The organism is Variovorax sp. GW821-FHT09B01, from assembly GCF_059418345.1.
The window spans coordinates 109,592-153,451 of sequence record NZ_JBWKPQ010000019.1 but is presented as its reverse complement, the minus strand read 5'-3'; the positions used below and the strand labels follow the sequence as shown (position 1 = coordinate 153,451).

Here is a 43,860-nt window from a genome sequence, read left to right as displayed (position 1 = left end):
GCCTACGTGGCCGGCCATGCGATCAAGGTCTGGGGCCTCACGCCCGAGCTGGGCCTGATCGCGGGCACGCTGGTGGGCGCGCTGCTGGGCTGGCTGTTCGGCGTGCTGGCCATCCGCCGCCAGGGCATCTACTTCGCGATGATCACCCTGGCGCTGGCGCAGATGATGTTCTTCGTCGCGCTGCAGGCGAGGTTCACGGGCGGCGAGGACGGCCTGCAGGGCGTGCCGCGCGGCAAGCTGTTCGGCCTGCTCGACCTGAGCAACGACCTGACGATGTACTACGTCGCGCTGGCGATCGTGGCTGCCGCCTTCCTGCTGATCGTGCGCACCATCCACTCGCCGTTCGGGCAGGTGTTGAAGGGCATCAAGGAGAACGAGCCGCGCGCGCTGTCGCTGGGCTACGACGTGGCGCGCTTCAAGCTGCTGGCCTTCGTGATCTCGGCGGCGCTGTCGGGGCTGGCGGGTTCGCTCAAGACGCTGGTGCTGGGCTTCGCGACCCTGTCGGACGTGCACTGGACCGCCTCGGGCCAGGTGATCCTGATGACGCTGGTGGGCGGGCTGGGCACCTTGTCGGGCCCGCTGGTGGGCTCGGCCGTGGTGGTGCTGCTGGAGAACAAGATCGGCGAACTGGGCAACCTGCTCGCGCGCATCACCACCATCGACTGGTTCAACACGCTGGGCGAGTCGGTGACCATGGTCACGGGCCTGATCTTCGTGATCTGCGTGCTCGCCTTCCGCAAGGGGATCATGGGCGAGATCATCGCCTTCATCGATCGGCGCAAGGCCCGATGAAGGCACGGGTGCGGGCGCCGGCCTAGAGCTTCAACGGCGCCACGTACCCCGTCATCTCCAGGTAGCCGCGCCCCAGGCGCTTGCCCTGGCCATCAAGCAGGTCGCTCAGGCCTTCCCAGTACACGCCACCGGTCGAGCCGCGGCTGTCGAGCTCCTGGTCGTCGAGCAGCGCGCGCACCTCGAACTCGCCCGCGGGCGTGCGCACGCGCCATTGCACGGGGTAGCGCGCCTGCGTGCGCGGGCTGTTCCAGGAACGGCCGGCCTCGAAGCGCACCTCGTCGGGGCCGAACACGCGCAGCGTGCCGTCGCTCGCGCGGAACGAGCCACCCGACCACAGCGCGCTGCCGTCGGCGCGGCGCAGGTGGAAGGCCGTGAGCGCGCCGCCGTCGTCGAGGTTCATGCCGATCCAGTCCCAGCCCACGGCCTCGGGATGCAGCAGCGCCTCGCTCCACTCGTGGTCGAGCCAGGCCTTGCCGCGCACCGCGAAGGGCCGGCCGTCGAGCACGATGCGGCCCTGTGCCGCGAGCTGCGGTTCGCTGTAGTAGTAGCTGGCCTGGGCCTCGTCGGGCCCCTTGCGTGACAGGCCCGCACGGCCCTGCAGCAGCACCGGCTGGGTGGGCGCGAAGCGCAGCTCGAGCGTGAAGCCGCTGGCGGGAATGCGCGCCGTGTAGCCGTCCGCGGCGCGCAGCAGCGACCAGTCGCGCAAACGCAGCGCGGTGTCGGTTTCGCTGGCCGAAGCCCCGCCGAGGCCCGCGCGCGCGATGCGCTGGTCGTGTCGCAGCGCGCGGCCCTCGAGGTCGGTGACGGCCGCGTGCGCGAACACCAGCTGCTGCGCCGCGAACTTCGAGCGCATGCCCTGCGTGGCGTCGACGCGCGAGCGGAAGAAGGTGACCTGGAAGCCGAAGGCGCGATCGCCCTCGGCCTGCGCATGGCCCGTGATGTACCACCACTCGGTGCGCAGCTCGGGATGGCTGCCGAAGTCGCGCGGGAACTGCAGCGTGCGCGGCGGCAGGGCCCAGGCGGGCGCGAGGCCTGAAGAGGCAGCGAGCGCCGCGAGCAGGAGGTCGCGGCGCGACAGGAGGGCGGGTGGCATGGCCGCACGAGTCTACAAGCGCCCTCGTCACGCGTTGTAACCCACGCGCGTGCGAAAGCGATTACCGTGGGCCGGCCCATAAAAAGAAGGAGACGAGATCCATGAAGCGCACGCCCAGCCCGCGCCCTGTCGCGCGGCGCATCGCATCCCCCCGTTCCGGTTCCCTCGCCCCGAGGCTCGTGCCGCTGGCCGTGCTGCTCGCGCTCGCGGGCTGCGCTTCTGGACCGCCCGCCGAAGCGCCGCCGTCGGCGAGCACGCCGCCACGCGCGCCCTCGTCCTTCGCCGTGCCGGGCCTCGAGAAGCCGGCCGAGGTGCTGGTCGACCGCTGGGGCGTGCCGCACCTCTACGCGGGCACGCTATACGACGCCTTCGTCGCGCAGGGCTTCATCGCGGCGCGCGATCGGCTCTGGCAGATGGACCTGTGGCGCAAGCGCGGCCTCGGCGAGATGGCGCAGGACTTCGGTCCCGCCTGGGTCGAGAGCGACCGCGCCGCGCGCGCCGTGCTCTATCGCGGCGACATGTACCGCGAGTGGTTGGCCTACGGCTCTGACGCCAAGCGCGTGGCCGAGGCCTTCACGGCCGGCGTCAATGCCTACGTGGCGCAGGTGCGCGCGCAGCCCGACCTGCTGCCGCCGGAGTTCAGGCTGCTCGGCTACCAGCCCGCGACTTGGTCGCCCGAGGACGTGGTGCGCATCCGCCACCATGGCCTCACGCTCAACCTCACCTCCGAGATCGAACGCGCGCGTGCCTACTGCGCGGGCGGCCCCGGCATCAAGGCCGACTGGCTGCGGCGCGAGCTCGACCCGCCCGTCAATCCGCGCGTGCCGCCGGGCCTCGACCCCTGCACCATTCCTGCCACCGAGTTGCGCGCGGCCTATCTGCGCGCCACCGAGTCACCACAGTTCACCAAGGCCAACACGCTGCTGCCGCAGCAGGGCGCGGGCCCCGGCAGCTTCGCGGTGTCGCAGGCAGGCGACGAGGCACGGGCCGAGCAGGGGGACCCCACCGCCGCCTACGGCAGCAACAACTGGGTGATCGCGCCCAAGCTCAGCGCCACCGGCCGGCCGATCCTCGCGAACGATCCGCATCGCGCGCACGGCGCGCCGAGCCTGCGCTACATGACGCACCTGAGCGCGCCCGGCATGGATGCCATCGGTGCCGGCGAGCCCTTCCTGCCGGGCCTGTCGATCGGCCACAACGGCACCATCGCCTTCGGTCTCACGCGCTTCTACATGGACCAGGAGGACCTCTACGTCTACCAGCTCAATCCGCGCAATCCCAACGAGTACCGCTACCAGGGCCGCTGGGAGCCGATGCTGCGCGTGACCGAGCGCATCGCGGTCAAGGGCGAGCGCGTGCCGCGCGAGCTGGTCAACACATTCACGCGCCACGGGCCGGTGCTGCTGTCGGAGCCCGGCAAGCGCCGCGCCTATGCGTTGCGCGCGGCCTGGCTCGAGCCCGGCATGGCACCGTACTTCGGTTCGATGGACTACATGCGCGCGCGCAACTGGGACCAGTTCCGCGCCGCCATGAACCGCTGGGGCGCGCCCGGCGAGAACCAGGTCTATGCCGACCGCAACGGCAACATCGGCTGGATTCCCGGCGGCCTCACGCCGATCCGCCCGAACTGGGATGGCCTGATGCCGGTGCCGGGCGACGGCCGCTACGAATGGTCGGGCTTCCGCAACGGCGACGAGCTGCCTTCCGAGTTCAATCCCGCGCGCGGCTACGTGGTGACCGCGAACGAGAACAACATCCCGAGCGAGCATCCGGCCGCGAAGAAGGGCATCGGCTACGAATGGAGCGACGCGGCGCGCGCGCGGCGCCTGAAGGAGCTGTTCGCTGCGAAGGTGGCCGCGGGCCAGCGCTTCACGCTCGAGGATTCGCAGCGCATGCAGAACGACATCGTCGCTACGCCGGCGCAGCGCCTGCTCAAGCTGCTCGCTGGCCTGGGCAGCAGCGATGCGCAGACCGCGGCCGGCCTCGCGCTGCTGCAGGGCTGGGACGGCACCATGGACCGCGACAGCGCGGCCGCCGCGCTCTACGAGGTCTGGAGCAGCAAGCCGCTGCGCCAGGCCGTGCTCAAGGCCGGCGCGGGCGAGTCGGCCATGCAGTACGCGCTGCCGGGCGACAACACGCGCATGGTCCTGCTGCTCGAGAGCCCGTTCGGCTGGGTCAGCAACGCGCAGCGCGATGCGATCCTGGTGCAGACCATCGCGCCCGCCATGCAGGAACTGAGCAACAAGCTCGGCCCCGACCCGGTGGCCTGGAAGTGGGGCGCGCTGCACCGCGCCGAATTCCGCCATCCGCTCGGCGGCATCGTCGATGCGGCCACGCGCAGGAAGCTCGACGTGGGCGACTGGCCGATGTCGGGCTCGGCCTTCACGCCGATGGCCGCGAGCTACCGCGCGAGCGACTATCGGCTGACCTCGGGTGCGTCCTTCCGCATGGTGCTCGACGTGGGCAACTGGGATGCCTCGCGCGTCATCAACACGCCGGGCCAGTCGGGCAACCCCGACAGCCCCAACTACCGCGACCTCGCGCCGCTGTGGCTCGAAGGCAAGTACGTGCCGCTGGTCTACAGCCGCGCGGCCGTGGAAAAGGAAACGGTGGAGCGGATTCGTTTGACGCCCGCGCCGTGAAGCCGTGCAGCGGAGCCTAGACTGCGCTTTTTTTGCATCGGGCCCGCACCATGACCTTCGACGAACTCCAGCGCCGACTCGCCGAGGTACCGGCGCGCCACAAGGAGATCTCGGTCATCGCGAGCCTCGACGACGAGCCCGCGCGGCCCAGCGCGCGCCTGCTCGACATCGCGCTGCGCGCCGCCTCGGCCGCGCGCGAGATCGCGCTGAGCGTCTACGACGGCCGCCCCTCGAGCGAGCCGCACTGGTTCGACACCTGGCCCGGCGAGCACTACCGCCTGCTCGCCGCGCTGGTGCGCACGCTGAAGCCGATGCGCGTCGTCGAGATCGGCACCTTCACCGGCATGGGCACGCTCGCGCTCGCGCAGGAATTGCCCGCGGGCGGCAGCGTGACCACCTTCGATCTGCATCCCTGGCACGGCTTCGAACAGACCTGGCTCGCGCCCGGCGATTTCGAGCACGGGCGCGTGCGCCAGGTGCTGCACGACATCTCCGCGCCCGGCGGCATCGAGGCGCATCGCGCGCTGTTCGAGGCGGCCGACCTGGTCTTCGTCGACGGACCCAAGGACGGCCACACCGAGGCAAGGATGCTCGACAACCTCGCCACGCTGAACTTGCCCGCGCATGCGCTGGTCGTGTTCGACGACATCCGCGTGATGAACATGGTCGCGACCTGGCGCCGCATCGCACGGCCCAAGCTCGATCTCACGTCGTTCGGCCATTGGAGCGGCACCGGCCTGATCGACTGGAACGCTTAGCGCAATCGGGTTGCATTGCCTGCGCGCGGCGATGCACGCATGCCGCGAAGTCTTCCGTATTCACTTCCCCTTGTCGCATGCAACGCCCGTTGCATGCGCATGACTTTTGGCACTGTTGGATGCGATCCGCGATGCATACGCTCGGTCCCCTTCGATGCATGGCCTGCGATGCCGCGCATCGGAATCCGACGCCGCTGCATTGCAGCCGCATTCATCGACCAGTTGCTACAGAGGGGGAGAGAACCCATGAGATTCAAATTTGCAGTGGCCGCCGTGGCGGTCGCATTGGCTGTTGCCGCGTGCGGCGGCGGGGGCGGAGGCTCGGGCTTCGGGTTCCTGCCGCCCGGCCAGAACGGCGGTGACCCCGGCGACCCGGGCGGCCCTGGCGGTCCCGGCACGCCCGCACGCAAGGATGCGAAGGTCACGGGCCGCGTGACCAATGCGCTCGACGGCGCCGGCATCGCGCAGGTCAAGGTCACGGCCGGCGGCGTCAGCGCCACGACCGCGGACGATGGCTCCTACACGCTCGAAGGCATCACCAATGGCGCCTCGGTGCTGCTGAGCTACGAGAAGAACGGCTTCGCACCGCAGAGCCGCTCGACCGCCGCGCTCGCGCCGGCCGAGGCCAGCACCGTCATCAACATTCCGATGCTGCCGGTGGCGTTCAGCGACACCTTCAACCCGGGCGCCGCGCGCGACCTCGCGGTGCCGGGATCGACCGCCATGGTGCGCCTGCCCGCCAATGCGCTGCGCCGCGCCGACGGCAGCACGCCCACCGGCCAGGTCACCGGCCGCCTCACGCCGATCGCACCCGCGACCAACGTCAACCTGATGCCCGGCAACTACCTCGCGGCCACCAGCGGCGAGCCCGCGGCGATGGAGAGCTTCGGCGCGCTCGACGCCAGCTTCGTCGATGCGGACGGCGCACCGCTGAAGCTCGCGCAGGGCGTGAGCGCCACCGTGCGCATCGCGCCGTCGTCGCGCAGCGCCGCGCTGCCGCCGACGGTGCCGCTGTTCTTCTACAACACGGCCACGGGCCTGTGGGTGGAAGAGGGCAGCGCGAGCCTGCAGGGCACCGCGCCCAACCAGTACTACGAAGGCACGGTCACGCACTTCACGACCTGGAACGCCGACCAGATCTACAACACGGTGCGCGTCAACGGCTGTGTGCAGAACGCGGCGGGCGAACGCGTCGCGGGTGCGGTCGTGGCGTCGGAAGGCAAGTCGTACAGCGGCGTCGGCTCGGCCGTCACCAATGCCAACGGCGAGTTCTCGGTACCGGCCAAGCGCAGCAGCGAAGCCTTCGTGGTGGCGAGCAAGAATGCCGAACTCTCCAATGCGGCGAATGCGACGCTGGGCGACCAGGACATCACGCTCGGTGGATGCCTCACGCTGACGAGCTCGGCCATGTCGATCAAGCTGACCTGGGGTGAACGGCCCTACGACCTCGATTCCCACACGATGGGCGCGAATGTCGGTGAAGAGGTCTACTACGCCAACAAGGGCTCGCTCGCGGCCGCGCCGTTCATCGGCCTTGACGTGGACGACGTGGACAGCTTCGGTCCCGAGTACACGACCTTCGCGAAGCTCGCGCGCAATCGCACCTACCGCTTCTTCGTCTACAACTTCTCCGACACCTACGACCCAGGTCAGACCGGATCGCCCGCGCGCGTGGAACTGAGCAACCGCGGCGCCCAGTCGGTCTTCTCGCCGCCGGCAGGCGAGGTGACGGATTCGACGCGCTACTGGCACGTCTTCGACCTGCGCACCGACGACAACTGCAACGCCACGGTCGTGCCGGTCCAGAAGTTCCTGGCCAACAAGCCGCCGGAAGTCAACACCGACGCGAACGCCCAGTACTGCAACTGAGCGGCATGAACGAGGGCCGGCGCGAGCCGGTCGTCTTCAGCCGATAAAAAGAAAAGGGAGCAGGGGGAAAAGGCGCGCAGACAAAGCGCCGGCAGGCACGGGACCGCGGACATCCGCAGGTCGCGTGCCTGCTTTTTTTTGCCTGCGCGAACCAGTGCCTACCAATCTTCCTTCACTGCCAGCACCGCATCCTTGCCGGCCGCGGCCCGCCCCGCCATCCACGCGGTGACGGTGCCCGCGGCCACCACGGCCGCGCACAGCGCGAGCAGCCGGCCCCAGGGCAGCAGCAGGTCCATGGTCCAGTGGAAGCTCTGCGGATTGACCACCTTCACCAGCACCACCGACACCGCGAGGCCCAGGCCCAGTCCGGCCACCGCGCCGATGGCGGTCCAGGCGGCGCCTTCGCCGGCCACCACCGCGAGCACCTGCGCGCGCGTGAAGCCCAGGTGCGCGAGCAGGCCGAACTCCTTGCGCCGCGCGAGCACCTGCGCGCTGAAGCTCGCGGCGATGCCGAACAGCCCGATCGCGATCGCCACCGCCTGCAGCCAGTAGGTGACGGCGAAGCTGCGGTCGAAGATGCGCAGCGAGACCGCGCGGATCTGGCCGACGGATGCGATCTCTACTTCCGAGCCCGCGCGTTGCGCCGCCAGTGCACGCACCGCTTCCTGCACCGCGCCTTCCGAGGCGCCGGGCGCGAGCCACAGCGCGACGTCGCTGACGTCGCGATCGCCGGTCAGGCGCTCGAAGTCGCGCGCCTCGATCGCGATGGCGCCGAACTGCCGCGCGTAGTCGCGCCATACGCCGGCCACGAAGAAGGTGGCCGGTGCGCCGCCCGCTGCGGGCGCCAGCGCGTTCGACAGCGGCGCGAAGCTGCTGCCGGGCCTGGCGCCGTAGAGCTCGACCATGGGCTCGCTCACGTAGATGCCGATCTGTCCCTCGGGCACCGGCAGCGCGCGGCCCACCAGCGGCAGCGCCTGCGCCACGCCGCCTTCGAGGTGGCGCGAGATCAGGGTCACCGCGGGCTGCGCCGTATCGAGCTGCAGCGAGCGCGTGCGCAGCGTGCCGCTGCGTGCCACGCCGGGCAGCCGCGACAGCGCCTGCACGAGCGCGGGCGCGAAGGTCGCGGTGTCGGTGCTGCTCTCGGCGCCGCTGTTGCCGCCGCGCCCGCTCGAGGTGGCGCGCACATAGAGGTCGGCCGGCAGCACGATGTCGAGCCAGTGCGTGACCGAGTCGCGGAAGCTCGCGACCATCACCGTGAGCGCGACCGCGAGACTGAGGCTCGCGACCACGCCGCTGACCGCCACCGCCGCGGTGCCGCGCATGCGGCGCGCGCGCTCGATCGCGAGCATCGGCAGCACGCGGCGCGACAGCAGCGGTGCGATGCGGTCGTAGAGCAGCGCGATCAGCCAGGGCAGCGCGGTGATGCCGCCGACCAGCAGGCAGGCCACCGACAGGTAGGCCGCCACCGGCACGCCGCGGATCGCGGGCAGTTTGGCGAGCGCCACGCCCAGCGCGATCAGGCCCAGCGCCAGCCAGTGGCTGCGGCCCTGCGCGGGCGGCGCGCCCAGGCCCTTGAGCGTCTGCGCCTCGGGCAGCGCCTGCGCCGCGCGCGCGGGCCACCAGCCGCCCACCAGCGCGGCCGCCACGCCGAGCGCGCCGTAGAGCAGGGCCGAGGCGCTGCTCCAGTGCAAGGTGGGCGCCACGCCCTCGAAGTAGCCGCCGCCCAGGTCGCCGCCGAGCACGCGCAGCGCGACGTCGGCCAGCGCGGTGCCGAGCGCGAGCCCGGCCACGCTGCCGATCAGCCCGAGCACCAGCGACTCGGCCAGCACCAGCCGCAGCCGCTGGCGCGGCGTGAGCCCCAGCACGCCGAGCAGCGCGAACTGCTGCGCGCGCTTGGCGACGCTGAGCGCGAGCACCGAGAACACCAGGAAGGCACCGGTGAACAGCGCCACCAGCGCGAGCACCGTGAGGTTGACGCGGTAGGCGCGCGAGAGGTTGCTCACGCGCTCGGCCGAATCGCCGGGCTCGGCGAACTGCAGGCCGGCGGGCCAGCCCGGCATGGCCTGCAGCGCCGCGATGAAGGCCGCGCGGTCGGTGCCGGCGGCCAGCCGCAGGTCGATGCGGCTGAGCTGGCCGAGGCGGCCGAAACGCTCCTGCGCGGTGGCGATGTCCATCACCGCGATCGCGCCGCCGCCGGCCGCCACGTGGCCGGCCACGCGCAGCCGCTGCCAGTCGGCGCCGCTGCGCAGCCGCACGCTCTCCTCGGCACCGGCCGGCGCCTGCGCGGGCAGGCCGAGCGCACTGCGCGCGGCGGCATTGAGGAACACCAGGCCGGGCGCGAACAGCGCGAAGCGCTCGGCGTTCGCATCGGGCTGCGGCATCAGCGCCGGCGCGATCGCGGGCAGCGCGAGGGCATCGACGCCGATCGCGCGCAGCGGCACCTGCCGTTCCTCGCCATCGGGCGTTGCGGCGACCAGCGCGAGCGCCTGGAACTCGAGCACCGGGCTCGCCAGCGTCACCTGCGGATGGCGCGCCAGCGTCTCGAACACCGCCTCGTCGAAGCCCCCCTGCGGCGCGTGCAGCTCGAGGTCGGGCTGGCCGTTGACCGAGCGCACCGCGCTCGAGAACTCGTCGAGCGCGGAGGCGTTGATGAGCTGCACCGAGAACGCGAGCGCCACGCCCAGCATCACGGCCAGCACCGCCGCCGCGTTGCGCCAGGGGTGGTGGCGCAGTTCCTGCCAGGAGAAGGTGGTGAGCAATGCACGCATGGGGCGATTGTGGCGGGGCGGGGCAAGGCCTTCGCGGCGTGGCACCATCCGGGCCTGTGTCCCTGCCCGAGGAATCGACGATGCGGCTTCTCTCCCGCGGCCCCCAAGCCTCGCTCCGGCGCCTGGCGCTGCTGTCCATGGCCTCGGCGCTGGCGCTGCTGCTGGCCGGCCCCGCCGCCGCGCAGTCGCCGCCCGGCGCCGCGCTCTCGCTCGCGAGCGACCCGGCCCTGATCGCGCGCACCGCGCTCGACGCCGAGCGCGGCACCGTGGTGGTGGGCCTGCTGCGCGGCGGCAAGGCCAGCTACGGGGCGGCCTACAACCCCGAGCCGCCCACGCCGCCGCGCGCGCTGTCTTCCGAGAGCGCCGAGCAGCCGATGTTCGAGATCGGCTCGGTCACCAAGGTCTTCACCGGCCTGCTGCTCGCGCAGGCGGTGGAGCGCGGCGACATGAAGCTCGACGACAACCTGGGCCAGCTGATGGCCGGCAAGATCAAGGCGTCGCTGTCGCCGGCGGTGGCCTCGGTCACGCTGCGGCAGCTGGTGACCCACACCGGCTGCATGCCGGTGATGGCCGACGGCGTGACCGGCGGCCCGGCGCTGGCCTCGCAGATGCGCGCCTTCGAACGCCAGGAGTTCTACGACGCGCTGCCGCGCATCAAGCTGCTGGGCGCCGCGCCGCCCTGCGCGGGCGCGTACAGCAACTACGGCATGGCGCTGGTCGGCCTGCTGGTGGCCGACCGCTACAACACGACCTGGAGCGAGCTGGTGCGCGCGCGCATCACCGAGCCGCTGGGCATGAACGACACCGTGATCCTGCTCGGCGACAAGGCCTCGCGCATGGCGCCGGCCTTCGCGGGCGACCGGCGCCAGTCGCTGCTCGACATGAAGGCCTATGCGCCGATCGCCGCGCTGCGTTCCACCGCGGCCGACATGATGGTCTTCAGCCGCGCCATCCTCGCCGGCGCCAGCGGTCCTTTCGGGCCGGCCGCGGTGCGGCTGCTCACGCCGCTGGCCAATTACGAGGGCGCCGAGATCGGCTATGCGGTGATGGTGCGCGGCGCCGAGGGCGGCCGCCGCACCTACTACCACGCGGGCGTCACCGAGGGCTACCGCACCCTGTGGCTGCTCGCGCCCGACACCGGCGAGGCCATGATCCTTTTGAGCAGCAACACGCGCGCGCCGCTGCAGCGCGTGATGCTGGCGATCGGCAAGAGCCGCTACCCGGCGCCCACGGTCGAGGTGCCGGTCGATGCCGACAAACTGGCCGAGTACCGCGGCGAGTACCGCGTCACCAAGTCCAAGTCGCTCGACTTCACCGTGCGCGGCGGCCGCCTGCTGGTGCGCGAGAGCGGCCGCGGCTACAACCCGCTCAAGCCGATCGGCACCGACCGCTTCACGGTGGGCGAGATCGGCGCGCAGATCGTGTTCCAGCGCGAGGGCGGGCAGGTGGTGGGCGTGACCCTGTCGCAGGGCGGCGCGCAGGTCGTCGGGCGCAGGGTGCGCGAAGGCGCGCTGGTGGACTAGGGCCTCAGCGACGCTCGGCGGCGTCGAGCAACTGCTCGATCCACGCCGCCCGTATCGCTCCCGGCACGCGCGTGCCGTCGCCGAAGATCAGCGTGGGCGTGCCGCTCACGTCGTAGCGCTTGCCCAGCGCCGCGTTGCGCTGCAGCGCCGAGGCATCGCAGCGGCCCGCGGGCGCGCCGGGGTCGATGCCCTTCTCGATCCATTGCTCCCAGTTCATGGCCGGTCGGGCGCTGCACAGGATGTTGCGCGCCTTGGCCACCGATTCCTCGCCGAGCACCGGATAGAGGAAGACATGGACCGTGACGTTGCCGATCGCCTTCAGGTCCTTGTCGACGCGCTGGCAGTGGCCGCAGCGCGGATCGGAGAACACCGCGATGCGGCGCTTGCCGTTGCCATGCACCAGCGTGATCGCGTCCTGGAGCGGCAGCTTGTCGAAGTCGAAGCCCTCGATCTTCTTGAAGCGGCCCGCGACATCGTCGCGCCGCGTCTGGGCATGGCCGATGGTGGCGGTGGCGCCCCAGGTGCAGGTGGCGAGCAGAAGGCGGCGGCGGAGGTTCATCGAGACGGTCCCTGACATCGTTGTGAGCGTGAATGCGGTTCGGGCAAGCGGCGAAGGTTCCCCGACCGCGCGCGCATCAATGCACTGCCTCGTGCAAGGTGCGCACTTCGTCCGCGGCATGGCGCGGCCACAGCGCGAGACCGCCCGCGAGGCTCCAGGCCTGCGCATGGCCGAGGCGGCGCAGCGCGCGTGCCGCCTGCGCGCTGCGGTTGCCGCTGCGGCAGAAGAACAGGATCGGCGTTTCGTTCGGCAGCGCCAGCCAGTCGGGCAGGGCGTTGAGCAGCCGCGAGAGCGGCACGGCCTGGCGCCGCGCGGCGTCGAGCACGCCCGGCTGTCCGAGCCGCTGCTCGTAGGGCTCGCGCACGTCGACCAGCAGCAGGCCCGGATGCCTGCGCAGCAGCGCGGCCGAGGCTTCGGGCGAGAGCTCGGGCATGCCGCTGCCGGCGCCGCCGGCGCAGCGGTCGACCCGCGCGCCGCAGGCCATGGTCCGGTACTCGGTGAGCCCGAGGTCGCGCTCGAGCGCCGCCTTCGCGCTCGCGAAGCCCCCCGCGTCGAGGTGGCCGTCGAGCACGTCGTCGAGCAGCGGCTGGGCCATGCGCTCGGTGACCAGCGTGCTCGCGAAGCGGTCGTCGTAGTCGTGGCCCGGCAGCAGCAGCGTGTCGGGCTTGAGGGCGCGCTGCAGCTTCAGCAGCGACGGGCCGAAGGCCAGCGGCCGGCTCTGCGCGAAATCGCTGCGGCCCAGCGCGCCGGGCATCACGGTGTCGCCGACGAAGGCCAGGCGCAGCCCCTTGGCGTCGCGCAGCAGGTAGACGGTGGAGTCGGCGGTGTGGCCCGGCACGGCCAGCCGCGTGAGGCGCAGCGCGCCGAGCGCGATCTGCGTCGCGCCTTCGGGCCAGCCGAGCGCATCCACCGCGCCCGGTGCCAGCTGCCGCGCCGGCACGGCGGTGCGCAGTTCGGGCCCCGAGGAGGCATGGTCGCCATGGCTGTGGGTGTCGAGCACGGCCGCCAGCGTGTAGCCGTGGCAGCCCAGCCACTGGGTCAGCTGCGCGTTCAGTTCGGGCAGCGGATCGATGACCACGCAGCGCCGGCTCTCGGCATCGGCCAGCAGGTAGCAGCAGGCGCCGTCCACCACGAAGCGGGTCAGGCGCTCGGGTGGCTGCGCCTCGTTCTGCGGCACCGGCCCCAGGCAGCTCTGGCGCAGCGACTCGCCGCAGGCGCGGATGCGCGCGCAGGCCTCGTCGATGAAGGCATCGTCGCTGGCCGGGCCGAAGGACAGCCGCACCGCCGACGCGGTCTGCCAGGCGGGCAGCCCCATCGCCTCGAGCACGTAGCTGGGCCGGGCCTTGGCCGCGCCGCAGGCCGAGCCGCCGCTCACGCGCATGTCGGCCGCGTCGAACAGGTCCAGCAGCAGCTTGGAGCTCAGGCCCGGCACCGAGAAGTTCAGCGTGGTCGGCAGGCACAGCGCGCGCGGCGCGTTGAAGACCAGGCCCGGGAAGGCCTCGGCCAGCGCGGCGGCCAGGCGGTCGCGGCAGGCCGCGAGCGCGTCGGCACGGCGGAAGGTGAAGCCTTCCTCCAGCGCGGCCAGCACCGCGCCGAGCGCCGCGATGCCCGACATGTTCTCGGTGCCCGAGCGCAGCGAATCCTCCTGGCCGCCGCCGGCCATCAGCGGCGTGAAGGGCGCGCCCTCGCGCACGTAGAGCAGGCCGATGCCCTTGGGCGCATAGAGCTTGTGGCCCGAGAAGGGCGCGTAGTCGATCGGCCGCTCGCCCAGGCGCAGCGGCAGCTTGCCGAGCGCCTGCACGCTGTCGACCATCCATAGCGCCGGGCTGCAGACCAGCGCGGCCGCGATGCCGTCGAGGTCGCTGACCACGCCGGTCTCGTTGTTGGCGGCCATGGTGCAGACCATGCCGGCGCGCGGCGCGTGGGCGCGCAGCCAGTCGAGGTCGTGGCGGCCGTTGCGGCCCACGGGAATCGCCAGCACCTCGAGGTCGAGGCCCAGCAGCGCGTTCCAGTGGCGCAGCGCCTCGGGCACGGCCTTGTGCTCGGTGGCGCCGTAGAGCAGCAGCTCGGGCACGCTCTCGCCGGTCTGGCGCCGCGCGCGCAGCGCGTTCAGGGCCGACAGCACGGCGGTCTGGATGCCCTCGGTCGCGCCGCTGAGGAACAGCAGCCGCCCCGTCGGCGCGCCGATCGCGCGGCGGGCGCGCTCGCGCACCGCGTCCATCAGCGCCCGGGCCTTGAGGCCGGTGTTGTGGATGCTGCTGGGGTTGCCGAAATCGCCGGCCATGGCGGCCAGCGCGGCCTCGCGGGCCTGGGGCAGAACGGGGGTGGTGGCGTTGGCGTCGAGGTAGATGTCCATGCCTCGATTCTGCGAAGCCGCGACAGGAAAAGGCTTGCGTTGTAGACTCGATTTACCTCGATTTTGAGAATCAGATTCTATTTTTCATGGCAAAGATAAAACTGGACGCCATAGACAGGAAGATTCTCGAGCTGCTGCAGCTCGACGCCGGGCGCCAGATCGCCGATCTCGCGAGCCAGGTCGGCCTGTCGCAGACGCCGTGCTGGCGCCGCATCCAGCGGCTCAAGGAAGCCGGCGTGATCACGCGCAACGTGATGCTGGTCGATCCGCAGAAGGTCAACGTCGGCGTGACGGTGTTCGTCGCCGTGCGCACCAGCACCCACACGCAGGCCTGGTTCGATCGCTTCAAGGCCGTGGTCGACGTGATCCCCGAGATCGTCGAGTTCTATCGCATGAGCGGCGAGATCGACTACCTGCTGCGCGTGGTGGTGCCCGACATCGCGGCCTACGACAAGGTCTACAAGCGGCTGATCGCCGACACCGAGCTGTTCGACGTCAGTTCCAGCTTCGCGATGGAGGAGATCAAGTTCACGACCGCGCTGCCGCTGTCGTACGCGCAGTAGCGAAGGGATCAGGCCGGCTGGGCGAGCGCGAACAGCGCGCGCGCCATCGCGTCGATCTCGTCGTGCATCGCGAGCGTGGCCAGCCACGGCGCCGGAATGCCCGCCACGCCGTGGAAGGCACCCGCGAGCTGGCCGCAGATCGCGGCCGTGGTGTCGGCGTCGTCGCCGAGGTTGGCGGCCGCGAGGATCGCCTCTTCGAAGGAATCGGCCTGCGCGAAGCACCACAGCGCCGCCTCGAGCGATTCCACGCAATAGCCCGAGCCCTTGATCGCGTCGCGCGGCTTGTCGCGCCAGCGGCCCGCCGCGAGCGCGGCCACGCCGGGGCTCGGTGCTTCGCCGAGGTCGCGCGGCGCGAGGATCGACGCCTTGTCCTCGCCGCGCAGCGCGGCCTGCAGCTGCAGCGCGAACAGGCGCGAGCAGGCGATGGCCTCGGCCGCGCCGTGCGTGGTGCGCGTGCTGTCGGCGGCAAGCCGCAGCAGCGCGGGCGTATCGGCCACGCCGAACATCGCGACCGGCGCGAGCCGCATCAGCGCGCCGTTGCCGGCGGTGCGCGGATCGGGATCGCCCGCGAAGGGGTCGCCGTTCGCGAGGTAGCGCGAGAGCGCGTTCGACACCGTGATGCCGATGTCGAAGCAGCGCCCGTTGCTGCTCATGTAGCCCACGCTGCGCCAGTTGCAGTAGCGGTTCATCTGGTCGACGGCATCGAAGCCGCGGCAATGGATCAGGCTGGCCGCGAGGCACAGCGCCATCGAGGTGTCGTCGGTCCATTCGCCGGGCGCGAGGCCGAAGGGCCCGCCGCCCTGCATGCCGGTGACGGGCACGAAGCTGCCGCGCGGGCTGAATTCCACGCGCGTGCCCACGGCATCGCCGCAGGCCAGGCCGAGCAGGGCGCCGCGGAAGCGGTCTTCGGTCGAGGTCGTCATGGTTTCAGCCCGCCCGCAGCCGGTCGCGCACCGCCATCAGCGCGAAGCCCAGCAGGTTCTGGCCGCGCCAGCGCGCCGGCTCGCGCGCATCGGCATGGCTCGCGGCCATGCCGATGCCCCAGATCGCGTCGTAGGGGCTGGCCTCCACGAGCACCTGCTCGCCGGTGCGCAGCAGGAATTCGCCCATCGCCGCGTGCTGCGAGAACTTCGAGAGGTTGCCCTGCACGACCAGGTCGAAGGCCGCGTGCTTCCAGGCCGTGTCGTCGAAGCCGCGCACCGCGCGGCCCAGCTTCTTGGCCTCGGCCGGCGTGCGCGCGGCGAGCACCTGGCCCAGGACCTCGGCGTCGCCGAACAGCCGCGCCTTGCCGGCCATCATGAAGTGCTCGGCCGTCGCGTAGCGCACGCCCTCGATCTCGAACGGCGCCTCGAACCACTGGCTGAAGCAGCCCTTGCCGGCGCTGCCGTCCTTCTCGGGCTGGTGGCCCCAGAACAGCAGGTAGCGGGGTTCGAAGCCTTGGGCGATGCGCTCGATCAGGGCGGTGCGGGTGTGGCGGTGGGTGGTCTCGTTGCTCATCGTGTTTCCTCGTCGGTGGCTTTCTGCAGGCTCCGGCCGTCGTCGGGCAGGAGGTCGAGGGGGTGCTCCTCGGGTGTCCGCAGTTCGGGGTCCTGGTTGTGTTGTGCATGCGGCCGCTGCGCGTCCACGAAGGCGCGCATGTCGATCACCTCGAGCAGTTCCTCGTGCGCGAAGGCCGCGAGCGTGTGTCCGCGCAGGCCCAACTGGATCGCGCGGCGTTCGAGCTTCGCGCCGTTGGGCGCATGGTCGGGATCCCATTGCAGCCGCACCTCCGAACGTCCCACCGCGGCCTGCCAGGCATCGCGGTCGGCGAAGCGCGCGGGATCGAAGGTCGAAGGCACCGCCTCGCGCACCACCCGTTCGAAGAACGCGCGTCTCAACCGCAGGCCGAGCGTGACTTCCTGGCCCGGCTTCGTGCCCCAGCCCGAGCGGTACATCATCCAGAGGAAGTTCGGCTTGATCCAGCTCATGCGCGCGAGGCTGAAATCGGGGCCGTCGAGCCGGCCGTGCGCGATCGCGTACTCGCCGATCGCGGGCCGGTAGGCCTGGTAGACGACCACCGATCGCGCGTCGTGGTGGGCGAGGATGACGCGACCGTTGCGGGGCCAGCGTTCGCGTTGTTCGAGGTGTCGCTGCACGGGCAGCGGGGTGATGCGGATGTCGTTCATTCTTGATTTCCCTTGTTGTTGTTCTGATGGTTGCTCTGTACAACTAATTGAGGGTTGTATAGTACAACTAATCGATCTAGAGTCAAGCCACCCGTGTCCACATCCCCGTCCACATTCCCCGCGCTGACTTTTCCCCGCCCCCTCGTCACCGTCGACGTGGCGATGTTCACCGTGCTCGACGACGCCCTGCAGGTGCTGCTGGTGCGCCGCCCCGCCGACAGCGCCGAGCCCTATCCGGGACGCTGGGCGCTGCCGGGCGGCTTCGTGAACGTCGATGAGGACGCCACGCTGCTCGACTGCGCGCTGCGCAAGCTGCGCGAGAAGACCGGCGTGGTCACGCCCTACCTCGAGCAGCTCGGCAGCTGGGGTGGGGCGAAGCGCGATCCGCGCGGCTGGTCGGCCACGCATTGCTTCTATGCGCTGATCCCGGCGCAGGCGATGCAGCTGCGTGGCGGTGCCAACGCGGCCGAGGTGGCGTGGTTCGAGGTCGAGGCGGCGCTGCGCAAGCGGCTGGCCTTCGACCATGGCGAGCTGCTCGCGGCGGCGGTGGCGCGGCTGCGCAGCAAGGTCGAATACACCTCGCTGCCGGCCTTCCTGCTCGAGGAGCCGTTCACGCTGCCGGCGCTGCAGCACACCTACGAGGTCGTGCTCGGGCGCCCGGTCGACAAGAGCGCGTTCCGCAAGCGCATGCTCGACGGCGGCTTCATGGAGGAGGCCGGCATGCTCGCGGGCGGGCCGGGGCGCCCGGCGATGAGCTACCGGCTGCGCGACCGCTCGCAGGCGGCGCTGTTCCCGCGCACCTTCAATGCCCGGCCCGACGCGGGCTGAGCGCGCCGCGCCTCACAGGCGCAGCATCATCGCGCCGAGGTAGGTGCGCACCGCCGCGCTGCTCGCGAGGCCGATGGCGCGCTCGTAGGCCTGGCGCGCCGCGGCCCGCGCGCCGCCGGCCGCCAGCAGGTGCGCGCGCGCGGCCCAGAAGGGCTGGTAGTTGGCGACGTCCCCGGCGGGGATCGCATCGAGCGTGCGCAGGCCCGCGTCGGGTCCGCGCGCGTTGGCGAGCGCGCAGGCCAGGCTCACCTGCGCGCCGATGCTCGGCCGCAGCGCCAGCAGGCCCTCGTAGAGCGATACCAGCGCCTCGGGCGGCACCGGCGCGCCGACGCGGCGCTCGCAGTGCGCCGACTGGATCGCGGCCTCGAGCTGGTAGGCGCCCAGGCGCTGCATGGCCGAGGCGCGGCGCAGGCAGGCCTCGGCCTCGGCGAGCAGGTCGGGGTCCCAACGCGCGGTGTCCTGCTGGTCGAGCGGCACATAGGCGCCGGTGTCGCTGCGGCGCGCCTCGGCGCGGCTCTCGCAGAACAGCATCAGCGCGAGCAGCCCCAGCGGCTCCGGCTCCTCGGGCATCAGCGCGCAGAGGATGCGGCCGAGGTCGATGGCCTCGGTGGTCAGGCCGTCGGGCCGCGCATCGGCGCCGTCGACGTCGTCCCAGCCGGTGCCGTAGGCGGCATAGATGCCGTCGAGCACGTCCTGCAGCCGCTGCGGCAGCTCGCGCTGCTGCGGGTATTCGAAGGGCACGCGGGCGCTGCGGATGCGCGTCTTGGCGCGCACCAGCCGCTGGCTCAAGGTGGCGGGCGAGGTGAGGAAGGCGCCGGCCATGCGCGCGGCATCGAGGCCCAGCACGGTCTGCAGCATCAGCGGCGTGCGCGCGGCGGCGTCGATGGCCGGATGGGCGCAGACGAAGAACAGGCGCAGCCGGTCGTCGGGCACCGCATGGCCCTCGGCCTCGGCGGTGTCCATCTCGCCGGCCAGCAGCAGCAGGGTCTGGGTGGCGTCGTCCTGCACGCGGGTGTGGCGCCAGGCGTCGAGCCGGCGGTTGCGCGCGACGCTCAGCAGCCAGGCGTCGGGCCGTTCGGGCACGCCATCGGCCGGCCAGCGCTCGAGCGCGCGCGCGAAGGCATCGGCCAGCGCATCCTCGGAGCCGGCGATGTCGTGCGTGCGTGCCGAGAGGATCGCGAGCAGCCGGCCATAGGACTGGCGGGCCGCTCGCTCGGCAGCCTCGCGGGCGGCCGTGTCGTTCATGGCGCGTGCCTCGGCGGCCTCAACCGCCCTGGGCGCTGGCGGTGAAGGCCGGACGGACTTCCACGCCGCCGGTGGCGGCGCAGGGCGCGCGCGCGGCCCATTCGAGCGCGGCGTCGAGGTCGGGCACGTCGATCACGAAGTAGCCGCCGAGCTGCTCCTTGGTGTCGGCGAAGGGGCCGTCCTGCACCTGGCGCTTGTCGCCGCGGATGCGCAGGGTGGTGCCGGTCATCGGCGGCATCAGGCCGTGGCCGCCGAGCGCGAGGCCCGACTGGCGCACCGCGTCGGCGTAGGCCACCCAGCTCGCGCGCCGGGCCTGGGCGGACGCATCGTCGCGCTGCTCGAATTCGGCAGGCGTCTGATAGAACAAAAGCATGTACTGCATGGTGCAACTCCGTCATGAAAAGCGGACCGAGCAAGATCGCTCACACCAATGACGGCCGGCCAACCGGCATTTCGACAGCGAGTTGCATATTCTTTTACGACCCGGCCGGCAGCGCAATGCCGGTCGCCCGTAGCTTCAGCCTGGGCGCGATGCGGCCGGCCGAATCGATCTTCGACGCGAAGTTGCTGTTGCTGCCGCGCTTCGGCGCGCTCGGCGGGCTCGTGCCGTGGCACGAGGTCTGCCTGCCGGTGGCGGACGCGGCCTGAGCCGCGTCGCTCGGGCTCAGGCCGCCCGGGCCTGTTCCTTCGGCGCGAACATCGCTTCGAGTTCGCTGCGCAGCTTGAATGCGTGGGTGCCGGTGTCCATCGCCACGTCGGCCCAGGTCAGGCTCTGGCCCTTGCGCACCGGGCGCACCAGCTTGATGCCGTGCGCCAGCCCCAGCGGCAGGCCGCCGATGCGCAGCGAGCGCTCGGCCGGCAGCAGCTTGCCCCAGACCGTGTAGCCGCCTTCGCCGTCGAGCAGCTCGCCGGGCGCGAGGTCGCGCTTGGCGGTGGCGACCACGTCGGCGTTCCAGCAGGTGGCCACGCCCGTGGGTTCGCCGCGCAGCGCCACGCTCGCGACCGACAGGCCGACCTCGAGCCCGATCAGGTGCCAGCGCTTGTAGAGCGTGAAGTAGCGTCCGCTCGGGTCGGTGTGGGCGTTGTATTCCTCGAAGCAGTTCTTGATGTAGTCGGTCTCGGCCTCGACCGTGACCCACACGCCCATGCGGATGTCGTAGGGGATCCTGCGGCCGTCGGCCTCGAGCGAGGAGACCACCTCGACCATGCCCTTGCGCTCGAGCACGCCGCCCTCGCTGCGCGGGCGGGTCACGAACGGGATGTCCTCCACGCTGGCCGGCGGATAGAGCAGGCCGTCGGAGGGCACGCCCAGCCCGGTGGCATTGGCCACGGCCGAGCTCTCGATCGAGGGCTTGGAGCCGTCGAGGAAGCTGTTGAACATCTTCGGGTTGAGCCCGCCGCGCTGCGCCTGCTCGGGCGTGAGGCCGTAGTTGCCCCAGACGGTCTCGGGCGTGGATTCGCTGAAATGCGGCAGCCACTTGTGGCCGCGCCCGGCCGCCACCACCGGAAAGCCGCAGGTGCGGGCCCAGTCCACCAGGTCGCAGATCAGCGCGGGCTGGTCGCCGAAGGCCAGCGAATAGACCACGCCGGCCTGCTGCGCGCGGCGTGCAAGCAGCGGGCCGCAGAAAGCATCGGCCTCGACCGTCACGTTGACCACGTGCTTGCCGTGCGCGAAGGCATCGAGGCAGTGGTCGACCGCGGCCACGGGGTTGCCGGTGCACTCGACCACGATGTCGATCGAAGGCTCGCGCGTCACGGCCTGCCAGTCCTCGGTGATCCAGGTGGCGCCGGACTTCAGCGCTTCCTGCACCGACGTTGCGTTGGCGCGCGCGGCCTCCCAGCCCACGCGCTCGAGGTTGGCGCGCGCGGCCGCGGGCGAGAGGTCGGCGATCGCGACCAGCTGCACGCCCGGCGTGCGCGGGATCTGCGCGAGGTACATCGAACCGAACTTGCCGGCGCCGATCAGGCCGATGCGGATCGGGCGGCCTTCGGCGGCGCGCTGCTGGAGTTTCTGGTGGAGGCTCATGGAAGAGGCTTGGTCTCGGTGGTTCTTCTTCGGGGGCTCAGGCAACGGCCTCGAGCGTCTCGGTCGAGGTGCGCAGCGCGCTCTCGGGCAGGCCGTTCTTCCACGGCAGGTCGACCGGGTAGGGCCGCAGCAGGCAGTCGTCGGGCAGCATCGCTATCGGCGCGAAGTCGCGGTGCGCGATGTATTCGGGGCGCTTGTGGCGGCGGATGTGGTTGCTGACCGCGCACAGGCTCAGGTAGACGGCCACGCGGTTGAACGGCGACAGGTTGCTGCCCGAGGCATGCACCAGGCAGCTGTGGAACAGGATCATCGAACCGGCCGGCCCCTTGGGCGAGACGATGCCGCCGTCCTTGCCGCCGGCGCGATCCACGAGCTGGCGGATCAGCGCGTTGTCGACCGTCCACAGCGGGTAGCTGGTGGTCGTGAGGTCGTGCTTCGCGTCGACCACGCCCTTGCGATGGCTGCCCGGAATGAACATCAGCGGGCCGTTGTGCTCGTTCACGTCGTCGAGAAAGATCGCGACGTTCATCGCGCGCTCGGTCGGCATCAGGTCGTCGTTGAGCCAGGTGCCGTAGTCCTGGTGCCACTGCCAGACGTCGCCTTCGAAGGCCATCTTGCCGTTGATCTTGAACTGGTGCATGTAGACCTCCTCCTCGAAGAGGTCGCGTACCGGGCCCACCATGCGCGGATGGCGCGCGAGCTTCGCGAAGGGCTCGCTGTAGAGGTGGGCCGCGAAGTTCGTGCGCACCGCGTCCGATCCCTTCTCGCGCACGTTGAAGGCCTCGCGGCGGCCGTAGAGCTCGGGCACCGCGTCGGTCAGCACGCGGGTCTCCTCGGGGGAGAAATGGCCGGGAAAGAACAGGTAGCCGTCGCGCTCGAACTGCGCGCGTTGCTCGGGGGTCAGCTTCATGCGGTGTCTCCTTGGGTCGTGCGGGGGTGGGAAGGGGAAGAGGGGGCCGATGCGGGCGAGGCTGCGCGCGCGAGCTGCGCGGCCAGGCGCCGGCCCAGCGCCTCGCTGGCCTGCGCCACGTGCTCCTCGCTCAGGCGCGCGGCCTGCTCGGCGTCGCCCGCGGCGATGGCAGCCGCGATGGCCTCGTGTTCGTCCCACAGCGATTCGCGCTGCGGCTCGGCCTGCAGCACCGCGCCCATCGCGCGGCGCAGGTGGCGCCAGTGCTGGTCGGCGCTCTGCGCGATCAGCGGATTGCCGGAGGCCGCATAGATGGCCTGGTGGAAGGCCATGTCGGCATCGATCATGGCCTCGACGTTGCGCCCGCGCGCGGCGCGGCGTCCGCGCTCCATCAGCTTGGGATCGATGCGAAAGCGCTCGGCCGCCGCGAGCCGCGCGGCCAGCACGTCGAGCGCGCCGCGCACCTGGTAGACCTTGCGCATCCAGTCGGCGTCGAGCGGCGCCACCAGCACGCCGCGGCCCGGCGCGTCGTGCACGAAGCCGTCCTTCTTGAGCAGCCGCAGCGCCTGCAGCACCGGCTGGCGCGACACCGAAAGCCGCTGCGCGATGTCCTCCTGCGTGAGCCGCTCGCCGGGCGCGAGCTCGCCGCTGCTGATCGCGCCGAGCAGGGCGCGGTACACCTGGTCGACGAGGTCGGGCGCGACCTCGATGCTGACGAGCTGGGCGGGCATGGAAGGACTCCGTTTCTGAACTCTGTATACAGAGTACGAAATCCGGAGCGGCTGCGCAGCTAGGGTTTTCACCGGAACGGCCGGCAGCGTTCGCAATGCTCGCGTAACGCCGGGCCAGACAATCCGGCCCGGTTCCGCCCCGGTTCCGGCCGGCCTTTCTTTCTTTTCAGGTCAGCTTTTCGTGACGTTCCGGGTGTACAACCCTCGCCCAATGCAAAACCAAGAAAACAACGCACCGCAGGATCCTCCCCCCCGCCCCCGGCAGGCCGACCCGGTGCGCAGGCGCGCAGGCTGGCCCCGCCAGGGCGCCGTTCTCGGGGCTGCCCTGCTGCTGAGCGCCTGCACGCTCGGCCCCGACTTCAAGACACCGGGCCTGCCGGCCGCCGCGCAGGGCGCCGACTACACGCCTTCGCCGATGCCGGCGCGCACGGCCCAGGCGCCGGTTCCGGGTGGGCAGTCGCAGCAACTGCTGCCGGGCCAGGACATCCCCGCGCAGTGGTGGGCCGTGTTCCGTTCCGAGCCGCTCGACCGCCTGATCCGCGACGCGCTCGCGCAGAGCCCCACGCTGGCCTCGGCCCAGGCCACCTTGCGCGAGGCGCAGGCCAACTACGAGGCGCAGTCGGGCAGCCTGCTGTGGCCGCAGGTCAACGGCACGCTGGGCGGCACGCGCCAGCGCGCCTCGCAGGTGACGACGCAGGTGCCGGGCGGCCAGCTGCTCACGCTCTACAACGCGCAGGTCAACGTCAGCTATGCGCTCGACGTCTTCGGCGGCAACCGCCGCGCGCTCGAGGGCGCGCAGGCCACGCTCGAGGCGCAGCGCTACCAGGTCGAGGCGGTCTACCTGACCCTCACCGGCAACCTCGTGACCACCGCGATCCGCGAAGCCGCGCTGCGCGCGCAGCTGCAGGCCACGCGCGAGGTGCTGCAGGCGCAGCAGCAGCAGCTCGACGTGATCGAAAAGCAGTTCGACACCGGCGCGATCCCGAAGTCGACCGTGCTGCAGCAGCGCACCCAGCTCGCGCAGACGCTGGCCACGATTCCCGCGATCGAGAAGTCGCTCGCGCAGACGCGCCACCAGCTCGCGGTCTACGCGGGCCGGCTGCCGAGCGAGGCCGGCCTGCCCGAATTCGATCTCGCGAGCCTGAGCCTGCCCGCCGAGCTGCCGCTGTCGCTGCCCTCCGAGCTCGCGCGCCAGCGGCCCGACGTGCGCGCCAGCGAGGCCCGGCTGCACGCGGCCAGCGCCGAGATCGGCGTGGCCACCGCCAACCTCTATCCGAAGTTCAACCTGACCGGCAGCTACGGCAGCAGCGCCACGCGCACGCGCGAGCTGTTCCGCTCGGCCAGCGATTTCTGGAGCGTGGGCGCGGCGCTCGCGCAGCCGATCTTCGACGGCGGCTCGCTGCGTGCGCAGAAGCGCGCGGCGGTCGCGGCCTACGACGCGGCGGCGGGGCAGTACCGCGACACCGTGCTCGGTGCCTTCCAGAACGTGGCCGATGCCCTGCGCGCGCTCGAGATCGACGCCACCGCGCTGCAGACCCAGGCCACGGCCGAGTCGCTCGCGCGGCAGTCGCTCGACCTGACGACGACGCAGTTCCGCGCCGGCGCCGTCAGCTACGTGCAGCTGCTGACCGCGCAGCAGGCCTGGCTGCAGACGCACACCGCACTGGTGCAGGCCCAGGCCGCGCGCTATGCCGACACGGCGGCCCTGTTCCAGGCCCTGGGCGGCGGCTGGTGGAACCGCGGCGAACTCGCCGACGCCACCATCGCCCCGGCCGCCGACGCCACGCCCGCAGCGGCGCCGGCGCAGAACTGAACCCCGCCGCGGCACGACGTCATCCTGCCGCGGCACCTCACCCCCTCATCCATAACTCGAAGAGAAGCCTACCCATGACCCGGAGAATGATCATCATGATCGGCTGCGTGCTGCTGCTGGTCGCCGCCCTGGCGCTCGGCAAGTTCCTGCAGATCCGCGCGTTGATTGCCGCCGTGCCCAAGCCGGGCCCGCAGACCGTGTCGACGGTCGAGGTGCAGAAGCTGCAGTGGCAATCGCAGTTCTCCGCGGTCGGCACGCTGAACCCGGTGCGCGGCGCCGACCTCGGCACCGAGGTGGCCGGGCTGGTGCGCCAGGTGCACTTCAAGTCCGGGCAGGACGTGAAGGCCGGCGCGCTGCTGGTCGAGCTCAACGCCGACTCCGACATCGCGCTGCTGCATGCCGCCGAAGCCGCCGCCGCGCAGGCCGCCACCGTGCTCAAGCGCGACCAGGCGCAGCTCGCGGTGCAGGCCGTGAGCCAGGCGCAGATCGATGCCGACACCAACGACCTCAAGGCCAAGCGCGCGCAGGTCGAGCAGCAGGCCGCCGTGGTGGCGAAGAAGTCGATCCGCGCGCCGTTCGCGGGCCGCCTGGGCATCACCACGCTGAACCCGGGCCAGTACGTGAACGCGGGCGACAAGCTGGTCACCTTGCAGACGCTGGACCCGATCTATGTCGACTTCACGCTGCCGCAGCAGCAGCTCGCCGGGCTGGCGGTCGGCCAGATGGTGAACCTCGGGGTCGATGCCTTCACCGGCCAGGCCTTCAGCGGCAAGATCAACGCGATCAGCCCCAAGGTGGATGCCACCACGCGCAACGTGCAGGTGCAGGCCACCGTCTCGAACCCGAAGCAGCAACTGCTGCCGGGCATGTTCGCCACCGTGAAGATCGACATCGGCGGCGCGCGCGAACAGCTCACGCTGCCGTCCACCGCCGTCACCTACAACCCCTACGGCTCGACGGTGTTCGTCGTGAAGACGGCCGATGCCTTCAAGGCCGCGACCGCGCCCGCCGCCTCGGCATCGGGCGCCGCGCCGGCCGCAGCGGCCAACGCCAATGCGCCGAGCGGACAGCAGCTCGTCGCGCAGCAGGTCTTCGTCGAAACCGGCCCGACGCGCGGCGACCAGATCGCCATCGTCAAGGGCCTGGAGGCCGGCCAGGTGGTGGTGAGCAGCGGACAGAACAAGCTGAAGAACGGCACGCCGGTCACGGTCGACAACAGCGTCCAGCCGACCAACAGCCCGAACCCGACGCCGCAGGAAAAATGAGGTCGCACGCATGAACTTCACCGACATCTTCATCCGCCGGCCCGTGCTGGCGATGGTGGTGAGCCTGCTGATCGTGGTGCTGGGGCTGCGCGCGCTGTCCGGCCTGCCGGTCAACCAGTACCCGAAGACCGAGAACGGCGTGGTCACCATCAGCACCGCCTACTACGGTGCCGACGCCGCCACGGTCGCGGGCTTCATCACGCAGCCGCTCGAGGCCGCCGTGTCGCAGGCCCAGGGCATCGACTACCTGTCGTCGTCGAGCAGCCTGGGCGTGTCGACCATCACCGCCACCCTGCGGCTGAACTACGACTCGAACCGCGCGCTGACCGAGATCAACACGCAGGTCAACTCGGTGCGCAACCAGCTGCCGCCGCAGGCGCAGCAGCCGGTGCTGACCGTGGCCACCGGCCAGACCACCGATGCCATGTACATCGGCTTCTACAGCGACACGCTGCCCAACAACAACGTCACCGACTTCCTGGTGCGCGTGGTGCAGCCCAAGCTCAATGCCATTCCCGGCGTGCAGACCGCCGAGATCCTGGGCGCGCGCACCTTCGCGCTGCGTGCCTGGCTCGATGCGCAGAAGATGGCTGCCTACGGCGTGACGGCGACCGACGTGAGCGCCGCGCTGGCCGCCAACAACTACCTCGCCGCCGTCGGCCAGAGCAAGGGCCAGATGGTGAGCGTGCCGCTCACCGCGGGCACCTCGCTGCACAGCGTGGACGAGTTCAAGCAGCTGTCCATCAAGAGCAGCAACGGCGCCATCGTGCGGCTGCAGGACGTGGCCAACGTGACCCTGGGTTCCGAGAACTACGACTTCAACGTCGCCTTCAACGGTGTGCGCTCGGTGTTCATCGGCATCAAGGTCGCGCCCGAGGCCAACATCCTCGACGTGGCCAAGCAGGTGCGCACCACCTTCCCCGAGCTGCAGGCCCAGCTGCCCAGCGGGCTGACCGGCAAGATCGTCTACGACTCGACCGACTTCATCAACACCTCGATCAGCGAGGTGATCAAGACGCTGGTCGAGGCGCTGCTGATCGTGACGGTGGTGATCTACCTGTTCCTGGGCAGCCTACGCGCGGTGCTGGTGCCGGTGATCGCGATGCCGCTGTCGCTGATCGGCACCTTCTTCGTGATGCTGGTGCTCGGCTACTCGATCAACCTGCTCACCTTGCTGGCGCTGGTGCTGGCGATCGGGCTGGTGGTGGACGATGCCATCATCGTGGTGGAGAACGTCGACCGCCACATGCGCGAGGGCAAGACGCCGATGCAGGCCGCGCTGCTCGCGGCGCGCGAGCTCGGCGGGCCCATCCTCGCGATGACCGTGGTGCTGGTGGCGGTGTACGTGCCCATCGGCTTCCAGGGCGGGCTGACCGGCTCGCTGTTCACCGAGTTCGCCTTCACGCTCGCGGGTGCCGTGGTGGTGTCGGGCGTGGTCGCGCTCACGCTGTCGCCGATGATGTGCTCGCGCATCTTCAAGCCCGAGCAGGACAGCGGCAAGTTCGCGTCGAAGATCGAACACGTCTTCGAGCGCGTGCACCACCGCTACGAGCTGATTCTGCGCGGCGTGCTGCGCACCTGGCCGGTGATGATCGTGATGGGGGTGATCCTCATCGGCCTCTTGTTCGTGATGTTCAAGATGTCGAAGTCCGAGCTGGCGCCCGAGGAGGACCAGGGCATCGTGCTGTCGCAGGTGGTGGGCGCGCCCACGGCCACCATCACGCAGATGCAGACCTATGCCGACCAGATCTTCAAGGTTGCGCACGACACGCCCGAGTACGCGCAGCTGTTCCAGCTGACCGGCGTGCCGAGCACCAACGCGGGCATCGCCGGCGTGCTGCTCAAGCCCTGGGACGAGCGCACGCGCAGCGCGCACGACATCCAGGCCGACCTGCAGCGGCGCTGGAACGGCATCGCCGGCGCGAAGGTGGTGGCCTTCCAGTTCCCGGCGCTGCCGGGCGCCTCGGGGCTGCCGGTGCAGTTCGTGATCAAGACCACCGAGCCGTTCGAGAACCTCAACACGCTCGCGCAGCAGATCATGGACAAGGCGCGCGCCGAAGGAAAGTTCTACTACATCGACGCCGACCTGAAGATCGACCTGCCGCAGGCCACCGTGGTGGTCGACCGCGACAAGATCGCCTCGCTCGGCATCACGCAGCAGGACGTGGGCAACGCGCTGGGCGCGGCGCTCGGCGGTGGCTACGTCAATTACTTCTCGATCTCGGGCCGCTCCTACAAGGTGATCCCGCAGGTGCAGCAGGTCGACCGGCTCAACCCCTCGGACGTGCTGAACTTCTACATCAAGACGCCCAACGGCGTGGTGCCGGCCAGCACGGTCGCGAGCCTGAAGTACAGCGTGCAGCCCGAGACGGTGAATCACTTCCAGCAGCTCAACTCGGTGACCATCCAGGGCGTGCCCAGCGGCACGCAGGGCGAGACGCTCGAGTACCTGCGCGGCGTGGTGCAGCAGCTCGCGCCCAGCGGCTACACGGTCGACTACGCGGGCCAGTCGCGCCAGTTCGTGCAGGAGTCGGGCAACTTCGCGATCACCTTCGTGTTCGCGCTGATCATCGTGTTCCTGGCGCTGGCGGCGCAGTTCGAGAGCTTCCGCGACCCGATCGTGATCCTGGTGTCGGTGCCGCTGGCGCTGTTCGGCGCCATGATCTTCATCTTCTGGGGCTTCGCCTCGATGAACATCTACACGCAGGTCGGGCTGGTCACGCTGATGGGCCTGATCAGCAAGCACGGCATCCTGATCGTCGAGGTGGCGAACCGGCTGCAGAAGCAGGGCCTGAGCAAGCTCGACGCCATCGTCGAGGCCTCGGGCACGCGGCTGCGCCCGATCCTGATGACGACGGCCGCCATGGTGTTCGGCGTGCTGCCGCTGGTCATCGCCTCGGGCGCGGGCGCGGCGGGCCGCCAGGCGATGGGCATCGTGATCTTCAGCGGGCTGTCGATCGGCACGCTGTTCACGCTGTTCGTGGTACCGGCGATGTACCTGTTCATCGCGGCGCGGCACGAGAAGGAAGAAACGAGCCAGGCCGACGTCGTCGCGCCGCAGGGGCAGGTGGCACCCGAGGCTTGAGCCGGCGCCCGTGCCACAGATGAAGAGCCCGCGGTCGCGAAGACCGCGGGCTTCTTTTTTGGCCGGCTTCCTCGTGGCCGCGGGCTTGCCCGCGCGCTTTCAACTGCGCGACACTAGGCCCATGCAACTTCCCACCTACGACGACGTCACCGCCGCGGCCGCGCGGCTCGAAGGCCATGCCCACCGCACGCCGGTGCTGCGCTCCAGCACCGCCGATGCCCGCTGGGGCGCCCAGTTCTTCTTCAAGTGCGAGAACTTCCAGCGCATGGGCGCGTTCAAGTTTCGCGGCGCCTTCAATGCCTTGTCGAAGTTCGACGCCGAGCAGCGCAAGGGCGGCGTGATCGCCTTCTCGTCGGGCAACCATGCGCAGGCGATCGCGCTGGCCGCGCGCCTGCTGGCCATGCCCGCGGTGATCGTGATGCCCAAGGACGCGCCGGCCGCCAAGCTCGCGGCCACGCGCGGCTACGGCGCCGAGGTGGTGCAGTACGACCGCTTCACCGAGGACCGCGAGGCGCTGACGCGCCGGCTCGCCACCGAGCGCGGCATGACGCTGATCCCGCCCTACGACCATCCCGACGTGCTCAGCGGCCAGGGCACGGCCGTGAAGGAACTGATCGAGGAGACCGGCCCGCTCGACCACCTGTTCGTCTGCCTCGGCGGCGGCGGGCTGCTGTCGGGCTCGGCCCTGTCGGCGCGCGCGCTGGCGCCCGGCTGCAAGGTCTACGGCGTCGAGCCCGAGGCCGGCAACGACGGCCAGCAGTCGTTCCGCGCGGGCCGCATCGTGCACATCGACACGCCCAAGACCATCGCCGACGGCGCGCAGACGCAGCACCTGGGCGAATACACCTTCGGCATCATCCGGCGCGACGTCGACGACATCTTCACGGTGAGCGATGCGCAACTGGTGGAGGCGATGCGCTTCTTCGCCGAGCGCATGAAGATGGTGGTCGAGCCCACGGGCTGCCTCGCGTTCGCGGCCGCCTGCGCGGCGGGTCCGCTGATCGCGGGCCAGCGTGTGGGCGTGCTGATCAGCGGCGGCAACGTGGACCTGGGGCGCTACGCGGCGCTGCTCGGCGGCACCGCCTAGGGTCGTTGCCAGACGACGCGGCGCGCGTTCTCTCCACACTCGATCAACTGCCGGTAGGCCGGCGCATCGAAGCCCGGCAGCTCGAACAGCCAGGCCTCGAAGCGCGCGAAGCCACCGGCCAGCGTGGTGACCGCCATCAGCGGCTGCGTGCCGTCGCGCTGCGCGCAGGGCTCGATCCACACGCGCGGCAGGCCCTCGGCCAGGGTCTGCGAGCGCACCGCGATCGCATCGATGGCCGCGAGTTCGACACGGGTCTGCACGCTGCCCTGGCGCACCAGCATCAGCGCATCGCTGCCGAGTGCGATGCGCGCGCCGTCGTAGGGCGATTGCGACGGAGCGGCCGGCCCCTTGCCGCGCAGCGCGCCACGCGCCTGCTGGAACGCGCGCAGCGAGCGGCTGCCGAAGATGTAGGCCGTGCCCACCGCATAGAAGACGGCCTGGAAGCCGATGAAGGCGATCGTCGCCGGGCCCACGCCATGGGCGTTGCGCGTGGAAATCAAGGTCCAGAGCGCGAAGGCGCTGGCGACGGCCGCGACCGCGCTGATCGCGCCCCAGAGCCAGGCCGCCGCGCGGCTGCCGCGCAGCGCGGCCAGGAACACCAGCGCATAGACGGCCAGCCGGATGCCGATCATCGAACTGGGCCGCGCGGCCACCTGCCACAGCTCGGTGGCGACATAGATCGCCGCGATCGCGGCCAGCGGCCAGGGCGCGCGCGCCATCAGCCGACGCGGATGCCCGCGGCCGTGAGGTGCAGCAGCCGGTCGGCGCGCGCGGCCGCGCTCTCCGAATGCGTGACCAGCACCAGCGAGGCGCCATGCTCGCGCGTCTGCGCGATCAGCAGGTCCATGACCTTGGCGGCGGTCGAGGGGTCGAGATTGCCCGTGGGCTCGTCGGCCAGCAGCAGCGCGGGCCGGTGCACCAGCGCGCGCGCGATCGCCACGCGCTGCAACTGGCCGCCCGAGAGCGTCTGCGGCAGCCGCGCGCCCATGCCCGGCAGGCCCACGGCCTCGAGCATGCGCGCGATGCGTGCCTCGTCGCGGCGCTCGCCGAGCAGCATCAGCGGCAGCGCGACGTTCTGCGCCACGTCGAGGTGTGGCAGCACGTGGAAGGCCTGGAACACGAAGCCTACGTGGCGCCGGCGCCAGAGCGCGCAGGCCTCGCCGTCGAGCGCGCCGATGTCGGTGCCGTCGTGCACCACGCTGCCGGTGTCCCAGCGGTCGAGGCCGGCCATGCAGTTGAGCAGCGTGGACTTGCCGACGCCCGATTCGCCGACGATGGCGACGAACTCGCCGGGCTCGATCGCGAGGCTGACGTGCTCGAACACCGGCGCCTGGCCGTAGTGCTTGCCCAGATCGGAGATGCGCAGGGTCATGGGAGGAGCGTGGGCGCGATGAGGCGCACCGCCGACTGCAGCGCGTCGGGCGCGTCGCAGGCGATCACGGTGCGGTGGGGCATGCCGCGCAGCCAGGTGACCTGGCGCTTGGCGAGCTGGCGCGTGGCGGCGATGCCGCGTTCGCGCAGGTCCTGCAGGGCGACGGCATCGGGCGGGTCGGCGGCGTCCAGGGTCTCCCAGGCCTGCCGGTAGCCCACGCAGCGCATCGAGGGCAGGTCGGGCGAGAGGTCGCCGCGCGCGCGCAGCGCACGCACCTCGTCGAGGAAGCCCGCGGCCAGCATGGCGTCGAAGCGCTGCGCGATGCGTGCATGCAGCCAGGCCCGGTCGGCGGGCTCGAGCGAGAACAGCCGGCCGCCCTCGACGCCGCGCGTGGACTTGCTGTCGCTGGCGTGGAAGTGCGACAGCGGCTGGCCGCTGCTCTCGTAGACCTCGAGCGCGCGCTGGATGCGCTGGCTGTCCTGCGGCGCGAGCCGCGCGGCCGTGACCGGATCGACCTGCGCGAGCCGCGCATGCATCGCGGGCCAGCCGAGTTCGGCGGCTTCGGCATCGATGCGCGCGCGCACCGCGGCATCGGCCGCGGGCATCGCGTCGATGCCGTCGAACAGCGCCTTGAAATACAGCATCGTGCCGCCCACCAGCAGCGGCATCGCGCCGCGCGCGCGGATCTCGTCGATCAGCCGCGCCGCATCGGCCACGAAGGCCGCGGCGCTGTAGCTCTCGCGCGCATCGAGGATGTCGATCAGGTGGTGCGGCACCGCGCGCAGCTCGTCGGCGCTCGGCTTGGCGGTGCCGATGTCCATGCCGCGGTAGACCAGCGCCGAATCGACGCTGACGATCTCCACCGGGTGTTCGCGCGCGAGCGCCAGCGCGACGGCGGTCTTGCCCGAGGCGGTGGGGCCGGCGAGGGCGATGAAGCGCGGAGGACCGGGAGGCGAGGAAGAAGAACCCATGAGGGGTCGAGCGTAGCAAATGGCCCGACCCCGATTCCGTGTCAGTTCGTCTCGCGCATGCGCCGTATGTCGCGCAGCGGCGGCGCCCCGAACAGCCGCGCATATTCGCGGCTGAACTGCGAGGCGCTCTCGTAGCCCACGCGCACGCCCGCGGTGCCGGCGTCGATGCCCTGGTTCAGCATCAGCTGCCGGGCTTCCTGCAGCCGCAGCTGCTTGAGGTATTGCATCGGGCTCATGCCCGCCACGGCGCGGAAGTGCTGGCGGAAGGTCGAGGGGCTCATGTTCGCGGAGGCCGCCAGTTCGTCGGCCAGCACGTTGCGCGTGAAGTTGAGCTTGAGCCAGGCCATGCTCTGCGCCACCTGCTGGCTCGGCGAGCCGATCGCCACCAGGCGCTGCAGCTGCGGGCCGTGGCGGCCCGCGAGCAGCCGCACCATGATCTCGCGCTGCAGCAGCGGTGCGAGCTGCGGGATCAGCCGCGGCTCGGCGAGCAGGTCGACCAGCCGCGTCACTGCGCCGAGCAGCGTGGGGTCGAGGTCGCCGAGCGACATGGCGCGCTGGTTGCCGTCCCGCAGCGGCGCGGGCAGCGCCATCTCGGCGGCCAGTTGCACGACCGCGCGCGGATCGAGCTGCAGCGCCAGGCCGACGAAGGGCTGCGCCGTGCTGGCGCGGGTGATGTGCGAGACCACGGGCAGGTCGGCGGTGGTCAGCAGCGACTGGCCCGCCGCGTAATCGAACACCTCGCCGCCGAGCGCCACCCGCTTCTGCCCGCTGACCGTGATGCCCAGGCCGAAGCCGTAGAGGCAGTGCAGCGGCGCGGTCGCGGCGCTGCGGCGGTGCAGCGAGAGCGCGGGAATGGCGGTGAGGTAGTCGCCGTCGGCATGCGCGGTGCGCGCCACGGCACGCTGCAGGTCGTCGAGCACGGCCGGGGAATCCAGCCGCGCGGGCTCGGCGAGGTCCATCTGGATCCTTTCGAAGTACAGGTCGCGAAAAGTCTAGCCCGCCGCTTTCGCGCGGCGCGCATTTCCGTCGCAGTCTCGGTGTTTCAGGCAAGAACGCGAGCGAATCAGGCAAACGCGCGGCCGGTCTTCGCCCCACACTCGCCGGCGGTGGGCCCGGTCCATGCAGTGCCATGCGGCGTCATGCGCCACGGGCCCGCCGTCGAATCAGGCAACCCCACTTTCCACGATGAACACAGAAAAGATCACCTCCATCGCAGCACCGCTCGTGCTGGCCCTGGCCGTCGGCGCCGGCGCGCTGTGGCCGCTGCAGGCCGACGCCAGCCTCGCGCTGGCCCAGAAGTACGCCTGCGTCGCCTGCCATCAACCCGCCACCAAGGTGGTGGGCCCGTCCTGGAAGGACATCGGCGCGAAGTACGGCGACGGCAAGGGCACGGCCGCGCAGCTCGCGGCCAGCATCAAGGCCGGCAGCTCGGGCAAATGGGGCCCGATGCCGATGCCGCCGCAGGCCCAGGTGCCCGACGCCGACCTGCAGGCGCTCGCGCAATGGTTGCTCGACGGCGCCAAGTGAATTCCATCCACCCCTACGGAGAAAGAAGCAATGACAGCGCTCCACGTCAATGGCCGTGACCACACGGTCGATGCCGACCCCGGCACGCCCATCCTCTGGGCCCTGCGCGATACGCTGGGCATGACCGGCACCAAGTTCGGCTGCGGCGCCGCGCTGTGCGGCGCCTGCACCGTGCACCTCGACGGCCAGGCGATCCGCTCGTGCATCACGCCGATCGCCGCCGCCGAGGGCAAGAAGATCACCACCATCGAACGCATGACCGACGGCAGCGACCGCGTCGGCGCCGCCGTGCACGCCGCCTGGGTGCGGCACGACGTCGCGCAGTGCGGCTACTGCCAGAGCGGCCAGATCATGAGCGCGACCGCCTTCCTGCAGTCGCTGCCCGCGGGCAAGCAGCCCAGCGCCGACGAGATCGACTCGGCCATGGCCGGCAACATCTGTCGATGTGGCACCTATGCGCGCATCCGCGCGGCCGTGGCCGATGCAGCCCGCAACCTCGCCTGAAGGAAAAGCCATGCTGCCCCACATCGACTACCACGACCTGCCGCGTTCGCTGCAACGCCTGATGGCCCGCCCCGCGGCCGACGAGCCCGCCGCGCTGCCGCGTCGCAGCTTCCTCAAGATCGTCGGCGCGAGCGGTTTCGCGCTCGGCACCTTCCCGCATCTGGCCCTGGCGCAGGCCGGCGGCGCGGCCCCGGCCGCCGGCGGCCTCAAGCCGACGCAACAGCCGCTGGCCTTCGTGCAGATCGCGCCCAACGGCGAGGTCATGGTGACCATCAACCGGCTCGAGTTCGGCCAGGGCGTGCAGACCGGCCTGCCGATGATCCTGGCCGAGGAGCTCGACGCCGACTGGGCCCTGGTGCGCAGCCGCAGCGGCACCAACGACGCCGCCTATGCCGACCCCTTCTTCGGCATGCACCTGACCGGCGGCTCGAACACGATCAAGAACAGCTTCGTGCAGTACCGCGAGCTCGGCGCGCGCGCCCGCGCCATGCTGCTGTCGGCCGCGGCGGCGCGCTGGAAGGTCGACCCCTCCACCCTGCGCACGCAGGCCGGCACGGTGCTCGGCCCGGGCGGGCGCAAGGCGAGCTACGGCGAACTGGCCGAGGCGGCGATGGCGCTGCCGGTGCCCGAGAAGGTGGTGCTCAAGGACCCGAAGGACTTCCGCATCATCGGCCGCCCGACCCAGCGCCTCGACGCGGCCGCCAAGAGCAGCGGCCGGCAGGACTTCGGCATCGACGTCAAGCACCCGGGCCAGCTCACGGCGGTGGTGGCCCATCCGCCGGTGTTCGGCGCCCGCCTGGCGTCGGTCGACGACAGCGCCGCGCGCGCCGTCAAGGGCGTGAAGGCCGTCGTGCGCATTCCGCTGGACCGCGGCGCCGAGGGCGTGGCGGTGGTGGCCGACGGCTACTGGCCCGCCAAGCTGGGCCGCGACGCGCTCAAGCTGCAGTGGGACACGGCCGCCGTCGAGAAGGTCGACTCCGACAAGCAGCTGGCCCAGTACCGCGAACTGGCAGGCCGTCCCGGCAACCGCAAGTTCGACGCCGACATGGCGCCGCTGGCCAGCGCGCCGCGCAAGCTCGAGGCCGAGTTCGTGTTTCCCTATCTGGCGCATGCGCCGATGGAGCCGCTGAACTGCACCGTGAAGCTGTCGGACGGACGCGCCGAGCTGTGGGTTGGCACGCAGTCCGCCGACCTCGACGGCTTCGCCGCGGCGCGCGCGCTGAAGCTCGAGCCCGCGCAGGTGAAGGTCAACGTGCAGATGGCGGGCGGCGGCTTCGGCCGGCGCTTCGTGAGCACCAGCGACTTCGTGGTCGAGGCCTGCGAGATCGCCAAGGCCACGCGCGCGGCCGGCCTCGACGTGCCGGTGCGCCTGCTGTGGAGCCGCGAGGACGACATCAAGGGCGGCTACTACCGGCCGATGCATCTGCATCGCGCGCGCATCGGCTTCGACGAGCGCGGCAAGATCCTCGCCTGGGACCACGTTATCGTGGGCCAGTCCATCACCGCCGGCACGGTGTTCGCGGGCGCTATGGTGAAGGACGGCATCGACGCCACGGCGGTCGAGGGCATGCGCGATCCCTATCCGCTGCCGATGCGCCTGACGGTGCACCATCCGCAGCTCAACGTGCCGGTGCTGTGGTGGCGCAGCGTGGGTTCGACTCACACCGCCTTCGTGATGGAGACGCTGATCGACGAGATCGCGCGCAGCACGAAGCAGGACCCGGTGGCCTACCGCATGCAGCTGTTCGGCGACAAGCATCCGCGCCATCGCGCCGCGCTGCAGCTGGCGGTCGACAAGAGCGGCTACGGCAAGAAGAAGCTCGCGGACGGCCGCGCCTGGGGCGTGGCGGTGCACGAGTCCTTCGAATCGGTGGTGGCCTACGTGGTGGAAGCCTCGGTCAAGGACGGCCAGCCGGTGCTGCACCGCGTGACCAGCGGCGTGCACTGCAACCTGGCCGTCAATCCGCGCAGCGTGGAAGCCCAGGTGCAGGGCGCGGCCGTGATGGGGCTGTCGACCTGCCTGCCGGGCAGCGCGATCACCCTGAAGGACGGCGTGGTGCAGCAGGGCAACTTCGGCGACTTCACGGTGGCGCGCATCACGCAGGTGCCGGAGTTCGACATCCACATCGTGCCGAGCGCCGATGCGCCCAAGGGGATGGGAGAACCGGGCCTGCCGCCGCTGGCGCCCGCGTTCGCCAATGCCGTGGCGCAGCTGACGGGCAAGCCGCTGCGGCAGTTGCCGTTCGACCTGGCCTGAAAACGGGGCGGTGAGAAAGGTCCGTGCCCTCGGGCACGGACCGGCGACGCTGCTAGATCGCCGCGGGCGCAGTGCTCGCGCGCGCTTCGCCGCGCACGTCCTGTGGCGACACCGCGGGCGGCAGCGCCGGCGAGGGCGGCGACAGCTTGGGCTGGTTGCGCGCCACCATGTTGTCGGGCTTCATGCGGAACAGCTGCGTGAGCGCCGCGCGGTACTGGGCTTCGCCGACCGAGTTGGTGTTGTGGTGCGAACCGCCCTCCACCAGCACGAAGAGCTTGGGCACGGTGGCCGCGTCGTAGAGCTTGCGGCCCAGGGTTGGGTTGATCAGGCTGTCGGCGGTGCCGTGCACCACCAGCAGCGGCGCGCCGATGTCCTTGACCTTGTCGATCGCCTCGAAGCGCTGGGTGATGAAGGGACGGAAGGGCAGCCAGCCCCACTTGAAGCTGCCGACCACGTCGGCGATCGAGGTGAAGGTGCTCTCGACGATGGTGCCGCTCTCGTCGTTCACGCGCGCGGCCAGGTCGATGCCGATGGCGCCGCCCAGCGAGTGGCCGAAGATGTAGCGGTGCTGGCGCGGATGGCGCGCGGCCAGCCAGGTCCAGGCGGCGCGGGCGTCCTCGCGCGCCGATTCCTCCGAGGGCAGGCCCTTGGAGCTCTTGCCGAAGCCGCGGTAGTCGATGGCCAGCACCGAGAAGCCCAGCTCGTGCATGCGCTGGATGCGCGGGGCCGAGCCGGCCACGTTGTAGCGTGCGCCGTGCAGGTACAGCAGCACCGGGGTGTCGGTGGTCTCGGGCTCGCCGCCGAGCCACAGGCCGTGCAGGCGCGCGGGTTCTCCCGTGATGGAGGACTGGAAGTCGATCCACACGTCCTGCATGCCCTGGGCCATGGTGGCGGTGTTGCCCCAGCTGCGGTCGCTGGGCTGGAAGATCCATTCACGCTGCTGCTCGTCGAAGGTCGAGCAGCCGGCGGCAAGAATGGCGCAAAGCGATAGGACTGACGCGAGGAGGGTCCAGCGTTTCATCATGGGAATGAGGGACAGCGAAGCCGGCGAAAAAGTTCATCTGCTTTCTGCCGAAACACGCCGACGTGCATTTCGACACCTCCCTGGCCAGCGCTTCATGGCGTCTTTGGCGAACTCACCATGCAACGTGCGTGCCCGCCATGCGGATGACGGCCCGAAACCCGGAAAAACCCTCAAAAAGCCGCCAGTTGGCGGCTTTTGGGACGGCTTTTGGTGCGGATTTGGCTCAGCGCCCGCGCATGAACAGGGCGTCGAGCTCCCGGATCGAGAGCTGGCGCCAGGTCGGACGGCCGTGGTTGCACTGGTCCGAACGCTCAGTCGCCTCCATCTGGCGTAACAGGGCGTTCATCTCGTCGAGCGTGAGCTTGCGGTTGGCGCGCACCGCGCCGTGGCAGGCCATGGTCGACAGCAATTCGTTCTGGGCCCGCTGCACCACGGTGCTCGCGTCATGCTGCGACAGCTCGGCCAGCACGCTGCGCGCCAGCTCGACCGGGTCGCCGTCGGCCAGCGTGCCGGGCACCGCGCGCACCGCCAAGGTGCGCGGCGAGAAGGGCGTGATCTCCAGGCCCAGCGTGGCGAGCACGGCGGTGCAGGCCTCGGCCGTAGCCACTTCCTGCGGCGTGGCGGCGAAGGTGGCCGGGATCAGCAGCGGCTGGCTCGAGATGGCGGCACCGTCGAGCTGGGTCTTCAGGCGCTCGTAGACGATGCGCTCGTGGGCCGCGTGCATGTCGACCACGATCAGGCCCTGGCTGTTCTCGGCCAGGATGTAGATGCCCTGCAGTTGCGCCAGCGCGCGGCCCAGCGGCCAGGCTTCGTCGTTGTGGGCCAGCGCCTGGGACTCGGCCGCGAGGCCCGCGGGAGCCTGGAACGGGGCGGCCGGGGCCTGGGTGCCGAGGCCGGCGGCCGGCGCCGCGCCGACGCCGGAATCGGACAGCACGGGCCAGTGGGCCGAGGAGGGTTCGGGCGCCAGCAGGGTCTCGCTGGCGCGCCGCGGCCACATGGCCTCGAAATCGCCGGCGCCGCGCTCGGCGGCCCTGAAATTGATGGCGGGCTGCGACCACGAGCCGGTCGTGACCGGCGACACCGGCTTGAAGAAGGGCTGCTGCGCCTGGGCCGCCTGCGTGGCGTCGCCGGCGCGCGGCGCGGCCAGCGCGTTCTCGACCGCATGGCGCACCGCCTGGTGCACCTCGCGGCCGTCGCGGAAGCGCACCTCGATCTTGGTCGGGTGCACGTTCACGTCGACGCGCGCGGGATCGATCTCGAGATAGAGCACATAGACCGGCTGGCGCTGGCCGTGCAGCACGTCCTCGTAGGCGCTGCGCACCGCGTGCGACAGCACCTTGTCGCGCACGAAGCGGCCGTTGACGTAGAAGAACTGGTGGTCGGCGCGCGAGCGCGCCGCATCGGGAATGCCGGCGCGGCCGACCACGCGCACCGGGCCGCCGACATGCTCGACCGTGACGCTCTGCGCCACGAAATCCTCGCTGAGCGCATCGCCCAGGCGCTGTTCGCGCTGCTCGCTGGCGCGCCATTGCTCGACCAGCTTGCCGTCGTGCCAGACCGAGAAACCCACGTCGGGCCGCGCCAGCGCATGGCGGCGCACCGCCTCGATGCAGTGGGCGAGCTCGGTGGCATCGGTCTTGAGGAACTTGCGCCGCGCCGGGGTCGCGAAGAACAGCTCGCGCACCTCGACCGTGGTGCCGCGCGAACGCGCCACCGGGCGCAGCTCGCCGGTGCGGCCGTCGAGCGACCAGGCGCCGTCGGCGCCCACCGCGCGCGACTGCAGGCTCAGCTCGGCGATCGCGTTGATGGCGGCCAGCGCCTCGCCGCGAAAGCCCATGGTGCCGACCGTCTCGAGGTCGTTGAGGCTCGCGATCTTGCTGGTGGCATGGCGCCGCAGCGCCACCACGAGTTCCTCGCGCGGGATGCCCAGGCCGTCGTCCTCGATCGAGATCAGCCGCACGCCGCCGGCCGCCAGCCGCACCGTGACCTGCGTCGCGCCCGCGTCGAGCGCGTTGTCGAGCAGCTCGCGCACCACCGAGGCTGGGCGCTCGACCACCTCGCCCGCGGCGATCTGGCTGATCAGCTCGTCGGGGAGTTCGCGGATCGGGCGGCGTTCGGCGGGGGGGAGGGAGGAGGTGGGAAGGGCGCTCACCGAACCATTCTAGAAGCTGGCCCGGACCGGCCCCCCGGGCGGGGCATCGGCTGTATTTGCAGCGCTTATACGGCCTCGCAACCGATCTCATTGGCGCTCGCGCGGCGCTCTCCCTAAGCTCCGGCCGCTCCACGAGAACGCCCTTCGAGAAAGACCCCCAATGACCCCCCGCCCCCTCCGTTCCGCCGCCTGGTTCGACAACCCCGAGCACAGTGAACTCTCGGTCCTCCACCTGGCCTGGTACCTCAACTACGGCCTGACGCGCGAGGAGCTGCAGTCCGGCCGCCCCATCATCGCGATCGCGCAGAGCGGCTCCGACCTGACGCCGTGCAACCGGCACCACCGCGAGCTCGCGCAGCGGGTGCGCGACGGCATCCGCGAGATGGGCGGCATCGCGATGGAATTCCCGATGCACCCGATCCAGGAGAACGGCCGCCGGCCCACGGCCGCGCTCGACCGCAACCTGGCCTACCTGGGCCTGGTCGAGACGCTGACCGGCTACCCGATCGACGGCGTGGTGCTGACCACCGGCTGCGACAAGACCACCCCGGCCGCGCTGATGGCCGCGGCCACCGCGAACATCCCGGCCATCGTGCTGTCGGGCGGGCCGATGCTCAACGGCTGGCACGACGGCCAGCGCACCGGCACCGGCACCACGCTGTTCAAGGCGCGCGAGCTGTTCGCCAAGGGCAGCATCGACTTTCCGGGCTACATCGACCTGGTCGGCTCCACCGTGCCCTCGATCGGCCACTGCAACGTGATGGGCACGGCCTCGACCATGAATGCGCTGGCCGAGGCCCTGGGCATGAGCCTGCCGGGCTGCGCCGCGATTCCGGCACCGTACCGCGAGCGCGGGCAGATGGCCTACGAGACCGGGCGGCGCATCGTGCAGATGGTGCGCGAGGACCTCAAGCCCTCGGACATCCTCACGCGCGCTGCCTTCGAGAACGCGATCGTCGTCAACTCGGCGATCGGCGGCTCGACCAATGCACCGATCCACCTGATCGCGATCGCCAAGCACGCGGGCGTGGAGCTGGTCATCCAGGACTGGGAGAGCGTGGGGCTCGACGTGCCGCTGCTGCTCGACATGCAGCCGGCCGGCAAGTACCTGGGCGAGGAGTTCTACCGTGCCGGCGGCGTGCCGGCCGTGGTGGCCGAGCTGCATCGCCACGGGCTGATCCGCGAGGGCGCGCTCACGGTCACGGGCCGCACGCTGGCGCAGAACTGCGCGCAGGCGCCGGTGAAGGACGCCGACGTGATCCGCCCCTTCGAGGCGCCGCTGCGAAAGAACGCCGGCTTCCTCGTGATGTCGGGCAACTTGTTCGACAGCGCGATCATGAAGACCAGCGTGATCTCCGACGAGTTCAGGGCGCGCTACCTGAGCGCGCCCGGCGACCCCGATGCCTTCGTCGGCCGCGCCATTGTGTTCGACGGTCCCGAGGACTACGAGCGCCGCATCGAGGACCCGGCGCTGGATATCGACGCCTCCTGCATCCTGTTCATGCGCGGCGTGGGGCCGATCGGGCATCCGGGCTCGTCGGAGGTGGTGAACATGCGCGCGCCCGCGCACCTGCTCAAGAGCGGCGTCTCGGCGCTGCCCTGCATCGGCGACGGCCGGCAGTCGGGCACCTCGGGCTCGCCCTCGATCCTCAATGCCTCGCCCGAGGCCGCGGCGGGCGCGGGCCTGGCGCTGCTGCGCACCGGCGATCGCGTGCGCGTGGACCTGAAGGCGCGTCGCGTCGACATGCTCGTGGACGACGAGGAACTGCGCTCCCGCGCGCGCCAGCTCGAGGCCGCGGGCGGCTACCCGATCCCCGCGAGCCAGACGCCGTGGCAGGAGATCCAGCGCGCGATGGTCGACACGCTGTCCGAGGGCATGGTGCTCAAGCCGGCCGTCAAGTACCAGCGCGTGGCGCAGACCGCGGGGATTCCGCGCCGCAACCACTAGCGCCAAAGAACCTCACCAAGAACACCCAGGAGACAACGACGATGAATCCCTACAGCTCCCTGGTCGGCGCCGCCGTCCACAAGGCGCGCTGGCGCCTGCTGCCGATGCTGATCCTCATGTACATCATGTCGATCCTCGACCGCGTCAACGTCGGCTTCGCGAAGAACGCGCTGCAGATCGACACCGGCCTCAGCGACGGCGCCTTCGCGCTCGGCGCCGGCATCTTCTTCGTGAGCTACGCCATCTTCGAGGTGCCGAGCAACGTGATCATGACGCGCGTCGGTCCGCGCATCTGGCTCAGCCGGATCATGGTGAGCTGGGGCCTGGTGGCCTCGGCCATGATGTTCGCGACCACCGAGACCTCGTTCTACCTGCTGCGCTTCCTGCTCGGCATCGCCGAGGCCGGCTTCTATCCAGGCGTGCTGCTGACGCTGACCTACTGGTTCCCGGCCAAGGTGCGGGCGCAGGCCAACGGCATCCTGCTGTTCGGCTTCGCGGGCGCGCTGGTGATCGGCGGGCCGGTCTCGGGCGCGCTGCTCGAGATGCACGGCATCGGCGGGCTCAAGGGCTGGGAGTGGATGTTCCTGATCGAGGGCGCGATGGCGGTGGTGGTCGGCATCGCGGCCTTCTTCGTGATCGTCGACCGGCCGCATGCCGCGAAGTGGCTCGCGCCCGCGGAGCAGGATGCGCTGCAGGCCGTGCTCGACCAGGAGGCAGCGCAGAAGGCGGCCGGCAGCCCGCACACCGTGATGCAGACGCTGCGCAACCCGAAGGTGATGTTCTTCGCGCTGAACTTCTTCATCGTGCAGATCGCGGCCTACGGCCTGATCTTCTACCTGCCGAGCCAGGTGTCGCAGATCCTCGGCCAGAAGATCGGGCTGATGGTGGGCTTCGTCACCAGCATCCCGTGGCTGCTGGCGCTGTTCGTCGTCTACTTCGTCACGCGCTGGTCGGACCGGCACCACGAGCGGCGGCGCCTCACGGTGGCCTCGCTCTACACGGTGTTCGGCGTGTGCGTCTGCCTGTCGGCGCACGGCTCGCCGATCTTCGCGATCGCGGCCTTGTCGATCGGCGCCTCGACCTACCTGTCGGGCACGCCGATCTTCTATGCCTTCCTGTCGGAGCGCCTCTCGGGGCTGGGCATCGCCACCGGCATCGCGCTGGTGAATTCCATCGGCAACCTCGGCGGCTTCGTGGCGCCGAGCCTGCGCACCTACGTCGAGCAGAACAATGGCGGTTCCGCCGCCGGCCTCTACACGCTGGGCGGCGCGGCGCTGCTCGCGGCCTTGATGCTGGCGCTGATGCCCAGGGGCTGGCGCACCGTGATCGCCGCGCCGCGCGAGGCCTCGCGGCCCGGCACGGCGCTCGAAGGCTCGGCGCTGCCGCGCGCCTGAGGCCCGGTCAGAGCGAGAGTCGCCAGGCGCGCGCCAGCGCCTGCATCGCGCAGTCGACCTCGGGGCGCCGCAGCGCGCCCGCGAGGCAGACGAAGCGCAGGTCGCTCTCGATGCCGACCTGGTCGGCGATCACCAGCCCGTCGCGCTGGCTGGCGCGCAGCGCCACCGCGTCGCGCGCCAGCGAGATGCCCACGCCCGCGCGCACCAGCGCGAGCATCGACGACTCCTGGTCGGCCTGCGCCGCCTTCTTCAGCACCAGCCCGCGCGCCTGCAGCACCGGCGCCAGCAGCCGCGAGTGCGAGGAGGTCGCCGGTGCCAGCACCCAGGGCAGGCAGCTCAGGTCGGGCCAGTCGCGGCCCATCACCTGCGGTCCCCAGCCCGGCGGGCCGATCACCTGGTAGCTGAAGCGCGTGAGCACGGTCGAATGGAAGGCCTTGCCCTCGCTGCGGCGCGAGGCCGAGCTGGCCTGCGGCAGGTCGCTCGCATCGGGATCGCCGAGGTAGAAGCCGACGTCGACCTCCTTGTTCAGCAGCTTGGCCAGCACCTCGCCGCTGGTGCCGTGGTGCAGCTCGGTCTCGAGCTCGGGCGCCAGCGTCACCAGTTCCTTGAGCAGGCCGCTCAGGCGCGTGAACTCGG

Annotated in this window: 36 protein-coding genes (1 of these 36 running past the window's edge); 17 read left to right on the top strand and 19 right to left on the bottom strand. The window is 71.0% G+C overall.

What is annotated here, in order from left to right:
- Positions 1-792: branched-chain amino acid ABC transporter permease (locus AC07RV_RS34890; RefSeq protein ID WP_492715422.1), on the top strand; the 792-nt coding region annotated here is incomplete at its 5' end.
- Between the two features lie 22 nt (positions 793-814).
- On the opposite strand, the gene AC07RV_RS34885 is transcribed toward AC07RV_RS34890, so the two are convergent.
- Entirely contained in the window at positions 815-1,885 is a 1,071-nt protein-coding gene (locus AC07RV_RS34885; RefSeq protein ID WP_296777129.1) for a lipocalin-like domain-containing protein, read from the bottom strand.
- Between the two features lie 101 nt (positions 1,886-1,986).
- Between AC07RV_RS34885 and AC07RV_RS34880 the strand changes: the two genes are divergently transcribed.
- The 3 genes from AC07RV_RS34880 (at position 1,987) to AC07RV_RS34870 (ending at position 7,154) form a co-directional block, all read left to right on the top strand.
- On the top strand, positions 1,987-4,527 hold the full coding sequence (locus tag AC07RV_RS34880) for a penicillin acylase family protein (RefSeq protein ID WP_296777132.1): 2,541 nt from the start codon (positions 1,987-1,989) through the stop codon (positions 4,525-4,527).
- 50 nt (positions 4,528-4,577) lie between these two features.
- Positions 4,578-5,285 carry an O-methyltransferase gene (locus AC07RV_RS34875; protein ID WP_296777135.1) on the top strand — a complete coding sequence of 236 codons (708 nt, stop codon included), beginning with the start codon at positions 4,578-4,580 and terminating at the stop codon, positions 5,283-5,285.
- Between the two features lie 246 nt (positions 5,286-5,531).
- Positions 5,532-7,154, top strand: a complete 1,623-nt coding sequence (locus AC07RV_RS34870) for a carboxypeptidase regulatory-like domain-containing protein (RefSeq protein ID WP_296777137.1) — start codon at positions 5,532-5,534, stop codon at positions 7,152-7,154.
- A gap of 158 nt (positions 7,155-7,312) precedes the next feature.
- Here AC07RV_RS34870 and AC07RV_RS34865 read toward each other — a convergent pair whose 3' ends face one another.
- Positions 7,313-9,922, bottom strand: a complete 2,610-nt coding sequence (locus AC07RV_RS34865; RefSeq protein ID WP_296777140.1) for an FtsX-like permease family protein — start codon at positions 9,920-9,922, stop codon at positions 7,313-7,315.
- An 80-nt stretch (positions 9,923-10,002) separates the two neighbouring features.
- Between AC07RV_RS34865 and AC07RV_RS34860 the strand changes: the two genes are divergently transcribed.
- The gene (locus tag AC07RV_RS34860) at positions 10,003-11,445 is read left to right on the top strand and encodes a serine hydrolase domain-containing protein (protein ID WP_296777143.1); all 1,443 of its coding nucleotides are present in this window, start codon (positions 10,003-10,005) and stop codon (positions 11,443-11,445) included.
- 4 nt (positions 11,446-11,449) lie between these two features.
- On the opposite strand, the gene AC07RV_RS34855 is transcribed toward AC07RV_RS34860, so the two are convergent.
- Together AC07RV_RS34855 and AC07RV_RS34850 are read right to left on the bottom strand one after the other, a co-directional pair.
- Positions 11,450-12,004 carry a DsbC family protein gene (locus tag AC07RV_RS34855; protein ID WP_296777146.1) on the bottom strand — a complete coding sequence of 185 codons (555 nt, stop codon included), beginning with the start codon at positions 12,002-12,004 and terminating at the stop codon, positions 11,450-11,452.
- Positions 12,005-12,080: 76 nt separating this feature from the next.
- Positions 12,081-14,360, bottom strand: coding sequence for an aminotransferase class V-fold PLP-dependent enzyme (locus AC07RV_RS34850; RefSeq protein WP_296777150.1), 2,280 nt, complete (start codon positions 14,358-14,360; stop codon positions 12,081-12,083).
- Positions 14,361-14,461: 101 nt separating this feature from the next.
- Here AC07RV_RS34850 and AC07RV_RS34845 point away from each other — a divergent pair, with 101 nt between their 5' ends.
- A complete protein-coding gene (locus tag AC07RV_RS34845; protein ID WP_064262233.1) occupies positions 14,462-14,923 on the top strand; it encodes an Lrp/AsnC family transcriptional regulator in 462 nt (153 codons plus the stop codon).
- 8 nt (positions 14,924-14,931) lie between these two features.
- Here the strand turns inward: AC07RV_RS34845 and AC07RV_RS34840 are convergent, their stop codons facing one another.
- From AC07RV_RS34840 to AC07RV_RS34830, 3 genes are read right to left on the bottom strand one after another with little or no spacing between them, the layout of a single operon-like run.
- Entirely contained in the window at positions 14,932-15,846 is a 915-nt protein-coding gene (locus AC07RV_RS34840; protein ID WP_296777153.1) for an ADP-ribosylglycohydrolase family protein, read from the bottom strand.
- A 4-nt stretch (positions 15,847-15,850) separates the two neighbouring features.
- A complete protein-coding gene (ybiA, locus tag AC07RV_RS34835) occupies positions 15,851-16,420 on the bottom strand; it encodes a riboflavin biosynthesis intermediates N-glycosidase (protein WP_296777156.1) in 570 nt (189 codons plus the stop codon).
- Complete coding sequence (locus AC07RV_RS34830; RefSeq protein WP_296777158.1) at positions 16,417-17,088, bottom strand: DUF4291 domain-containing protein; 672 nt, start codon at positions 17,086-17,088, stop codon at positions 16,417-16,419. The genes ybiA and AC07RV_RS34830 overlap by 4 nt, the downstream gene beginning before the upstream one ends.
- A gap of 162 nt (positions 17,089-17,250) precedes the next feature.
- Here AC07RV_RS34830 and AC07RV_RS34825 point away from each other — a divergent pair, with 162 nt between their 5' ends.
- Entirely contained in the window at positions 17,251-17,916 is a 666-nt protein-coding gene (locus AC07RV_RS34825) for an NUDIX hydrolase (protein WP_371269417.1), read from the top strand.
- A gap of 12 nt (positions 17,917-17,928) precedes the next feature.
- Here the strand turns inward: AC07RV_RS34825 and AC07RV_RS34820 are convergent, their stop codons facing one another.
- Positions 17,929-19,161 (bottom strand): RNA polymerase sigma factor, encoded by a 1,233-nt coding sequence (locus AC07RV_RS34820; RefSeq protein ID WP_296777163.1) that lies wholly within the window; start codon positions 19,159-19,161, stop codon positions 17,929-17,931.
- A gap of 19 nt (positions 19,162-19,180) precedes the next feature.
- Entirely contained in the window at positions 19,181-19,543 is a 363-nt protein-coding gene (locus AC07RV_RS34815; protein WP_093354525.1) for a YciI family protein, read from the bottom strand.
- Positions 19,544-19,659: 116 nt separating this feature from the next.
- Here AC07RV_RS34815 and AC07RV_RS34810 point away from each other — a divergent pair, with 116 nt between their 5' ends.
- Entirely contained in the window at positions 19,660-19,809 is a 150-nt protein-coding gene (locus AC07RV_RS34810) for a hypothetical protein (RefSeq protein WP_296777167.1), read from the top strand.
- 16 nt (positions 19,810-19,825) lie between these two features.
- Here the strand turns inward: AC07RV_RS34810 and AC07RV_RS34805 are convergent, their stop codons facing one another.
- From AC07RV_RS34805 to AC07RV_RS34795, 3 genes are read right to left on the bottom strand one after another with little or no spacing between them, the layout of a single operon-like run.
- Positions 19,826-21,187, bottom strand: a complete 1,362-nt coding sequence (locus tag AC07RV_RS34805; protein WP_296777170.1) for an NAD(P)H-dependent oxidoreductase — start codon at positions 21,185-21,187, stop codon at positions 19,826-19,828.
- Between the two features lie 37 nt (positions 21,188-21,224).
- The gene (locus AC07RV_RS34800; protein ID WP_296777171.1) at positions 21,225-22,097 is read right to left on the bottom strand and encodes a phytanoyl-CoA dioxygenase family protein; all 873 of its coding nucleotides are present in this window, start codon (positions 22,095-22,097) and stop codon (positions 21,225-21,227) included.
- Complete coding sequence (locus tag AC07RV_RS34795; RefSeq protein WP_208513721.1) at positions 22,094-22,825, bottom strand: GntR family transcriptional regulator; 732 nt, start codon at positions 22,823-22,825, stop codon at positions 22,094-22,096. Before AC07RV_RS34795 ends, AC07RV_RS34800 begins: the two co-directional genes overlap by 4 nt.
- A 211-nt stretch (positions 22,826-23,036) precedes the next feature.
- Between AC07RV_RS34795 and AC07RV_RS34790 the strand changes: the two genes are divergently transcribed.
- From AC07RV_RS34790 to AC07RV_RS34775, 4 genes are all read left to right on the top strand, one after another.
- On the top strand, positions 23,037-24,638 hold the full coding sequence (locus tag AC07RV_RS34790) for an efflux transporter outer membrane subunit (protein ID WP_495330313.1): 1,602 nt from the start codon (positions 23,037-23,039) through the stop codon (positions 24,636-24,638).
- Positions 24,639-24,712: 74 nt separating this feature from the next.
- Positions 24,713-25,903, top strand: a complete 1,191-nt coding sequence (locus AC07RV_RS34785) for an efflux RND transporter periplasmic adaptor subunit (protein WP_296777179.1) — start codon at positions 24,713-24,715, stop codon at positions 25,901-25,903.
- Positions 25,904-25,913: 10 nt separating this feature from the next.
- A complete protein-coding gene (locus tag AC07RV_RS34780; protein ID WP_296777181.1) occupies positions 25,914-28,988 on the top strand; it encodes an efflux RND transporter permease subunit in 3,075 nt (1,024 codons plus the stop codon).
- Between the two features lie 121 nt (positions 28,989-29,109).
- Positions 29,110-30,075 carry a threo-3-hydroxy-L-aspartate ammonia-lyase gene (locus tag AC07RV_RS34775; protein ID WP_208513718.1) on the top strand — a complete coding sequence of 322 codons (966 nt, stop codon included), beginning with the start codon at positions 29,110-29,112 and terminating at the stop codon, positions 30,073-30,075.
- Here AC07RV_RS34775 and AC07RV_RS34770 read toward each other — a convergent pair.
- Genes AC07RV_RS34770 through AC07RV_RS34755 form a run of 4 tightly spaced genes read right to left on the bottom strand, consistent with a single transcriptional unit; the run spans position 30,072 to position 33,377 of the window.
- Positions 30,072-30,794 (bottom strand): hypothetical protein, encoded by a 723-nt coding sequence (locus AC07RV_RS34770; protein WP_296777186.1) that lies wholly within the window; start codon positions 30,792-30,794, stop codon positions 30,072-30,074. The genes AC07RV_RS34775 and AC07RV_RS34770 overlap by 4 nt on opposite strands.
- Positions 30,794-31,447 carry an ABC transporter ATP-binding protein gene (locus AC07RV_RS34765; protein ID WP_296777189.1) on the bottom strand — a complete coding sequence of 218 codons (654 nt, stop codon included), beginning with the start codon at positions 31,445-31,447 and terminating at the stop codon, positions 30,794-30,796. Before AC07RV_RS34765 ends, AC07RV_RS34770 begins: the two co-directional genes overlap by 1 nt.
- Positions 31,444-32,418, bottom strand: coding sequence for a tRNA (adenosine(37)-N6)-dimethylallyltransferase MiaA (miaA, locus tag AC07RV_RS34760; RefSeq protein ID WP_296777193.1), 975 nt, complete (start codon positions 32,416-32,418; stop codon positions 31,444-31,446). Before miaA ends, AC07RV_RS34765 begins: the two co-directional genes overlap by 4 nt.
- 41 nt (positions 32,419-32,459) lie before the next feature.
- Positions 32,460-33,377: an AraC family transcriptional regulator gene (locus tag AC07RV_RS34755; protein WP_296777196.1), complete on the bottom strand. Its 918-nt coding sequence runs from the start codon at positions 33,375-33,377 to the stop codon at positions 32,460-32,462.
- A 226-nt stretch (positions 33,378-33,603) separates the two neighbouring features.
- On the opposite strand from AC07RV_RS34755, the gene AC07RV_RS34750 reads away from it, so the two are divergent.
- From AC07RV_RS34750 to AC07RV_RS34740, 3 genes are read left to right on the top strand one after another with little or no spacing between them, the layout of a single operon-like run.
- Complete coding sequence (locus tag AC07RV_RS34750; RefSeq protein WP_256223031.1) at positions 33,604-33,945, top strand: c-type cytochrome; 342 nt, start codon at positions 33,604-33,606, stop codon at positions 33,943-33,945.
- A gap of 30 nt (positions 33,946-33,975) precedes the next feature.
- Complete coding sequence (locus tag AC07RV_RS34745; protein WP_296777200.1) at positions 33,976-34,449, top strand: (2Fe-2S)-binding protein; 474 nt, start codon at positions 33,976-33,978, stop codon at positions 34,447-34,449.
- A 10-nt stretch (positions 34,450-34,459) separates the two neighbouring features.
- Positions 34,460-36,706 (top strand): xanthine dehydrogenase family protein molybdopterin-binding subunit, encoded by a 2,247-nt coding sequence (locus AC07RV_RS34740; RefSeq protein WP_296777204.1) that lies wholly within the window; start codon positions 34,460-34,462, stop codon positions 36,704-36,706.
- A gap of 52 nt (positions 36,707-36,758) precedes the next feature.
- On the opposite strand, the gene AC07RV_RS34735 is transcribed toward AC07RV_RS34740, so the two are convergent.
- Together AC07RV_RS34735 and mutL are read right to left on the bottom strand one after the other, a co-directional pair.
- Positions 36,759-37,727: an alpha/beta hydrolase gene (locus tag AC07RV_RS34735; RefSeq protein ID WP_093354797.1), complete on the bottom strand. Its 969-nt coding sequence runs from the start codon at positions 37,725-37,727 to the stop codon at positions 36,759-36,761.
- 226 nt (positions 37,728-37,953) lie between these two features.
- A complete protein-coding gene (gene mutL / locus AC07RV_RS34730) occupies positions 37,954-39,882 on the bottom strand; it encodes a DNA mismatch repair endonuclease MutL (protein WP_296777210.1) in 1,929 nt (642 codons plus the stop codon).
- A 160-nt stretch (positions 39,883-40,042) separates the two neighbouring features.
- Here mutL and AC07RV_RS34725 point away from each other — a divergent pair, with 160 nt between their 5' ends.
- Both AC07RV_RS34725 and AC07RV_RS34720 read left to right on the top strand, forming a co-directional pair.
- On the top strand, positions 40,043-41,830 hold the full coding sequence (locus AC07RV_RS34725; RefSeq protein WP_296777213.1) for an IlvD/Edd family dehydratase: 1,788 nt from the start codon (positions 40,043-40,045) through the stop codon (positions 41,828-41,830).
- A 41-nt stretch (positions 41,831-41,871) separates the two neighbouring features.
- Positions 41,872-43,224 carry an MFS transporter gene (locus AC07RV_RS34720; RefSeq protein WP_296777215.1) on the top strand — a complete coding sequence of 451 codons (1,353 nt, stop codon included), beginning with the start codon at positions 41,872-41,874 and terminating at the stop codon, positions 43,222-43,224.
- 7 nt (positions 43,225-43,231) lie between these two features.
- Here the strand turns inward: AC07RV_RS34720 and AC07RV_RS34715 are convergent, their stop codons facing one another.
- Positions 43,232-43,860: the 3' portion of a LysR family transcriptional regulator gene (locus AC07RV_RS34715; protein WP_296777219.1), read on the bottom strand. The gene runs 310 nt beyond the window's last position; only the last 629 of its 939 coding nucleotides appear in the window; the start codon falls outside the window, past its right edge — the gene reads right to left on this strand; the stop codon is at positions 43,232-43,234.

Bases quoted from the DNA above. Each gene is read 5' to 3' on its own strand.
- AC07RV_RS34725 (WP_296777213.1), top strand. From the start codon at position 40,043: ATGACCCCCCGCCCCCTCCGTTCCGCCGCCTGGTTCGACAACCCCGAG.
- AC07RV_RS34855 (WP_296777146.1), bottom strand. From the start codon at position 12,004: ATGAACCTCCGCCGCCGCCTTCTGCTCGCCACCTGCACCTGGGGCGCC.
- AC07RV_RS34795 (WP_208513721.1), bottom strand. From the start codon at position 22,825: ATGCCCGCCCAGCTCGTCAGCATCGAGGTCGCGCCCGACCTCGTCGAC.
- AC07RV_RS34840 (WP_296777153.1), bottom strand. From the start codon at position 15,846: ATGACGACCTCGACCGAAGACCGCTTCCGCGGCGCCCTGCTCGGCCTG.
- AC07RV_RS34870 (WP_296777137.1), top strand. From the start codon at position 5,532: ATGAGATTCAAATTTGCAGTGGCCGCCGTGGCGGTCGCATTGGCTGTT.
- miaA (WP_296777193.1), bottom strand. From the start codon at position 32,418: ATGGGTTCTTCTTCCTCGCCTCCCGGTCCTCCGCGCTTCATCGCCCTC.
- AC07RV_RS34820 (WP_296777163.1), bottom strand. From the start codon at position 19,161: ATGAACGACACGGCCGCCCGCGAGGCTGCCGAGCGAGCGGCCCGCCAG.
- AC07RV_RS34750 (WP_256223031.1), top strand. From the start codon at position 33,604: ATGAACACAGAAAAGATCACCTCCATCGCAGCACCGCTCGTGCTGGCC.
- AC07RV_RS34720 (WP_296777215.1), top strand. From the start codon at position 41,872: ATGAATCCCTACAGCTCCCTGGTCGGCGCCGCCGTCCACAAGGCGCGC.
- AC07RV_RS34805 (WP_296777170.1), bottom strand. From the start codon at position 21,187: ATGAGCCTCCACCAGAAACTCCAGCAGCGCGCCGCCGAAGGCCGCCCG.
- AC07RV_RS34865 (WP_296777140.1), bottom strand. From the start codon at position 9,922: ATGCGTGCATTGCTCACCACCTTCTCCTGGCAGGAACTGCGCCACCAC.
- AC07RV_RS34800 (WP_296777171.1), bottom strand. From the start codon at position 22,097: ATGAAGCTGACCCCCGAGCAACGCGCGCAGTTCGAGCGCGACGGCTAC.
- AC07RV_RS34880 (WP_296777132.1), top strand. From the start codon at position 1,987: ATGAAGCGCACGCCCAGCCCGCGCCCTGTCGCGCGGCGCATCGCATCC.
- AC07RV_RS34775 (WP_208513718.1), top strand. From the start codon at position 29,110: ATGCAACTTCCCACCTACGACGACGTCACCGCCGCGGCCGCGCGGCTC.
- AC07RV_RS34815 (WP_093354525.1), bottom strand. From the start codon at position 19,543: ATGCAGTACATGCTTTTGTTCTATCAGACGCCTGCCGAATTCGAGCAG.
- AC07RV_RS34780 (WP_296777181.1), top strand. From the start codon at position 25,914: ATGAACTTCACCGACATCTTCATCCGCCGGCCCGTGCTGGCGATGGTG.
- AC07RV_RS34850 (WP_296777150.1), bottom strand. From the start codon at position 14,360: ATGGACATCTACCTCGACGCCAACGCCACCACCCCCGTTCTGCCCCAG.
- AC07RV_RS34790 (WP_495330313.1), top strand. From the start codon at position 23,037: ATGCAAAACCAAGAAAACAACGCACCGCAGGATCCTCCCCCCCGCCCC.
- ybiA (WP_296777156.1), bottom strand. From the start codon at position 16,420: ATGAGCAACGAGACCACCCACCGCCACACCCGCACCGCCCTGATCGAG.
- AC07RV_RS34785 (WP_296777179.1), top strand. From the start codon at position 24,713: ATGACCCGGAGAATGATCATCATGATCGGCTGCGTGCTGCTGCTGGTC.
- AC07RV_RS34740 (WP_296777204.1), top strand. From the start codon at position 34,460: ATGCTGCCCCACATCGACTACCACGACCTGCCGCGTTCGCTGCAACGC.
- AC07RV_RS34875 (WP_296777135.1), top strand. From the start codon at position 4,578: ATGACCTTCGACGAACTCCAGCGCCGACTCGCCGAGGTACCGGCGCGC.
- AC07RV_RS34810 (WP_296777167.1), top strand. From the start codon at position 19,660: ATGCCGGTCGCCCGTAGCTTCAGCCTGGGCGCGATGCGGCCGGCCGAA.
- AC07RV_RS34755 (WP_296777196.1), bottom strand. From the start codon at position 33,377: ATGGACCTCGCCGAGCCCGCGCGGCTGGATTCCCCGGCCGTGCTCGAC.
- AC07RV_RS34860 (WP_296777143.1), top strand. From the start codon at position 10,003: ATGCGGCTTCTCTCCCGCGGCCCCCAAGCCTCGCTCCGGCGCCTGGCG.
- AC07RV_RS34765 (WP_296777189.1), bottom strand. From the start codon at position 31,447: ATGACCCTGCGCATCTCCGATCTGGGCAAGCACTACGGCCAGGCGCCG.
- AC07RV_RS34825 (WP_371269417.1), top strand. From the start codon at position 17,251: ATGTTCACCGTGCTCGACGACGCCCTGCAGGTGCTGCTGGTGCGCCGC.
- AC07RV_RS34770 (WP_296777186.1), bottom strand. From the start codon at position 30,794: ATGGCGCGCGCGCCCTGGCCGCTGGCCGCGATCGCGGCGATCTATGTC.
- AC07RV_RS34830 (WP_296777158.1), bottom strand. From the start codon at position 17,088: ATGAACGACATCCGCATCACCCCGCTGCCCGTGCAGCGACACCTCGAA.
- AC07RV_RS34745 (WP_296777200.1), top strand. From the start codon at position 33,976: ATGACAGCGCTCCACGTCAATGGCCGTGACCACACGGTCGATGCCGAC.
- AC07RV_RS34735 (WP_093354797.1), bottom strand. From the start codon at position 37,727: ATGAAACGCTGGACCCTCCTCGCGTCAGTCCTATCGCTTTGCGCCATT.
- AC07RV_RS34885 (WP_296777129.1), bottom strand. From the start codon at position 1,885: ATGCCACCCGCCCTCCTGTCGCGCCGCGACCTCCTGCTCGCGGCGCTC.